At 68.7% G+C, this 55,422-nt stretch carries 61 protein-coding genes (3 of these 61 running past the window's edge); 35 read left to right on the top strand and 26 right to left on the bottom strand.

The window, feature by feature from the left end:
* On the bottom strand, positions 1–3 hold the 5' end (the start) of the coding sequence (locus tag ACWESM_RS26300; RefSeq protein ID WP_364424449.1) for a hexose kinase. Its footprint begins 960 nt before the window's first position; the window shows 3 of its 963 coding nt (coding positions 1–3); its start codon is at positions 1–3; its stop codon lies off the left edge, out of view.
* On the bottom strand, positions 1–1,148 hold the 5' portion of the coding sequence (locus tag ACWESM_RS26295; RefSeq protein WP_397279595.1) for an N-acetylglucosamine-6-phosphate deacetylase. 10 nt of this gene lie to the left of the window's left edge; only the first 1,148 of its 1,158 coding nucleotides appear in the window; it begins with the start codon at positions 1,146–1,148; its stop codon lies off the left edge, out of view. Before ACWESM_RS26295 ends, ACWESM_RS26300 begins: the two co-directional genes overlap by 13 nt.
* Before the next feature lie 385 nt (positions 1,149–1,533).
* Positions 1,534–2,604 carry an ROK family protein gene (locus tag ACWESM_RS26290; protein WP_452494012.1) on the bottom strand — a complete coding sequence of 357 codons (1,071 nt, stop codon included), beginning with the start codon at positions 2,602–2,604 and terminating at the stop codon, positions 1,534–1,536.
* 160 nt (positions 2,605–2,764) lie between these two features.
* Entirely contained in the window at positions 2,765–3,676 is a 912-nt protein-coding gene (locus ACWESM_RS26285) for an SIS domain-containing protein (RefSeq protein WP_364424443.1), read from the bottom strand.
* 160 nt (positions 3,677–3,836) lie between these two features.
* Here ACWESM_RS26285 and ACWESM_RS26280 point away from each other — a divergent pair, with 160 nt between their 5' ends.
* The 5 genes from ACWESM_RS26280 (at position 3,837) to ACWESM_RS26260 (ending at position 8,590) form a co-directional block, all read left to right on the top strand.
* Positions 3,837–5,087, top strand: coding sequence for an extracellular solute-binding protein (locus ACWESM_RS26280; protein ID WP_397279599.1), 1,251 nt, complete (start codon positions 3,837–3,839; stop codon positions 5,085–5,087).
* 1 nt (position 5,088) lies between these two features.
* On the top strand, positions 5,089–5,970 hold the full coding sequence (locus tag ACWESM_RS26275; protein ID WP_452494010.1) for a carbohydrate ABC transporter permease: 882 nt from the start codon (positions 5,089–5,091) through the stop codon (positions 5,968–5,970).
* Positions 5,967–6,860, top strand: a complete 894-nt coding sequence (locus ACWESM_RS26270) for a carbohydrate ABC transporter permease (protein WP_397279603.1) — start codon at positions 5,967–5,969, stop codon at positions 6,858–6,860. The genes ACWESM_RS26275 and ACWESM_RS26270 overlap by 4 nt, the downstream gene beginning before the upstream one ends.
* Positions 6,861–6,952: 92 nt before the next feature.
* The gene (locus tag ACWESM_RS26265; protein ID WP_364424434.1) at positions 6,953–7,687 is read left to right on the top strand and encodes a TetR/AcrR family transcriptional regulator; all 735 of its coding nucleotides are present in this window, start codon (positions 6,953–6,955) and stop codon (positions 7,685–7,687) included.
* Between the two features lie 111 nt (positions 7,688–7,798).
* Positions 7,799–8,590, top strand: coding sequence for a DeoR/GlpR family DNA-binding transcription regulator (locus ACWESM_RS26260; RefSeq protein ID WP_355071795.1), 792 nt, complete (start codon positions 7,799–7,801; stop codon positions 8,588–8,590).
* Between the two features lie 4 nt (positions 8,591–8,594).
* Here the strand turns inward: ACWESM_RS26260 and ACWESM_RS26255 are convergent, their stop codons facing one another.
* The 3 genes from ACWESM_RS26255 to pnuC all read right to left on the bottom strand — a co-directional run bounded on the left by ACWESM_RS26255 (position 8,595) and on the right by pnuC (position 10,839).
* Positions 8,595–9,413 (bottom strand): hypothetical protein, encoded by an 819-nt coding sequence (locus tag ACWESM_RS26255; RefSeq protein ID WP_397279606.1) that lies wholly within the window; start codon positions 9,411–9,413, stop codon positions 8,595–8,597.
* Complete coding sequence (locus ACWESM_RS26250; RefSeq protein ID WP_452494008.1) at positions 9,410–9,886, bottom strand: hypothetical protein; 477 nt, start codon at positions 9,884–9,886, stop codon at positions 9,410–9,412. Before ACWESM_RS26250 ends, ACWESM_RS26255 begins: the two co-directional genes overlap by 4 nt.
* A gap of 257 nt (positions 9,887–10,143) precedes the next feature.
* Positions 10,144–10,839: a nicotinamide riboside transporter PnuC gene (pnuC, locus tag ACWESM_RS26245; protein WP_364424428.1), complete on the bottom strand. Its 696-nt coding sequence runs from the start codon at positions 10,837–10,839 to the stop codon at positions 10,144–10,146.
* A gap of 143 nt (positions 10,840–10,982) precedes the next feature.
* Here pnuC and ACWESM_RS26240 point away from each other — a divergent pair, with 143 nt between their 5' ends.
* The 5 genes from ACWESM_RS26240 to ACWESM_RS26220 all read left to right on the top strand — a co-directional run bounded on the left by ACWESM_RS26240 (position 10,983) and on the right by ACWESM_RS26220 (position 14,650).
* On the top strand, positions 10,983–11,786 hold the full coding sequence (locus ACWESM_RS26240; RefSeq protein ID WP_355071802.1) for an ABC transporter ATP-binding protein: 804 nt from the start codon (positions 10,983–10,985) through the stop codon (positions 11,784–11,786).
* On the top strand, positions 11,783–11,905 hold the full coding sequence (locus ACWESM_RS26235; RefSeq protein WP_452494007.1) for a hypothetical protein: 123 nt from the start codon (positions 11,783–11,785) through the stop codon (positions 11,903–11,905). The genes ACWESM_RS26240 and ACWESM_RS26235 overlap by 4 nt, the downstream gene beginning before the upstream one ends.
* Positions 11,902–12,648 (top strand): ABC transporter permease, encoded by a 747-nt coding sequence (locus ACWESM_RS26230; protein ID WP_355071804.1) that lies wholly within the window; start codon positions 11,902–11,904, stop codon positions 12,646–12,648. Before ACWESM_RS26235 ends, ACWESM_RS26230 begins: the two co-directional genes overlap by 4 nt.
* 46 nt (positions 12,649–12,694) lie before the next feature.
* Positions 12,695–13,492: an ABC transporter permease gene (locus tag ACWESM_RS26225; RefSeq protein WP_355071806.1), complete on the top strand. Its 798-nt coding sequence runs from the start codon at positions 12,695–12,697 to the stop codon at positions 13,490–13,492.
* A gap of 69 nt (positions 13,493–13,561) precedes the next feature.
* The gene (locus tag ACWESM_RS26220; RefSeq protein ID WP_364424425.1) at positions 13,562–14,650 is read left to right on the top strand and encodes an ABC transporter substrate-binding protein; all 1,089 of its coding nucleotides are present in this window, start codon (positions 13,562–13,564) and stop codon (positions 14,648–14,650) included.
* Here the strand turns inward: ACWESM_RS26220 and ACWESM_RS26215 are convergent, their stop codons facing one another.
* Positions 14,651–15,682, bottom strand: coding sequence for an XdhC family protein (locus ACWESM_RS26215; protein WP_364424423.1), 1,032 nt, complete (start codon positions 15,680–15,682; stop codon positions 14,651–14,653).
* Between the two features lie 13 nt (positions 15,683–15,695).
* Positions 15,696–16,292: a nucleotidyltransferase family protein gene (locus ACWESM_RS26210; protein WP_355071810.1), complete on the bottom strand. Its 597-nt coding sequence runs from the start codon at positions 16,290–16,292 to the stop codon at positions 15,696–15,698.
* Positions 16,293–16,428: 136 nt separating this feature from the next.
* Here ACWESM_RS26210 and uraD point away from each other — a divergent pair, with 136 nt between their 5' ends.
* From uraD to ACWESM_RS26160, 10 genes are all read left to right on the top strand, one after another.
* Positions 16,429–16,932 (top strand): 2-oxo-4-hydroxy-4-carboxy-5-ureidoimidazoline decarboxylase, encoded by a 504-nt coding sequence (uraD, locus tag ACWESM_RS26205; protein ID WP_364424421.1) that lies wholly within the window; start codon positions 16,429–16,431, stop codon positions 16,930–16,932.
* On the top strand, positions 16,929–17,246 hold the full coding sequence (gene uraH, locus ACWESM_RS26200; RefSeq protein WP_355071813.1) for a hydroxyisourate hydrolase: 318 nt from the start codon (positions 16,929–16,931) through the stop codon (positions 17,244–17,246). Before uraD ends, uraH begins: the two co-directional genes overlap by 4 nt.
* Before the next feature lie 2 nt (positions 17,247–17,248).
* On the top strand, positions 17,249–18,154 hold the full coding sequence (pucL, locus tag ACWESM_RS26195; RefSeq protein ID WP_397279613.1) for a factor-independent urate hydroxylase: 906 nt from the start codon (positions 17,249–17,251) through the stop codon (positions 18,152–18,154).
* A complete protein-coding gene (locus ACWESM_RS26190; protein ID WP_452494003.1) occupies positions 18,142–19,503 on the top strand; it encodes an 8-oxoguanine deaminase in 1,362 nt (453 codons plus the stop codon). Before pucL ends, ACWESM_RS26190 begins: the two co-directional genes overlap by 13 nt.
* A gap of 565 nt (positions 19,504–20,068) precedes the next feature.
* On the top strand, positions 20,069–20,911 hold the full coding sequence (locus ACWESM_RS26185; protein ID WP_356962653.1) for an FAD binding domain-containing protein: 843 nt from the start codon (positions 20,069–20,071) through the stop codon (positions 20,909–20,911).
* Positions 20,911–23,673, top strand: a complete 2,763-nt coding sequence (locus tag ACWESM_RS26180; RefSeq protein WP_452494001.1) for a molybdopterin-dependent oxidoreductase — start codon at positions 20,911–20,913, stop codon at positions 23,671–23,673. Before ACWESM_RS26185 ends, ACWESM_RS26180 begins: the two co-directional genes overlap by 1 nt.
* Complete coding sequence (locus ACWESM_RS26175; RefSeq protein ID WP_355071819.1) at positions 23,670–24,884, top strand: DUF6986 family protein; 1,215 nt, start codon at positions 23,670–23,672, stop codon at positions 24,882–24,884. The genes ACWESM_RS26180 and ACWESM_RS26175 overlap by 4 nt, the downstream gene beginning before the upstream one ends.
* A gap of 44 nt (positions 24,885–24,928) precedes the next feature.
* Entirely contained in the window at positions 24,929–25,906 is a 978-nt protein-coding gene (gene alc, locus ACWESM_RS26170; RefSeq protein WP_355071820.1) for an allantoicase, read from the top strand.
* 157 nt (positions 25,907–26,063) lie between these two features.
* Positions 26,064–26,966: an allantoinase PuuE gene (puuE, locus tag ACWESM_RS26165; protein WP_364424408.1), complete on the top strand. Its 903-nt coding sequence runs from the start codon at positions 26,064–26,066 to the stop codon at positions 26,964–26,966.
* Between the two features lie 207 nt (positions 26,967–27,173).
* The gene (locus ACWESM_RS26160; protein WP_355071823.1) at positions 27,174–27,365 is read left to right on the top strand and encodes a hypothetical protein; all 192 of its coding nucleotides are present in this window, start codon (positions 27,174–27,176) and stop codon (positions 27,363–27,365) included.
* An 85-nt stretch (positions 27,366–27,450) separates the two neighbouring features.
* On the opposite strand, the gene ACWESM_RS26155 is transcribed toward ACWESM_RS26160, so the two are convergent.
* On the bottom strand, positions 27,451–27,891 hold the full coding sequence (locus ACWESM_RS26155) for a MarR family winged helix-turn-helix transcriptional regulator (protein WP_364424404.1): 441 nt from the start codon (positions 27,889–27,891) through the stop codon (positions 27,451–27,453).
* 72 nt (positions 27,892–27,963) lie between these two features.
* Here ACWESM_RS26155 and ACWESM_RS26150 point away from each other — a divergent pair, with 72 nt between their 5' ends.
* Positions 27,964–28,812, top strand: a complete 849-nt coding sequence (locus ACWESM_RS26150; protein WP_452493998.1) for an alpha/beta fold hydrolase — start codon at positions 27,964–27,966, stop codon at positions 28,810–28,812.
* An 84-nt stretch (positions 28,813–28,896) separates the two neighbouring features.
* Here the strand turns inward: ACWESM_RS26150 and ACWESM_RS26145 are convergent, their stop codons facing one another.
* From ACWESM_RS26145 to ACWESM_RS26135, 3 genes are all read right to left on the bottom strand, one after another.
* The gene (locus ACWESM_RS26145) at positions 28,897–29,316 is read right to left on the bottom strand and encodes a hypothetical protein (protein ID WP_364424400.1); all 420 of its coding nucleotides are present in this window, start codon (positions 29,314–29,316) and stop codon (positions 28,897–28,899) included.
* 202 nt (positions 29,317–29,518) lie between these two features.
* A complete protein-coding gene (locus ACWESM_RS26140) occupies positions 29,519–29,728 on the bottom strand; it encodes a DUF397 domain-containing protein (protein ID WP_452493997.1) in 210 nt (69 codons plus the stop codon).
* The gene (locus ACWESM_RS26135; RefSeq protein ID WP_452493995.1) at positions 29,725–30,618 is read right to left on the bottom strand and encodes a helix-turn-helix domain-containing protein; all 894 of its coding nucleotides are present in this window, start codon (positions 30,616–30,618) and stop codon (positions 29,725–29,727) included. Before ACWESM_RS26135 ends, ACWESM_RS26140 begins: the two co-directional genes overlap by 4 nt.
* Positions 30,619–30,979: 361 nt before the next feature.
* On the opposite strand from ACWESM_RS26135, the gene ACWESM_RS26130 reads away from it, so the two are divergent.
* The 7 genes from ACWESM_RS26130 (at position 30,980) to ACWESM_RS26100 (ending at position 38,540) form a co-directional block, all read left to right on the top strand.
* A complete protein-coding gene (locus ACWESM_RS26130) occupies positions 30,980–31,243 on the top strand; it encodes a hypothetical protein (protein ID WP_452493993.1) in 264 nt (87 codons plus the stop codon).
* 11 nt (positions 31,244–31,254) lie between these two features.
* Positions 31,255–31,614, top strand: coding sequence for a hypothetical protein (locus ACWESM_RS26125; RefSeq protein WP_452493991.1), 360 nt, complete (start codon positions 31,255–31,257; stop codon positions 31,612–31,614).
* A gap of 853 nt (positions 31,615–32,467) precedes the next feature.
* Positions 32,468–33,757 carry an isocitrate lyase gene (aceA, locus tag ACWESM_RS26120; RefSeq protein WP_355071838.1) on the top strand — a complete coding sequence of 430 codons (1,290 nt, stop codon included), beginning with the start codon at positions 32,468–32,470 and terminating at the stop codon, positions 33,755–33,757.
* Positions 33,758–33,979: 222 nt separating this feature from the next.
* Positions 33,980–34,852: a 3-hydroxybutyryl-CoA dehydrogenase gene (locus ACWESM_RS26115; protein ID WP_355071840.1), complete on the top strand. Its 873-nt coding sequence runs from the start codon at positions 33,980–33,982 to the stop codon at positions 34,850–34,852.
* A 286-nt stretch (positions 34,853–35,138) separates the two neighbouring features.
* Entirely contained in the window at positions 35,139–37,445 is a 2,307-nt protein-coding gene (gene metE / locus ACWESM_RS26110; protein WP_355071842.1) for a 5-methyltetrahydropteroyltriglutamate--homocysteine S-methyltransferase, read from the top strand.
* Positions 37,446–37,551: 106 nt separating this feature from the next.
* Positions 37,552–37,974: a VOC family protein gene (locus ACWESM_RS26105; protein ID WP_364424389.1), complete on the top strand. Its 423-nt coding sequence runs from the start codon at positions 37,552–37,554 to the stop codon at positions 37,972–37,974.
* The gene (locus tag ACWESM_RS26100; RefSeq protein ID WP_355071845.1) at positions 37,974–38,540 is read left to right on the top strand and encodes a TetR/AcrR family transcriptional regulator; all 567 of its coding nucleotides are present in this window, start codon (positions 37,974–37,976) and stop codon (positions 38,538–38,540) included. Before ACWESM_RS26105 ends, ACWESM_RS26100 begins: the two co-directional genes overlap by 1 nt.
* Here ACWESM_RS26100 and ACWESM_RS26095 read toward each other — a convergent pair.
* Together ACWESM_RS26095 and ACWESM_RS26090 are read right to left on the bottom strand one after the other, a co-directional pair.
* Positions 38,530–39,855, bottom strand: a complete 1,326-nt coding sequence (locus ACWESM_RS26095; protein ID WP_364424386.1) for a tetratricopeptide repeat protein — start codon at positions 39,853–39,855, stop codon at positions 38,530–38,532. The two genes, ACWESM_RS26100 and ACWESM_RS26095, sit on opposite strands and share 11 nt — an antisense overlap.
* A gap of 112 nt (positions 39,856–39,967) precedes the next feature.
* The gene (locus tag ACWESM_RS26090; RefSeq protein ID WP_364424384.1) at positions 39,968–40,534 is read right to left on the bottom strand and encodes a TetR/AcrR family transcriptional regulator; all 567 of its coding nucleotides are present in this window, start codon (positions 40,532–40,534) and stop codon (positions 39,968–39,970) included.
* A gap of 117 nt (positions 40,535–40,651) precedes the next feature.
* On the opposite strand from ACWESM_RS26090, the gene ACWESM_RS26085 reads away from it, so the two are divergent.
* Entirely contained in the window at positions 40,652–41,947 is a 1,296-nt protein-coding gene (locus ACWESM_RS26085) for a phthiocerol/phthiodiolone dimycocerosyl transferase family protein (RefSeq protein WP_452493988.1), read from the top strand.
* A 121-nt stretch (positions 41,948–42,068) separates the two neighbouring features.
* On the opposite strand, the gene ACWESM_RS26080 is transcribed toward ACWESM_RS26085, so the two are convergent.
* Both ACWESM_RS26080 and ACWESM_RS26075 read right to left on the bottom strand, forming a co-directional pair.
* Positions 42,069–43,265, bottom strand: a complete 1,197-nt coding sequence (locus ACWESM_RS26080) for an AI-2E family transporter (RefSeq protein WP_364424380.1) — start codon at positions 43,263–43,265, stop codon at positions 42,069–42,071.
* Between the two features lie 72 nt (positions 43,266–43,337).
* On the bottom strand, positions 43,338–44,390 hold the full coding sequence (locus ACWESM_RS26075; protein WP_364424378.1) for an NAD(P)-dependent alcohol dehydrogenase: 1,053 nt from the start codon (positions 44,388–44,390) through the stop codon (positions 43,338–43,340).
* Positions 44,391–44,548: 158 nt separating this feature from the next.
* On the opposite strand from ACWESM_RS26075, the gene ACWESM_RS26070 reads away from it, so the two are divergent.
* The gene (locus ACWESM_RS26070) at positions 44,549–45,673 is read left to right on the top strand and encodes a S1C family serine protease (protein WP_364424376.1); all 1,125 of its coding nucleotides are present in this window, start codon (positions 44,549–44,551) and stop codon (positions 45,671–45,673) included.
* A 6-nt stretch (positions 45,674–45,679) separates the two neighbouring features.
* Here ACWESM_RS26070 and ACWESM_RS26065 read toward each other — a convergent pair whose 3' ends face one another.
* Positions 45,680–46,246, bottom strand: a complete 567-nt coding sequence (locus tag ACWESM_RS26065) for a vitamin K epoxide reductase family protein (RefSeq protein ID WP_355071856.1) — start codon at positions 46,244–46,246, stop codon at positions 45,680–45,682.
* Positions 46,243–47,022, bottom strand: coding sequence for a DsbA family protein (locus ACWESM_RS26060; RefSeq protein WP_356962631.1), 780 nt, complete (start codon positions 47,020–47,022; stop codon positions 46,243–46,245). Before ACWESM_RS26060 ends, ACWESM_RS26065 begins: the two co-directional genes overlap by 4 nt.
* Before the next feature lie 193 nt (positions 47,023–47,215).
* On the opposite strand from ACWESM_RS26060, the gene ACWESM_RS26055 reads away from it, so the two are divergent.
* The gene (locus ACWESM_RS26055; protein WP_452493986.1) at positions 47,216–48,079 is read left to right on the top strand and encodes an LLM class flavin-dependent oxidoreductase; all 864 of its coding nucleotides are present in this window, start codon (positions 47,216–47,218) and stop codon (positions 48,077–48,079) included.
* 2 nt (positions 48,080–48,081) lie between these two features.
* On the opposite strand, the gene ACWESM_RS26050 is transcribed toward ACWESM_RS26055, so the two are convergent.
* From ACWESM_RS26050 to ACWESM_RS26035, 4 genes are read right to left on the bottom strand one after another with little or no spacing between them, the layout of a single operon-like run.
* Positions 48,082–48,930 carry a polyphosphate kinase 2 family protein gene (locus ACWESM_RS26050; protein WP_355071859.1) on the bottom strand — a complete coding sequence of 283 codons (849 nt, stop codon included), beginning with the start codon at positions 48,928–48,930 and terminating at the stop codon, positions 48,082–48,084.
* 34 nt (positions 48,931–48,964) lie between these two features.
* Positions 48,965–49,690 (bottom strand): ESX secretion-associated protein EspG, encoded by a 726-nt coding sequence (locus tag ACWESM_RS26045; protein WP_452493983.1) that lies wholly within the window; start codon positions 49,688–49,690, stop codon positions 48,965–48,967.
* Complete coding sequence (locus ACWESM_RS26040; RefSeq protein ID WP_355071862.1) at positions 49,687–50,349, bottom strand: hypothetical protein; 663 nt, start codon at positions 50,347–50,349, stop codon at positions 49,687–49,689. The genes ACWESM_RS26045 and ACWESM_RS26040 overlap by 4 nt, the downstream gene beginning before the upstream one ends.
* A 41-nt stretch (positions 50,350–50,390) precedes the next feature.
* Complete coding sequence (locus ACWESM_RS26035; RefSeq protein ID WP_355071864.1) at positions 50,391–50,783, bottom strand: hypothetical protein; 393 nt, start codon at positions 50,781–50,783, stop codon at positions 50,391–50,393.
* Between the two features lie 177 nt (positions 50,784–50,960).
* Between ACWESM_RS26035 and ACWESM_RS26030 the strand changes: the two genes are divergently transcribed.
* Both ACWESM_RS26030 and ACWESM_RS26025 read left to right on the top strand, forming a co-directional pair.
* The gene (locus tag ACWESM_RS26030; RefSeq protein WP_452493981.1) at positions 50,961–51,707 is read left to right on the top strand and encodes a GntR family transcriptional regulator; all 747 of its coding nucleotides are present in this window, start codon (positions 50,961–50,963) and stop codon (positions 51,705–51,707) included.
* 61 nt (positions 51,708–51,768) lie between these two features.
* On the top strand, positions 51,769–51,960 hold the full coding sequence (locus ACWESM_RS26025) for a hypothetical protein (RefSeq protein ID WP_356962625.1): 192 nt from the start codon (positions 51,769–51,771) through the stop codon (positions 51,958–51,960).
* A 141-nt stretch (positions 51,961–52,101) separates the two neighbouring features.
* Here the strand turns inward: ACWESM_RS26025 and ACWESM_RS26020 are convergent, their stop codons facing one another.
* Complete coding sequence (locus tag ACWESM_RS26020; protein ID WP_452493979.1) at positions 52,102–52,992, bottom strand: SDR family oxidoreductase; 891 nt, start codon at positions 52,990–52,992, stop codon at positions 52,102–52,104.
* 318 nt (positions 52,993–53,310) lie between these two features.
* On the opposite strand from ACWESM_RS26020, the gene ACWESM_RS26015 reads away from it, so the two are divergent.
* Together ACWESM_RS26015 and ACWESM_RS26010 are read left to right on the top strand one after the other, a co-directional pair.
* Positions 53,311–54,081 carry a hypothetical protein gene (locus ACWESM_RS26015; RefSeq protein ID WP_452493978.1) on the top strand — a complete coding sequence of 257 codons (771 nt, stop codon included), beginning with the start codon at positions 53,311–53,313 and terminating at the stop codon, positions 54,079–54,081.
* A 124-nt stretch (positions 54,082–54,205) separates the two neighbouring features.
* A complete protein-coding gene (locus ACWESM_RS26010; protein WP_397279689.1) occupies positions 54,206–54,754 on the top strand; it encodes a TetR/AcrR family transcriptional regulator in 549 nt (182 codons plus the stop codon).
* Here ACWESM_RS26010 and ACWESM_RS26005 read toward each other — a convergent pair.
* Positions 54,751–55,386, bottom strand: a complete 636-nt coding sequence (locus tag ACWESM_RS26005) for a class I SAM-dependent methyltransferase (RefSeq protein ID WP_364424360.1) — start codon at positions 55,384–55,386, stop codon at positions 54,751–54,753. The two genes, ACWESM_RS26010 and ACWESM_RS26005, sit on opposite strands and share 4 nt — an antisense overlap.
* A gap of 13 nt (positions 55,387–55,399) precedes the next feature.
* Positions 55,400–55,422: the final stretch of a saccharopine dehydrogenase family protein gene (locus ACWESM_RS26000; RefSeq protein ID WP_397279658.1), read on the bottom strand. It continues 1,228 nt past the right edge of the window; only the last 23 of its 1,251 coding nucleotides appear in the window; the start codon falls outside the window, past its right edge — the gene reads right to left on this strand; the stop codon is at positions 55,400–55,402.

Here is a 55,422-nt window from a genome sequence, read left to right as displayed (position 1 = left end):
CACTGTCCACGTCTGAGCACCCCACGCAAGTGGAGATTGTCACGGACTGTCAATATGTCGGCGAAATAGCCGGGCCGCAGGTCACCGACGTCGGCGAGCCCGAGCGCGGCGGCCGGAACCGAGGTGGCCGCCAGGACCGCCGCGCGCAGCGGGACGCCGGCGTCGCGCACGGCCCGCGCGACGCATTCCAGCAGGGTGCTGACGCCGCCCGCGATCGACCCGTCGGCGATGCGCGCCACGCCGGCACGGACGGTCACCGGCTGCGGACCGAGCTGGTACTCGCCGTCGCCGAGCCCCGCGGCCTGCATGGCATCGGTGACCAGCGCGACTCGCCCCGGCGCGGTCGCGAACACCAGCGCGGCGAAGCCCGGATCCACGTGCACGCCGTCGCCGATCAGCTCCACCGTCACGTCACCGCCCGCGGCGGCCGCCAGCGCCGCGGCGACCGGGCCCGGGTTCCGGTGATGCAGCGGTGGCATGCCGTTCGCCAAGTGCGTCACGAGGCTTCCTGATCCTTTGGGAGCCAGCGCGTTCCGGAACGACGCGTAGTCGGTGTCGCTGTGGCCGAGCGCGACCACCACGCCGTTGTCGGTCAGCCGCCGCGCGACGGCCGCGTAGCCGGGACGTTCCGGCGCGAGCGTCATCGCGCGCAGGTGCGCGCCACCCGCGTCCAGCAGCCGGTCGGTCAGCCCGAGATCGGGGTCGCACAGATATCGCGGGTCCTGCGCCCCGCAGCGCGCCGCGGACAGGAAGGGCCCCTCGACGTGGATACCGCCGAGCGCGCCTTCCTCGGCGAGTTCGCGCAAGGTGGCGGTCTGCGCCACCATTTCCGCGGCGGGGCCGGTGACCACGCTCGCCACCACGGTGGTCGAGCCGCGCGCATGGTGCGATTGCGCCGCCGCGCGGGCCTGCTCACCGCGCACGGTATCGAACCGGTACCCGAACCCGCCGTGATTGTGAATGTCCACAAGCCCCGGCAGCACGGTTCCCGAAAATGGCGGCTCAGGTAAATCGCGATGCGTCGCGCGCCACTGCGCGAACGACCGCACCGCGTCGATCCGATCCCCGGACACCATCACTACGCCGTCGTCCACCGTGACGCTCGCCGAGACGATGCGCCCCCGGATGAGCTGTGTGTGTGCTGTCATTCGAGTGCCCCTCGGCTCGCGCGGACCGGCTGCTGGATAGGGATGTCCACTGTGCTGGCTGAAGTTTGCCGTGCGCGACTGTCGACGAACGGCCGGGCGGCCGGGATGATCCGGAAGCGGTACGTCGTCGGGCGCGGGACCGCGCCGCACGGGTTCGAGGCGCGCAGGTGGTCACCGTGCCCGGCGGCAACCGTCTCGACGGGATCGGGCCCCGGGTCATGGGCGCTACTCGCGGTGCCGACCATGTGGTCGGGCTGTGCTGCCATCGAGCCGCCGCGCGGTCGCTCGTACGACGATCCGGCCCTGAAGACCCGCGCGGGGCCCTTGTCGAGAGGCACGCTCGGCGAGACGTGGGGTCCTCGGTTCGCCGGCCGCGCGGGTGACGTCATGTCAACGCTCCGCTGCGGGCGAAGAGGGCGGCGCCTGCCAAGCCCGCGCGTGCGCCGAACCGGCCGAGGACGACTCGGGGAGCGGGGACCAGGCGGAGCCGGTCGGACAGGGCGCGGTGCAGTGGGTCGGTGAGCGCCGCGCCCGCTCCGGCGAGCCCGCCGCCGAGGACGACGAGTTCGGGGCAGGCCGCGTGGACGATGCCGACCAGACCGTCGGCGAGCGCGTCGACCGCGTCCGCCACGACGGCGGCGGCGTCGGGGTCGGTGGACATGAGTGCGAAAACTTCCGCCGCGCCGCCGGTCTCGCGTCCGGTGCGCCGGGTGTAGGCCCGCGCGATGGCCGCGCCCGAGGCGACCGTCTCGACGCATCCGGTATTGCCGCAGGGGCAGGGCAATCCGCCCGCACGCCGCACCGGCACGTGCCCGTACTCGCCGACCTGGCCGTAGCTGCTGCGCACCAGCCTCCCGCCGACCGACAGCGTGCCCGAGATACCGGTGCCGAGAATGACGACGCACACATTCTCGTGGCCCTGCCCTGCGCCGTACCGCCATTCCGCCCAACCGGCCACGGCGACATCGTGTTCGATCAGCGTCGGTACACCCCAGCGCTCGGGGAAGCGGTCGCCCACGTGCACGTCCCGCCAGCCGACGTTGCTGCTGAACACGGCGACCGACCGGGCGGTGTCGACGATGCCGGGCAGCACGACGGCGGCGCGACGTACCCGGCGGCGGTCGGATTCCGGGAGTCCCCCGAGTAACCGATCGCCCAGCTCGCCCATGGCATCGAACGCGGCCGGACCATGCGGTGTAGCCACGGTGCCCACGGCCAGCGCAGCGCCCCCCGCGTCGGTGATCTCGCCTTTGATGGTGGTGCCGCCGACATCCATGCCGAGCACGAGCGCGTCGTCCGGCAGCGCCCGCGCCGCTGCGCCGAGTATGTCCGTGGGCTGCCCGGCCGAACCTCGCCGCGCGGTCGTCCGGTCGCCGGGGCAGGCGCGGTCCGTCTCCGCGCCGCGCGACCCGGACACGGACGCACCCGACGGCGCACGCGGCTGCTCGGTTCCCATCCTCGGCACAGTAGTTCGTGGTGGCTCCCGCGACGGTGCGCATGCGGCCTGTGGTGATGTCACGAGTTCGAGTCGACTCGAGGCCGACGGTGTGGCTGCGGGCGCGACGATGCCGTCCGCACCCGGCGCGGTACGGCGAATGCTCACCGCAGGCCCTCGGTCACGACTTCAAAACCACCGAGCGATTCAGGCCGCGCGGGTGGTCGGGGTCCAATCCCAGGTCGGCGGAACGCAGGAGGCAGAGCCGATGCACTCGGACCAGGTCCGCCATCGGGTCGATGTCGCGATGCTCCAGGTGGGCGCCGGTGGCGGCGACGTCGTCGGCGAAGCCCGGCTCGAGTGGGCCGAACGCCCAGACCGCCCGGCCGGGTGCCGAGATGGCGATCGGGCCGTGGCGGTACTCCGTCGCCGGATACGCCTCCGTCCAGGACTGACAGGATTCGCGCAGCTTGAGCGCCGCCTCCTCGGCGATGGCCGCCGCGAATCCCATACCGACGAAGCTGATCTGCTCGGCGTGGCGGACCGCGGCCAGCGACTCGGCGGGATCCTCGGTGAGCACCGCGCGCGCTCGGGCGATCACCGAGGTGAGGTCTTCGCCGAGGTGGTTGCGCAGGATGGCGAGGGTGGTCGTCGCGAAGCGGGTCTGCACCACCGACCGCTCGTCGACCTGGTCGATGAGGATCGGGTCGCCCAGTTCGAGGACGGGCGTGCCGGGACTGGAGCAGATCACCGTCCGAGGGACGTGCGCCGGGATGTCCCGCATCGCGCGCACCACTTCGGTGGTGGTGCCGGAGCGGCAGATCACCAGGTAGCGGTCGTACTCGCGAGCGCGGACCGCGCTGGCGGGCCAGGCGTCGGTGAGGCCATGACCCGCGCCCTCGCGCAGTGCCGCGATGGCGCGCGCCATGAAATACGACGTGCCGCAACCGATCACCGCGACCCGCTCGCCCGGTTTCGGCAGTACGGCGCGATGTTCCGCCGCGACGGCGGCGGCGTGCGTCCAATCGTCCGGCTGGGTGGCCACTTCGGTGACCAGATGCGGCTGCGGCGTGTGGTCGGCAGGCGTAGGCACGCAACCAGCTTCACTCTGAATGATCGTTTATGTCAAATTTCAGACGAAAACGGTCACATATGATCACAATTCGGGTTAGATTGAGGTGCACCGACGGTGTGTCCTCCCATCATCGGCGGCTCCGCTGGCGCCGGGTGGGTAAATCTGAAAGGTTCTGCTCGTGAAAAGACCATTCCACCGCGTGCTTGCCGGAGTCGCGATGGTCACCGGCGTCGCGCTGGCCCTGTCGTCCTGTGGGTTCGGTTCGAAAAGTGGTGCGGACTCGGCTACCACGATCAATTTCCTCGCTCCCGCCTACAGCGACGGCGCCACGGGCACCAAGGCGCTGTGGGACGGCATCATCGCCGAATTCCAGAAGCAGAACCCGGGCATCACCGTCGATCTGCAGATGGAGTCGTGGAACTCGATCAACGACGTGGTGCGCACCAAGCTCCAGTCGCAGTCGACCACCCCGGACATCCTCAACATCGACGCCTACGCCAGCTTCGCGGGCGACGGCCTGCTCTACCCGGCGACCGACATCGTCTCCGCGCCGGTGCTGGCCGACATCCAGCCCGCTTTCGCGCAGAACGCGGCGCTGAACGGCACGCAATACGCGCTGCCGCTGTTCGCCTCCACCCGAACCCTGTTCTACAACACCGAACTGTTCGAGAAAGCGGGCATCGTCCGGCCGCCGAAGAACTGGGCCGAGCTGACCGACGCGGCGAAGAAGATTCAGGCGCTGGGCGGCGGCGTCTCCGGGTACGGGCTCCCGCTGGGCAGCGAGGAGGCGCAAGGCGAAACCTCCATCTGGACCTTCGGCGCGGGTGGCTCGTGGGCCGACGGCGACCGGGTCACCGTGGACACCCCGGAGAACCTGGAAGGGGTGCGGGCCATGCGTGAGCTGATCGACGCCGGTGCGACGCAGCCGAATCCGGGCGCGACCGACCGCAAGGACGTGATCAACGCCTTCATCCAGGGCAAGATCGGCATGATCGAAGCCCTGCCGCCCACCATCGGTCAGATCACCGCGAAGAATCCGGGTCTGCGGTACGCGACCGCGCCTTCGCCGACCAAGACCGGGAACCCGGTCACGCTCGGGGTGGCCGATCATCTGATGGCGTTCAAGAAGGACGGCGCCAAGGCCGAGTCGATCAAGAAGTTCCTCGACTACTTCTATTCGGCGGCGGTATACGCGGACTTCGTCAAGCACGAGGGCTTCATCCCGATCACCCACAGTGCCGCCACCGCCCTCGCCGAGGACCCGGTGACGAAGGCGTTCGCCGCCACGCTTCCGGTCGCGAGGTTCTATCCGAGCAACAACCCGAAATGGGCCGTGGCGCAAGGGGTGATCCGCCAGCAGATGGGCACCATCGCACAGGGCGCCGACCCCGCTCAGGTGTTGCGACGGATCCAGGAAGCAACGAAATAGCGTGCGGCGCAGAGGAGTACTGGCGGCACTGCCGTGGATCGGGCCGTCACTGGTCCTGATCGCGGCCGTTGTCGCCTTCCCGGCCTGCTACATGCTGTGGACCAGCACCAGGGACCTCAGCGCCTACGGCCAGGACCGCGGCGCCGCCGGACTGGCCAATTACCGGGCGCTGTTCGACATCTCGGAACTCGGCTCGGTGCTGGTCCACACGGTGGTCTGGGTGGTCGGCGTCGTGCTGGTCACGCTGGCGTTGTCCGTGGCGCTGGCCCAATTCCTGAACAAGGAGTTCCCCGGCCGCGCCGTGGTACGGATGGCGATCCTGGTGCCGTGGGCGGCGTCGGTCGTGATGACGACCACGATCTTCTACTACATGCTCGATCCGGACGTGGGCATCGCCAATCGGTTCCTGGTGGACATCGGCCTGCTCGACCGCGGATACGGGTTCACCAAGCAGCCGACGCAGGCGTTCCTCGTGGCGATGGGCGTCGCGGTGTTCGTCTCGGTGCCGTTCACCACCTACACGATTCTGGCCGGACTGCAAGCCATTCCGGCGGAGATCGAGGAGGCGGGGCGGGTCGACGGCGCGAGCGCCTGGCAGCGCTACCGCCATCTCACATTGCCGCAGCTGCGTCCGGCGATCGCGGTGGCGACCATCATCAACATCATCAACGTGTTCAACTCGCTGCCGATCCTGCAAGTGATCACCGGAAGCATCGCAGGCTTCTCGGCGGACACCACGACGACGCTGACCTTCAAGCTGATCCGGCAGAACCAGCAGGTCGACACCGCCGCGGCGATGAGCGTGCTGAACTTCGCGCTGATCGTCGTCGTCATCGCGATCTACGTGAAGCTGGTCCGTCCGACCGCGGAGATCGACCGATGACGACGCGGGTGGAGGTACGCGAGCAGGCCACGGCGACGCCGCACGCCCCGGCGGCGCCCGCGCGCCGCGCACGACGCCGCTGGGAGCTCACCGCCGTCGGCGTGGTGCTCGCCGCGGTGTTCCTGCTGCCGTTCGTCGTGATGGTGCTCGGTTCGCTGAAGAGCAGAGCCGAGATCCTGCGCATCCCGCCGACGTATCTGCCGCAGTCCTGGCATCCGGACAACTACGCGACGATGTGGGACACCCCCGAGACGCCGCTTCCGTTCAACCTGGCCAGCACGATCATCATCGCGGTCTGCGCCACCGCTTTGGTGCTGGCCGTGGCGATTCCGGCCGGGTATTACACGGCGCGGCACCGTTTTCCGGGGCGCCTGGTGTTTCTCGGCGTGGTGCTGGTGACCCAGATGTTGCAGCCGACGGTGCTGGTCACCGGGTTGATCCGGGAGTTCTTCGCGCTCGGCATCAACGACACCTGGCTGGCGATGATCTTGGTGAACGCCGCGTTCAACCTGTCGTTCGCGGTGTGGATCCTGCACAGTTTCTTCGCCGCGATCCCGGTGGAGATCGAGGAAGCCGCGATGCTCGACGGGCTCGGGCGCGGGCAGATCCTGGTCCGGGTGAGCCTGCCGCTGGTGTGGCCCGGCATCGTGACGGCGACGATCTTCGTCGTGGTGGCGTGCTGGAACGAATTCGCCGCCAGCCTGGTCGTGCTCACCACGCCGGAGAACCAACCGCTGTCGGTGGCGCTGACCAAGTTCGTCGGCCAGTACGACACCGCGTGGCAATACGTGTTCGCGATCTCCACCGTCGGCATCGTCCCGGTGGTGCTGCTGTTCGCTCTCATCGAGAAGCGTCTGGTGGCGGGGTTGACCGCGGGAAGCGTGAAATAGCCTGCGAGAACTGGCGCACCGGGATGACGGAATCGCCGCGCCGCCACCGTTCGGCGCGCTGATGGAAGGTAGCCGCGCGGTAGCATCGAGAGGTGACACGGCGGGATCACGGACCCAAGGACGGTCGCAGCTACGGCGGGCTGTCCAAGGAACAGCGGGTTGCCCAGCGGCAGACCCGCCTGATCGATGCCGCTCTCGAACTATTCGGCACCCAGGGATACGCGGCCACCTCGATCGAGCGCCTCTGCGCCGTGGCGAACGTCTCCACGCGCAGCTTCTACGAGGACATGGGCAGCCGCGAAGCGCTGCTCATCGCCCTGGCGAATCGCATCACCTCCCGTGCGCTGGAACGCGCGCTGACCGCACTGGCGGCCACCGAGAACGAGCCCTTGCCCACCCGCGTGGTAGCGAGTTTCCGCGCTTATCTGAGCGTCACGTGCGCCGACGCCCGGTCCGCGCGGGTCTGTTATGTCGAGGTGGTCGGCGTGAGCACGGCGGTGGAGCAGTGGCGCAGGCAGCAGCGTGGTCTGCTGTCGGCGCTGCTGATCAGCGAGGCCGAACGCGCTGTCGGCCGTGGCGAGACCGGTCCGCGGCGTTTCGATCTCTTCGCGCTGGCCGTGATCGGCGCGGTCACCTCACTCGCCCAGGAATTGGTGCAGGGTACGTCGCCGGGTTCGGCGGTGAGTCTGGACGAGATCTGCGAAGAGATCGCCTACTTCGTGAATTCCGGTCTTTCCCAGGCGCGCGATCCGGGTGCGGAAGACGGGCGTCTTCCCGCTACCGCGGCGCTTCCGGCCCGGCCCACCGTCGAGGCCGATGTGTTCTGAGCGGGGCCGGTGTCGGCCGTGCGGATTTCCGCGGTCGGTGGGTGCGTGTGTTCATATTGTTCGCGTGTTCGCCGAAACAGCAGGTTGCCCGCGCGAGCGGGGCGGTGTGAGATGACCGGGCCGTCGGATCGTCCGCAACGGTGGAACCGGTTGCTGGAATTGCTCGCCGAATCCGGGCGGCTTTCGGTGGAGGAGGCCGCCGAGCGGCTCGGTGTGTCCGCCGCTACGGTGCGTCGCGATTTCACCGCGCTCGCCGAACAGCAGCTGGCCACCAGGACGCACGGCGGTGTGGTGGCGACCTCGGTGGCCTACGATCTGCCCGCGCGTTACCGGCAGAGTGCGGGCGAGGCCAAGCAGCGCATCGCCGAACACGCCGCGTCGCTGGTCGATCCGTGCGCGGTGGTCGGGATGAACGGCGGCACCACCACCACGGCGGTGGCCAGGGCGCTGGCCGTGCGCACGGATCTCGGATCGGCCGGTGACGAACAGCTCACTCTGGTCACCAACGCGCTGAACATCGCGGGGGAGATGGTGCTGCGGCCACACGTGCGCACGATCGTTCTCGGCGGTGTGGCCCGGCGCGAGTCCTACGAGCTGCACGGGCCGCTGGCCGAACGGGCGCTGGCCGAACTGCGGCTCGACGATCTCGTGCTCGGCGTGAACGCGATCTCCGTCGAGGGCGGCGCCCAGTGCAGGCACATCGACGAGGCCGGGGTGACCACCGAGATGGTGCGGCGTTCCGGCCGGGTGCTGGTGGTGGCCACCGCGGACAAGCTCGAGCGCACCGCACTGGCCCGCATCTGCGGCATCGAGCAGGTGCAGGTGCTGGTCACCGATACCGGCGCGGATCCGGGGGCGGTGCAGGCGATCCGGGCGGCGGGCGTGCGGGTCGACGTGGTGTAGGCGCTCACGCCGTCTGCGCGATCCAAGTGTCCCAATAATCTTCGTACCACTGACGGAAGTTCTGGCCGTACGACATATTGCTGTGGCTTCCTCTCTCGAAGCGATAGTGATCAGCTATTCGTTGTACCGCCTCGTCGTGGGAGAACTCTCCACCGCGATATCTCTCATAAATCCTGCGGTATTTCCCCGAGACGCTGTGATTGATGTCCGGCCCGCCATTTTCGAGTATCTGGCGGCGTATGGCGAGCTGTGACATGACGGCATGGCCCTCGTTCCGCAGCGACCGGTCCACATGATCGACCACCCATTGCTCCCGCGTTCGGCCCATCGGCGGCGAGGGGGCGTCGTTATGCGGATTACCGGGGTGGGCATGGTCGATCTCATGTGCGAGCGCATCGGCGGAGGCTCTGGCGTTGCCTTCCATATTGCGATCGAGAACAACAGCCTTCTCGTCGTAGTCGGCATAGGTTCCGTCCCCTCTCTTTCCGTAGCGAATGGTCCATCCGAACTGCTGTACGTCCTGGATCTGACGAATGAGGTCCTCGGACAACCCGGCGATTTCGTCGACTTCTCCGCCCAGCCCGGTCTCTACGGACGTCGGGTAGCCGAGCCGCTGTAGGCGTTTCTGGTATTCCGGGATTTCCCGGGTTTCCCTTCGGATGGCATCCCGACCGGCGAGATCGGCGTCAATTGTCTTGGCGACGGTCAGGTTGACTTCTCCGCTGAGATTATGGACATTGTGCGATGCGGCATTCGCGTATCTCGATAGATCGCGGCGTAGGCCGGTCGTCAGGTTCAGGAACAGTTCGCGGAGACGTCTCATTCCGGGCTACCGCTGCCGAGGCTCCGAGCTCGTCCACGGTTCTCGTGTACGGATATGTCTCTGAGGAGTTGCGAGCGGGCATGGAATCTGATGCGCAGCTTTCTCGCCCCATGCTCAGAGGTGAACGAAACCGCTCCTTCGGGCGGAATCCTCGGGTCGACCCGTGTGTTTTCCATCGGGAGTTCGAAGATCCCGGCCATATCCGCGCGGGTGATGCGGACGTCCATCGCGACGTGCATGATCACCAGGGCATGTGAACCGACTGCCCCCGTGCGCGGGCCGCGGAACACGATTGACGAGAACGGCCCGCCGTCCGGGTATGCCACGAATTCGCTTGTATGCGGATTCGCGCAGGGTACTGCACTGAACTCCATCGCGCACGCCGAGGAGACATAGTGTGGTGTGAAGCATTCTGGGACCGCCAGTACATGATTGGCAATCAGTCGGATATCGCGGATGTATGGCGATGTCATGCTGGCTGTTCCTCCGCGGGCCGAAGTGCTCAGGCCCGCGGATCATGACGCTCACATGCCGGAAATCGTTCCTACCAGCGGTGGTGCGGCGCGGTCATCGGGATGTCGAGCAACTCGGGCTCTGTGCGGTTTTGGGCTTCTTCGCAAGTGTGGCAAACATGTGGCACCGCATATATTCCCAGTATTGGGAATGGCGTGAAGGCCGGATCAGGCTGGTAGCGAACGAATTACTGATTGATGGACCGGGTGTCCGCCGGTCACCGATCGGCGGTGCTGAACCGATTCAGCGGCGTATCGGCGCCGGTGGGTCGGCGCATGGCTCGCGCCCAAACGAGGAATCCCCAGGCTACGAAACCCGCGTAGACCAGATACAGCGTCGCCGACGGGTAGTAGCCCGCACGCACCAGCAGTGGAATGCCGACCAGGTCGACCGCGACCCAGATCAACCAGAACTCGGCCAGCCCCCTGGCCATGCCGTAGGTGGCCAGCACCGAGCCGGTGAAGATCCATGCCTCGGCCCACGGGCCGTAGGAACCGAGCCATTCGAAGAGCTGGGCGAAAACGGCCGTGCCCGCGAGCATCGCCACCACCAGGACGACGCGTTCGCGCGTGCTCGCCCAGCGCGGGTCGACGCCGCGGTGCTCGAGCGCGGTCCCGCGTGCCGCGTGCCGGTACCAGCTCCACCAGCCGTACACGCTGACCGCGATGAACATCAGCTGGCGTCCGGCCTGTCCGGCCATGTTCAGCTGCTGCGGAGTGTGGAACACCCCACCGACGAATACGGTGAACAGCAGCGCGTTCCCGGCGATGCCGACGGGCCAGGCCCAGACCCGCCGCCGCATGCCGCCGATCGCGGAAGCCAAGCCGAAGCCGTTGCCGACCACCTCGCGCCAGAGGATCTCCGAGCCCGCGATGTGCAGCTTGGCGTCGAGCAGCGTGAGGATCGGGTTCACCTGTCGTGTAACCCGCGGCGGGGCGTATCTCATCCGTTCGGATCGCCGCGATCGGAAATGCGCGGTGCGGACCGTAACGATTGCGCAATCTGGCGACGCCATTCGCAATGTCCGTGCAACGGGGTGCTCCTATGGTGGCCGTCATGAGCACGGAGAGCGATACCGCCGGGGGGACCGGAATTCATCTCAGCGGATTGACCAAGACCTTCCGGGTCGGGCGGAAAACCGTGCAGGCGCTGGCGAGCGTCGATCTGCACACCGAGCAGGGCGCGTTCCTGTCGCTGCTCGGTCCGTCCGGCTGCGGCAAGTCGACGGTGCTGCGCATTCTCGCTGGCCTGGAGACGCCGACGGCGGGCAAGGCGCTGATCGACGGCTCGACGCCCGCCGAACTGCGCGGCAAGCACGCGTTCGGCATCGCCTTCCAGGATTCGGCGCTGCTGCCGTGGCGATCGGTGGCGTCGAATATCGCGCTGCCGCTCCAGGTCGCGGGCATCACGCCGGAGCCGGGGCAGATCGATGACCTGATCCGCCTGGTCGGGCTGGACGGCTTCGAGAAGGCCAAGCCCGCGCAGCTGTCCGGCGGCATGCGCCAGCGCGTCTCGATCGCGCGCGCACTGGTGGTGAAGCCCACCGTGCTGCTGCTGGACGAACCGTTCGGAGCGCTGGACGACATGACCAGGCAGCGGCTCAATCTGGAGTTGCTGCGGATCTGGACCGAGAAGCCCGCGACGACGTTGATGGTGACCCATGGCATCGCGGAGGCGGTGTTCCTGTCCGACGTGGTGGCCGTGATGAGCCCGCGGCCGGGGCGGGTGCTGGAACTGGTCGAGATCGATCTGCCGCGTCCACGGCTGCCCGAGATGATGCGGACACCGGAATTCCACAAGCTGCACGACTATCTGTCCGAGCTGCTGTTCGGGACCGCCGGAAAAGGAGGCGTCGCATGAACGAGCACCAACCGGAACGCTGTGTGCGGCACCGTAAGCCGGGCTGGCAGCGGGCGAGCGTGCGCACTGGGCCGCTGCGGCGGCAGCTGTGCGTCCGGCGGACAGGGGATACGGCGTGAAGCGCTTCGGCGGCGTGCTCGGCGTGCTGGGGCTGGTCGCGGTGTGGTGGGCGCTCGCGGCGTTCGAGGTAGCGGGCGGCACCATACCGAGTCCCTGGCAGGTGCTGCACACCATGTACTCCGACGGATGGGGCCTGTACGGCCCCAATTTCCGGATCACCGCGCTCGGCGCGCTGCAGGGATTCGTCTGGGGCAACGGCCTGGCCATCGCCCTGGCCGTCCTGATCGTGCTGGTCCCGCCGATCGAGTCGCTGGCGACCCAGTTGGCGATCCTGAGCTATTGCACTCCGCTGCTCGCGCTGGGCCCGATCATCCTTGTGGTGTTCGGCGGACGCACCCCGACGGTCTTCCTTGCCGCGATGTACTGCTTCTTCACCACTATGGTCGGCACCGTCGCCGGGTTGCGCTCGGCCGACCGGACCAGCCTGGAGTTGGTGCGCGCCTACGGCGGCGGACGCTGGCAGCAGTTGTACCGGGTGCAGGCGATCTCGGCGCTGCCGAGCACGTTCGCGGCGTTGAAGATCGCCGCGCCGTCGGCCGTGCTCGGCGCGATCATCGGCGAGTACCTCGGTGGCGTGGACAGCGGCATCGGGGTGGCGCTGACCGCCGCCCAGACCTCCTACAACGTGCCACGCACCTGGGGCATGGCGCTGGCGGCCGCCGCGCTGGCCGGACTCGGCTACGCGCTGGTGGCGCTGGCCGCCCGCCTGGCCGCGCCCTGGACCGTCCGGGAGGCGCGATGAAGATCTCCACGCGCGTTGCGCTGCACCAGGTCACGGGGGAGGTCCGATGAATCTGCTGCGACGGATCGGGATCTTCCTTTTCCCGCTGTGCACATCGCTGGTGCTGATGCTGGTGATCTGGTACGTCTTCCTGAAAGCGTTTCCGCAGGTCGGCCCGCGGGTGGGCAAGACGCCCGGCGATATCTGGACCTATTTGGTGACGGCGCCCAACGCCGCGACCGCGCGGCAGGCGATCCTGGACGACCTGCAGATCACGCTGCGTGACGCGGCGCTCGGGTTCGGCGCGGGCATGCTCGCCGCGTTGGTGGTCGCCGCGCTGTTCGTGTCGTTCGCCGCGATCGAGCAGACCTTCCTGCCGGTGGCGATGCTGCTGCGCTCGGTTCCGCTGGTGGCGCTCACGCCGATCATCGTGCTGGTGTTCGGCCGCGGCCAGGCCGGGGTCGCGGTGCTCGCCGCGATCGTGGTGTTCTTCCCCGCGCTGGTCATGATCATGGCGGGATTGCGCAACGCGCCGCGGCAGGCGCTGGAACTGGTGGCCGCGTACGGCGGATCGCGGTGGACCGGGCTGCGCATGGTGGCCGTGCCCGCGGCGCTGCCCTCGGTGTTCGCCGCCGCGCGGATCTCGGTGCCGGGTGCGCTGATCGGCGCGTTGCTCGGTGAGTGGCTCGGCAGCGGCACCGGCCTGGGCGCCGGCTTGATCCGGGCGATCCCCACGTTCCAGTACAGCAAGTTGTGGGCATCGATCGTCATCGTCACGCTGGTCTCGGTGGCGCTCTACGCGATCGTCGGTGTCGTGGAGAACCTGGTGCTGGCCCGGTTCGGACCGGAAGCGGGACGACTCTGACCGAACCGAATTCCTCGCTCGGAACGCCAAAGTAAAGAAAATGAAACGCGCTGCGCTTAGATTCGGCCCATGACACCCGCGCACCGCTCCACGTTCGGGCACCTGAACCGACGCTCCTTCCTCCGTTACTCCGCATTCGCCGGCGCCGCGCTCGGCGGTGCGGGCGCACTGGCCGCCTGCGGAGGGAGCTCCGGTGATTCGCCGGGCGGCACCACCGCGGACGGATCGAAATACGGCGGCGTCGCGGTGCAGCTTTCCTGGCTGAAGAACATCGAATTCGCGGGCGAATACTTCGCCGACTCGAAAGGCTATTTCAAGGAGGCGGGTTTCGGCTCGGTCGACTTGATCGCGGGCGGCGCGGCCAGCACGTCGGTAGAGGCCGGATTGGATACCGGGAAGGTGTGGCTGGGCCTGTCCGCGCCGCAGACCACCGCACCCGCGATCCTGGAGGGCCTGCCCGCCAAGATCGTCGCCACCACGTATCAGAAGAACCCGTTCGCGATCGTGTCCTCCGCGGCGAAACCGATCAAGTCGCCCGAGGACATGAAGGGCCGCAAGATCGGTGTGCAGGACACCAACCAGTTGATCTTCAACGCGCTGCTCACCGCCAACGGGTTGAAGCCGGGCGATGTCACCGTCGTGCCCGCCCAATTCGACCCGACCCCGCTGGCCAACGGGGAGGTCGACGGATGGGTCAGCTACGTGACGAACGAACCGATCACGCTGGCGGCCAAGGGCTTCCAGAACACACACTTCTTGTTCGCCGACTTCAATCTGCCGCTGGTCGCCGAGACGCTCACGGTCGCGCAGTCCACCATCGACAAAGAGCGCGACAAGTTGAAGGCGTTTCTGGCCGCCGAGATCAAGGGCTGGAAGGACGCGGTGGCCGATCCGGCCGAAGCGGCCCGGCTCGCGGTCGAGGTGTACGGCAAGGATCAGAAGCTCGATCTCGCCGAGCAGACGAAAGAGGCTGTCGCGCAGAACGATCTAGTGGTTTCGGCGGATACCGCCACGGGCGGACTGCTCTCGATGACCGACGCCCTGATCGAACAGAACATCGCCGCGCTGCGTGCCGCGAAAATAGACATCAAGGCCGCGCAACTGTTCGACCTGTCCGTATTGCGCGAGGTGTATGCCGAGCACCCCGGCCTGAAATGATCAGAGACCCACAGCGGTTTTCGGCGTGATCGGGATTTCGCCGCTGTACGGATCGACCGCTCGCACCGGCTGCGCGGCGCGGGCGGCCAGCAGTTCGGCCGCGATCGCGACGGCCATCTCGGGCGCGGTGCGTGCGCCGATGTCGAATCCCGCGGGCGAGTGCAGCCGCGACAGCGTCTCCTCGCCGAAACCACCTGCGCGCAGGTCCTCCATGCGCCGGATGTGCACCTGGCGTGACCCCATGGCGCCGAGATAGCCGACCTCGGGTAGTCGCAGCGCCACGGTGAGTAGTGGAATTTCGAATGTGGGATCGTGCGACAGCACGACTATGGCTGTGCTGCTGTCGATTTCACCTGCCGAGGAGAGGATGTTGAGGTAGCGGTGCGGCCAGTCGACCACCACCTCGGCGCCGGGAAACGATTCCGGCGTAGCGAAATTGGGGCGAGAGTCGCAGATGGTCACTCGGTAACCGAGCAACCTGGCCTGCACGGTGAGTGCGGCGGCGAAGGAATTGGCGCCGAAGATGATCAGGCGCGGCGGCGGAGCGAACGAGGCGACGAAGACATCGGAATCGGGTAGCGCGACCAATTCGGTGGCGTGCCGCTTGTCGGTGATCAGGTGCTGGCCGATCAGGTCGGCATCGGAGTTCCACACCACCGTGAAGACGGTGACCCTGCGGTGGGCCGCGATCTCGGCGGCGACCTCCGGGAACTCCGGGAAGTGTCTTCGAGAGAACGGTTCGGTGAAGACGTCCATCATTCCCTCGCCGTGCGCGCCCCCGTCCACGCCGCCGGCCACGCCGAAACGGTGCATCGCGCGGCGGCCGGTCCGCGCGGCCTGGAGCACGGACTCGTAGGCGATGTCCTCCAGCCCGCCCGCGGCGACCGATCCGTAGACGCCCCCGTCCGGGTCGACCAGCATCGCCGAGCCCACCGGTAAGGGCGCGGAGCCCACGGTGCGCACGATGGTGCCGAGTCCGCCGGTCCGGCCCGAGTACCACACCCGCAACAGGTCGTCGACGATGTCCCGCATCAGCTAGCTCCGATCACCGTGCGGTCGTGGCCGGGAAGTCACGATCGACGCCCGTCGCCAAATCGTCGCACGTGACGCACACCATATCGTTTCTGCCGGTCAAATAGGTGCGGGCGCCGGAATCTCCTGCCGCCGACCCACAAACCGCATTCCAGTGCTTGTGGGCTATAACAACAGGGTGTCCAGGTGTGTCGTGGAACACAGCGCGTGCCAGACCGCTGGGTGCCGCGAGCGCGGCGGCGAGCACCCGGGCGACCGCGTCGGCGCCGACATCGGGGGTGTCCACCGGCATGATCGCGGCGTAGCGCGCGGGGGTGCCGGCCGCGGCGATCAGGCCCGCCCGTAGCGATGCGCTCAGTCCGGTCGCCCAGTCCGCCGCCCAGACGTGCCGTACGCCCGGCGGCAGGTCGACGATCCCCGGCGTCGGGCCGGTCGCGCCGAGGACCACGATGACCGGGTCGCAACCTCCGCCGCGCAGCGCGGCGACCGTGGACCGCAGCCAGGCGCCGTCCTCGGCGAGCACTTTGGGTTTTCCGTAGCGGGTTCCGGCGCCCGCGGCGAGCACGACGCCCGCGCAGGGTGCGACGGCGGGGCGATCAGGGTCGGCCATGCCTCAAAGGTAATACCGGCCGGTCTGCGCCGCATGATGGGAAACCGGTGCTCAGGCGTGGTTCCGGAGCGACACGCCGAAGGCGATCCCTCCGCTTCCGGTGGCGGCTCGTCCGGTCGTATTCGATGCTGGTCCGATGACGGATCAGCGACGCGGTATCGCGGCGTTCGACGCGCTGTCCGCCGACGCGGCCTACCGGGCGGCGCTCGGCTGCTGCTCGTCGCCGGAGTTCGCGCGGTCGCTGGTCGCGGGCCGTCCGTACCGGAGTGTCGAGGCGCTGCTCGAGGCGGCGGACGGAGCGTTGGCACGGCTGCCGGAGTCCGAGCTCGACTCGGCCATGGCAGGTCACCCCAGGATCGGCGAACGACCGCATTCCGCCGCTTCGGCGCGGGAGCAGGCCGGAGTGGCGGGTGCGGCCGACGCGGTACGCGCGGCGCTCGCCGAGGGCAACCGCGCATACGAGGAACGGTTCGGGCACATCTACCTGGTGTGTGCGAGCGGAAAGTCGGGTGAGGAGCTGCTCGCGCTGCTCACTGCCCGGTTACGCAATGATCCCGAGACCGAAAGGCAGGTCGTGCGAACAGAATTGGGCAAGATCAATCGGATCCGGCTGCGGGCGCTGCTGGCGGAGCTGTCATGAGCACGCTGAGCACCCATGTGCTGGACGCGGTGCGCGGCGTGCCCGCCGCGGGTGTCACGGTGACGTTGTACCAGCAGGAGCGGCAGCTCGATTCGGGCGAAACAGGCGCGGACGGGCGAATCCGGGCATTGGGCGAAGCGCTCGAAGCCGGAACCTATCGGTTGGTGTTCGACACCGGCGCCTACTTCGCGGGTCAGGGGGTGGAGACCTTCTATCCCGAGGTGAGCATCGCGTTCGCCGTGACGGAGGAACGGCGCTATCACGTCCCATTGCTGTTGTCGCCCTTCGCCTTTTCCACCTATCGAGGGAGCTGAGCATGGAACTGACCGGGCCCATCGTGCTGACCGACCACCGATACGGCAAGGCGGAGAACCGGGTCGTCCGGATCCACCGGCAGAGCGCACGGCACGAGATTCGCGACGTGAACGTGTCCACGGTGCTGCGCGGCGATTTCGCCGACGCGTACGTCGCGGGCGACCAGGCGAAGGTCCTGCCCACCGACTCACAGAAGCAGACGGCCTATGCCTTCGCGAAGCGGCCCGGGTTGCGGGCCATCGAGGACTACGCGCTCGCGCTGGCCGATCATTTCGTCGCCGAGATCGAACCGGTGCGCAGCGCGCGTATCGAGGTCGACGAATACGCCTGGCAGCGCGTGACGGTCGACGGTGTGGAACATGATCACACCTGGGTGCGGCAGGGACCGGAAGTGCGCACCGCGGCGGTCACCGTGGCGGGGAAGGGCGCCGAGCGGCGGGCCTGGGTCGTCGGCGGGGTGAAGGACCTGATCATCCTCAAGTCGACCGGCTCGGAGTTCGCCGACTTCCTGAACGACGAGTTCACCGTGCTCGCGCCGACCCGTGATCGGATGCTGGCTACGTCACTGATCGCCGAATGGCGTTTCGCGAGCAGCGCGGGCATCGACTGGGACGAGGTCTACACCGGCGTGCGGGCGCGGCTGGTGGAGACCTTCGCGACGCTGCATTCGAAGGCGTTGCAGCAGACGCTGTTCGAGATGGGCAAGGCCGCGCTGACCGCGTATCCGGTGCTGGCCGAGATCCGGCTCGCGGCGCCGAACAAGCATCACTTCGACTACGACTTGGGCCGCTTCGGCATCGAGAACCACGGGGAGGTCTACCACGCCGACGACCGCCCCTACGGGCTGATCCACGCCACCGTTGCGCGGGCCGACGCGCCGGAAGCGGGTCCCGCGTGGAGCAGGTGACCGTCATCGCGGACTGCGCCGTCGCGACCGTCGACGCCCAGGGGACCGAGTACGCCCGCGGGTACGTCGTCGTGCGGGGCAACCGGATCGACGCGGTCGGCGCGGGGGATCCGCCGGACCTCGGCGCGGACGCGCGGCACGTCGACGGGCGCGGCTGCCTGCTGACGCCCGGGTTGGTGAACACCCACCAGCACCTCTACCAATGGATCACCCGCGGCCTGGCCACCGACCACACGCTGTTCGAATGGCTCACCACGCTCTATCCGGTCTGGGCGGGCATCGACGAGGACGGGGTGCGCGTGGCCGCCACCGGTGCGCTCGCCACTCTCGCGCGCACCGGGTGCACCACCACCACCGATCACCACTACGTGTTCCCGCGCGACGGCGGTGACCCGCTCGCCGCCGAGATCGCCGCGGCGGCGCAGGTGGGCCTGCGGTTCCATCCCTGTCGCGGCTCGATGGATCTGGGCGCGAGCGCGGGCGGCCTGCCGCCCGATCACCTGGTGGAACGCCTGGACGACATCCTCGCCGCGAGCGCGGAGGCCGTCGCGCGGTGGCACGACCCGTCGTCCGACGCCATGCTGCGGATCGCGCTCGCGCCGTGTTCGCCCTTCTCGGTCACCCCCGACCTGCTGCGCGAGTCGGCGGCGCTGGCCCGCGAGCTCGGGGTCCGGCTGCACACCCACCTCGCCGAGACCATCGACGAGCAGGACTATTGCCTGGCGACCTTCGGCTGTACGCCCGCGCGGTACCTGCAGCGGCTGGACTGGTTCGGTCCGGACGTCTGGTACGCGCACGCCGTCCACCTGGACGACGACGCGCTCGCCGCCCTCGCGGAGACCGGTACCGGCGTGGCGCATTGCCCCACGTCGAACGCGCGGCTCGGCGCGGGCATCGCCCGCGTGGCCGACCTGGTCCGCGCGGGCGTTGCGGTGGGGCTCGGCGTGGACGGCGCGGCGAGCAACGAGGCCGGTTCGATGATCGAGGAGCCGCGCCACGCCTTGCTGTGGGCGCGCAATCGGGGCGGCCCGCACGCGATGACCGTGCGCACCGCGCTGGAACTGGCCACCATGGGCGGCGCGCGGGTGCTCGGCCGCGCCGCCGACATCGGTTCGATCGAGGTCGGCAAGCTGGCGGACCTGGCGCTGTGGCGGCTGGACACCGCCGCGCACGCCGGGATCGCGGATCCGGTGACCGCACTGGTGCTCGGCTCGCCTCCACCGCTGGCGGCGCTGCTGGTGAACGGGCGCGAGGTGGTGCGCGACGGCGAGGTGCGGACGGTCGACACCGACGTGGTCGCCGCCGAGGTGGCGCGGGCGCAGGCGAAGCTGCTCGCGAAGGCGGGGTGAGCGACTCGCGCGCAGCAGCCCTCGGCGGCCCTGCCGGAGTGCGGGATCGGCCTACCGGCAGCGGGTGCTGTCGCCGTACGGCCTGTGCCGGTCGAAGCGGGGGACGTGGGCCGGGGGAGTTCGCCCACCTGCCTTACTGTGCCGCGAGCAGCATCGGGAACCGGGCGGTGCTGTCGGTGTGGCCGGGCCGGGAGTTGGTGCCGCGGCGCGCGGCACTCTCGCCCAGCCGCGTAGTTGGGCGTGGCGGGAATGCCGGGTGCGGTGGCGATATCGTCGCCCAGCCGTTCGTCGAGGAGAATCGTCACGCTGATCTGGGCGGGGTGTCGTGCCTGGTCAGGCCGGACGAGCAATACTGAAGCAGTGTCGGCTCGGACGGCCGGTAGGCGGGCGCGAGCCGTGGTGTCGCGGACGGCACGCCCGCGTAAGCGCGCGGCCGGGGCGGTTCCCGGGCGCGGGCGCCCGTCGCGCGGCGAGGTAACGGCCGCGCAATCTGACGTGCGTCGCGCGCAATACGGCGGCAACCGACTGGCTCTACGGTGACGGAGAGGCAGGAACGAGGTGAGACGTGGACCTGGACACGATTCGCGAGGTGGTGGTCGCTCGCGAGCGCGAAGACCTGGCCGTGCTCGGTGCGTCCACCGCGGTGCTCGCCGGAGGAACCTTCCTGTTCTCCGAGCCGCAGGATCAGCTGCTGCGCCTGGTCGACATCACCGGCCTGGGGTGGCCCGCGTTCGAGATCGTGGATGGCGGACTGGACATCGCCGCGACTTGCACCCTGGCCGAGTTCGCCGGAGCCGCGCCGGGCCGTGAGTTGGGGACGGGGGTGTTGCGCGACCCGTGGCCGGGCACCGCGCTGTTCGCCCGGTCCTGCCGGGCGCTGCTGGCCTCGCACAAGATCTGGCGCACCGCGACCGTCGGGGGCAACGTCTGCCTGGCGTTGCCCGCGGGTGCGGTGCTCGGCGCGCTGGTGGCGCTCGACGGAACGGCGCTGGTGTGGGCCGCGGACGGCGCCGATCGGGAGATTCCGATGCGGGAGTTCGTCCTCGGTCCGGGTCGTACGGCGCTGCGGCCCGGCGACGTGCTGCGCTCGATTCGCCTGCCGCGCTCGAGTCTGTTGGCCCGCACCAGCTTTCGAAAGATCGCGCTCGCCCCGCTCGGCCGATCCGGCGCCGTCGTGATGGGGCGGAGGGAAGGCAGTGGCCGTAGCGCGGTCACGATCACAGCCGCCACGATCAGGCCCGTCGTCCTGGACTTCGCCGCCCCGCCCTCCGAGGGCGAGATGCGCGATGCCATGCACACGATCGACTCGGCGTTGTGGTTCGACGATCCGCACGGGTCGCCGGAGTGGCGCAGGCATGTCTCGGGAGTGCTCGCCGACGAGGTCGCCGCGGAACTGCGGGGAAGCTGATGCGATTCGAAGTGGACGGCAGGACCGTCGACATCGCGGCGCGGCCGGGTCAGTGCCTGCGGACGGCGCTGCGCGACAGCGGCAACCTGGCGGTGAAGAAGGGCTGTGACACGGGCGATTGCGGGGCCTGCTCGGTGCTGGTCGACGGAATGACGGTGCACTCCTGCGTCTTTCCCGCCTTTCGCGCCGCCGGACGCGCTGTCACCACCGCCGCCGGACTCGGAACGCCCGAGCATCCGCACCCGGTGCAGCGCCGGTTCGTCGCCGACGCCGCGTTCCAATGCGGGTTCTGCACCGCGGGCATGGTGGTCACGGCCGCGGGGCTCGGGTGTGCCGCCGACGAGCAGGCCGGCGTGTCGGGCGACGAACTCGCCGAGCTGATGAAGGGCAACCTCTGCCGCTGCACGGGTTACCGCGCCATCCGCGCCGCGCTGGGCGAGCAGCTCACTCCGGACGATCCTGCCGCCGTGGCACCGGATCCGGCCGCGCCGATCGTGGGAGCGGGCGCCCCGGCCGGGCCGCGCATCGTCTCCGGACGCGAACCGTACACCTTCGACTTGCCGCGCTTGGGCGACGCCGACACCGCGCCACCGTCCGCGCCGCTGCACATCGCGGTGCTGCGAAGCCCGCACCCGCATGCGCGAATCCGCTCGATCGGCACCACCGCCGCCGAGGCACTACCCGGCGTGCACGCGGTGCTCACCCATGCCGACGCGCCGGACGTGCCGTTCTCCACCGCGCGGCACGAGCTGCGCACCGACGACCCCGACGACACCTACGTGCTCGACCGCACGGTTCGCTTCGTGGGGCAGCGGGTGGCCGCGGTGGTGGCCGACAGCGTCGCGATCGCCCGCGAGGGATGCCGTCTGCTGGAGGTCGACTACGAGGTCCTGCCCGCGGTGTTCGAACCGCAGGACGCGCTGCGCCCCGACGCGCCGAAACTGCACGGCGACAAGCCCCCCTCGGCCCGGATCGTCGATCCCGGCCGCAACCTGGTCGCCGAACTGCACGGCGAGGTGGGTGACGTCGCCGCGGGTCTGGCTGCCGCGGCGCATGTCGTACGCGGCGTCTGGGATTCGCCGCGGGGTCAGCATGTGCACTTGGAGACACACGGCGGCGTCGGCTGGCTGGACGACGCCGGACGCCTGGTCATCCGGTGCAGCACCCAGGTCCCGTTCCTGGTCCGCGACGAATTGTGCCGCCTGTTCGGCCGGTCGTCCGCGCAGGTGCGGGTATTCGCGGCCAGGGTCGGCGGCGGGTTCGGCGCGAAACAGGAGATGCTGGCCGAGGACCTGATCGCGCTGGCCGTGCTGCGCACCGGCAGACCGGTGCAATACGAGTTCACGCGCTCCGACGAATTCACCGCCGCGACCTGCCGCCATCCCATGCGGGTCGCGGTGACGGCGGGGGCCGACACGCGCGGTGTGCTGACCGCCTTGGCGGTCGACGTGCTCGCCGACACCGGCGCGTACGGCAATCACAGCGGCGGGGTGATGTATCACGGCGTCGGTGAGTCGGTGGAGCTGTACCGCTGTGCCAACAAGCGGGTCGACGCGCAGGCGGTGTACACCAACAACGTTCCCTCCGGCGCGTTCCGCGGATACGGCCTCGGGCAGGTGATCTTCGCGGTGGAGTCGGCTCTCGACGAACTCGCGCACGCGCTCGGCATGGACCCGTTCGAACTGCGCCGCACCAACGCGGTAGTGCCGGGCGACCGGTTCGTCGGCGCCGCGGTGAACGAGAGCGACCTCATGTTCGGCAGCTACGGCCTGGACCAATGCCTCGACCTCGCCGAACGAGCGCTGCTGCGCGGCAACGACGTGCACGCGCCCGGCCCGGAGTGGCGGGTGGGTACGGGCATGGCCGCCGCGATGATCGCGACCGTCCCGCCGCGCGGTCACCGGTCGACCGCGACGGCCGCGCTGCTGCCCGACGGCCGCTACGAGATCCGGGTCGGCACGGCGGAATTCGGCAACGGAACGACGACGGTGCACGCGCAGCTCGCCGCTACCGCGCTGGACACCGAGGTGGACCGCATCGTGGTCCGGCACGGCGACACCGACCTGGTGGACCACGACACCGGCGCGTTCGGCTCCACCGGCATCGTGGTCGCGGGCAAGGCCGTCTACGCGGCGGCGTGCGCGTTGCGCGGGCTTCTGCTGGCCAGGGCGGCGGAACTGACCGGCGTCGCCGAGCGGGACTGCGCGCTGAACTCCGGCGGCGTGCACTGCGGCGACCGGCTGCTCACCGCCGCCGAACTGCTGACCGGTGGCGACCTCACCGCGCGCGCCGAGCACGACGGCAGTCCCAGGTCGGTGAGCTTCAACGTGCACGCTTTCCGCGTCGCCGTGCACCCGGACACCGGGGCAGTGCGCATCCTCCAATCGATCCAGGCCGCCGACGCGGGGACGGTGCTCAACCCGGTGCAGTGCCGCGGGCAGATCGAGGGCGGCGCGGCTCAGGCCATCGGCACGGCGCTGTACGAGGACATGCGCAGCGCGCACGGTGTGGTGGGTGCGCAGACCCTGCGGCACTACCACATACCGCAATTCGCCGACGTACCGCGCACAGAGGTCTACTTCGCCGAGACGTCCGACTCGCTCGGTCCGTTGGGGGCCAAGTCGATGAGCGAATCGCCGTACAACCCGGTCGCGCCCGCGCTGGCCAACGCGATCCGCGACGCGGTCGGCGTGCGGCTGTACGGGCTGCCGATGACCGCGGACCGGGTCTGGGCCGCCCTGCGGGAGAAGGGATCACGATGACGAAGGTGCCGGAGAACGTCCGCGCCCGGATCGAGGCGATGCTCGACGCGGTCGACACCGAGCTGCGCCGCCGATACCCCGGCTCGAACGGTCGCTCGCAACCGATCCACACCGTGTACGTCCCGGCCGACCGGGTCACCGAGGAGACTCCCGGGGAATGGGGCGCGACCGCGGTCGAACTACTCGACCGCCACCACGATCTGCTGACCACTCTCGACGGCACCGATTCGCTTCCCGACGTGCGCAAACGGCTGGAAGCCGACCCGGTCCAGGATCTGCGCATCGACTTCGAGGACGGCTACGGCCTGCGCGCCGACGCCGAGGAGGACCGCGCGGCCACGGCGGCGGGCGCGGTGCTGGCTGCCTGGGCACGGCGCCCCGGAGGCCCGGCGAGCAGCGGCATCCGGATGAAGGGTTTGGGCGGCGGCGAGCGTCGCCGCGCGCTGCGCACGCTCGGCCTCGTGTTGGAGGGCGCGGGCGGCGTGCCCGAGGGGTTCGTCTTCACGGTGCCGAAGATCCGTGCGGCGCAGCAGGTTCCCGCCCTGGTGCAGCTGTGCGTAGGGCTGGAACGCGGGTACGGCATCGCCGAGGGCAGCCTGTGCTTCGAACTACAGATCGAGAGCCCGCAGGCGATCCTGGCCGCGGATGGCACCGCGCCGGTGGCCGCCATGCTCACCCTCTCCGAAGGACGATGCAGCGCGTTGCATTTCGGTACGTACGACTACACCGCCGCTTGTGGGGTCGCCGCACCGGATCAGGCGCTCGACCACCCGGCCGCCGATTACGCCAAGGCGGTCATGCAAGTCGCGGCCGCGCAGACCGGGGTGTGGGTATGCGATGGTTCCACCCAGATCGTGCCCGACGCCGACCCGGAGGCCGCGCTGCGCAACCACCACCGATTGGTTGCCCGGGCGTTGCGGCGCGGGTACTACCAGGGCTGGGACATGCATCCGGGTCACTTGGTCACCCGCTGGCTGGCCACCTACGACTTCTTCCGCCGGGCGATCGACGTCGCGGTGCCGCGCCTGCGGGACTACCTCGCTCGACGCGGCGGCGACATCGTCGACGAGCCCGCCACCGCGGAAGCGCTGGCCGCCACGGTGCTCCGTGGCATCGATTGCGGTGCCCGCCCGGACGCGGGGACTCCGGAACTCACCGAGACGGTTCTGCGAGCCCTGGCGGCACGCGCGCCGATACCGGAGGCGCCGTGATCGGCCATCCGAACGGGACGATCCCGCACGACACAGGAGACGCGATGCGTGACCGGGGCGACGACGACGAATTCACGCTGCTGCCGGACCTGGCGGTCCGGCCGCTGGGCGGTTCGGTGATCTGGGCGAACGACGAATTCTTCGCGGAGAAAGAGAATCTGATCAACCCGGGGCCCGCCCAGTACCGGCCGTCCGACTTCGGGCACAAAGGACAGATCTACGACGGCTGGGAGACCCGCCGACACCGCGGGCAACCCGGCGACGACGCCGCGATCGTGCGGCTCGGCGTGCCCGGCGTGATCCGCGGGATCGTGGTGGACACGGCGTGGTTCAAGGGCAATTACCCGCCCGCCGTCTCGGTGTCCGCGTTGGAGGTCGAGGACTATCCGCCCGCGGAAACCATCGCCGCACGCGACGATTGGGTGATGCTGGTCGATCGCTCGCCGATTGCGGGCGACCACCGCAATCCTTTCGCCGTCGAGAACGAGAAGCGCTGGACGCATGTGAAACTCACCATGCACCCCGACGGCGGCGTGGCCAGGCTGCGGGTGCACGGCGAAGGACGGCCCGACCCGCGCCTGCTCGGCCTCGGTCCGCTGGACCTGGCCGCGCTGGAGAACGGCGCGCTGGTGCTGGACTGCTCCAATCGCTTCTACAGCTCGCCGAACCAGTTGCTGTATCCCGGCTGGGCCCGGTCCATGGGTGAGGGCTGGGAGACCGCCCGCCGCAGGGACGACGGCAACGACTGGGTGCGCATCCGCCTGGCCGGGCCGGGACTGATCCGGCTCGCCGAGCTGGACACGTCCTACTTCCTGGGCAACAGTCCGGGCGCCGCCCGGCTGACCGGTCGCACCAACGACGGCACCGAGCTGGAGTTGTTGCCGCGCACCCCGCTCCAACCCGACACCAGGCACCGGTTCCCGATCGCGCCGATGGCGGCGTCGGTGGAGGAGGTGCGGCTGGACATCTACCCGGACGGCGGGCTGGCGCGGCTGCGCCTGTACGGAGAGCTCGGCGCATGAGCGGGCGAATGTCGGCAGTGTGTCGGGCCGCGCCTGCTCGGCGTATGTACGCGTGGGCGTCCACACGGTGTGGAGCTGCGCCTGCGGGGCGAGCTCGGCACATGAACACGCGGGCATCGGCAGCGCGTACCGAGCAGTGTTTTCGTGAGGCGCGCTGATGAGGGACTTCGTCGGCTACGGCCCGCGTCCGCCGGACCCGCAGTGGCCGGGAGAGGCGCGGATCGCGGTCCAGTTCGTGCTCAACTACGAGGAGGGCGGCGAGAACAACGTCCTCGACGGTGACGAGTTCTCTGAGACGTTCCTGTCGGAAATGACTCCCGCCGAAGCCTTTCCGAACCGCCACATGAGCATGGAGTCGCTCTACGAGTACGGCTCACGCGCCGGGTTGTGGCGAGTGCTGCGCGTCTTCGAACGGCGCGGGTTGCCGCTGACGATCTTCGCGGTCGCCCGAGCTCTGCAACGCAACCCGGAGGCGGTGGCCGCCTTCGGCGAATTGGGCCATGAGATCGCCTGCCACGGTCTGCGCTGGAAGTCCTACCAGCTCACCGACCGCGACACCGAGCGTGCGCACATGGCCGAGGCGGTGCGCGTCCTCACCGAACTGACCGGCTCACCGCCGCTGGGCTGGTACACCGGCCGCGATTCGCCGAACACCAGAGAGCTGGTGGTCGAGCACGGCGGTTTCGCCTACGACGCCGACTCCTATGCCGACGACCTGCCCTATTGGGTGCGGGTGCTCGACCGCGACCACTTGGTGGTGCCCTACACCTTGGACACCAACGACATGCGATTCGCCTCGCCCGCCGGTTTCCCCACCGGCGAACAATTCTTCGCACACGTCCGCGACGCCTTCGACGTCCTCTACCGCGAAGGGGCGGAAGGTAATCCGAAAATGCTGTCCATCGGCCTGCACTGCCGCCTCATCGGCCGCCCCGCCCGTACCGCCGCCTTGGAACGCCTACTCGACCACATCCAGTCCTACGACCAGGTCTGGATCACCCGCCGCATCGACATAGCGCGACATTGGCGCGCGGTGCACCCACCGGTTGCATCCTTTTGAGTTCGCCCGGACCGCAACCCAGCAACGAAGTAGCCGAACCATCATATGAGCGTTGGCTTTCAGAGCCGGAAAGCGATAGGTGCGCACGCCGAGGTGAGACGCGAAAAGTGGGGGCTATCACCGGCATTCAGTCATTCATATGCTTCGTGGCGACAGTGAAGACGAGTGCCGGAACTAGTTCTCGCGTTCATGACGGCAGGAAAAAACATGACGAAGAAAATCGCGGCCACCGTGCTGGTCACCGCCGCCCTATCACTGCCGGTCATGGCCACCGCGCCCGCCGCGATAGCCGACCCGCTCAGCACTGGTTCATCCTCCGGCTCGGGCAAAACAGTGAACAATCTGATCTGCTCGATCCGTAGCTACCTCGGCATGGGCGGCTGCGTCTACCTTCCCTGACGCGTCGCGAGTGGCACATGGCTGTGGCGAAACGCGAAAAGACCTCTCGCTGATGTGCCGGTCGTCGGGCGGCTCGTGGCGGGCGTCAGAGGTCGGTGCGGGGTTCGCGTGGTCGGAGGTGGCGGGTCAGCGTCGTGAGCGCGTCGAGCACCTCGCGTAGTGCGGCCGGGTCGTTGTCGGCCAGTGCCGCTGCCACCGCGTCGTCCACGGGTGTTGCTCGTATTTCGGCGACTCGGGGTGAGGCATGGTCGGCCGCGCGGACGAGGGTGCGCCGGCGGTCGCGTGGGTCGACCGTCGAGGTGATCGCACCGGCCTCCTTGAGTCTGGCGACGGCGGTGGATACCGCGCTTTGCGGTAATCCGGTGCGGGTGGCGATCTCGCCCACGGTGCTGTCCGGGTGCTCGAGGATGTCGCTCGACACGACGAGCACGGGGCGGTGTCCGCCGCCGAGTCCCGCCGTCGGCAGCGCCTCCTCGCCGATCTTCATCAACGTCCGGCCCAGCAGGAACAGTTCGACTCCGTCCACGACGGAGAACTTTACATCAATTCAGATGCATCAGAGTTGATGTATCTGAACTGATGGATTAGCCTGGTCCGCATGAACACGATTGCCACCGGCACTCTCGAAGTCCCCGGAGCCGACCTGTACTACGAAGTTCGCGGCAGCGGCCCGATGCTCGTGATCTCGCAGAGCGGCGAGGGGGACGCGCGGCGCAGCGAAGATCTGGTCCGTCATCTGGAGCGGCGCTTCACCGTCGTCACTTACGACCGGCGCGGACTGTCCCGCAGCGTCCTTCGCGATCCGGGCGCTCCCGCCTCGGTCGCGACGCACGCCGACGATGTCTATCGCCTGCTGTCCACGTTGACCGACGAGCCCGTGGCAATGCTCGGGTGCAGCATGGGCGCGGCCATCGGATTGCATCTGGCGGTCGAGCACCCGGACCGGCTGCACACTCTCGTCGCGCACGAGCCCGTCACGCCGTGGCTGCTCGCCGCCGCCGACCGCGCCGCCCAAATGGGCGAACTCGAACACTGCGAGCAGGTGTTCGCCGAGCTCGGCTGGCAGGCGGCGCTCGCTCCGATGGTGCGGACGCTGGGGATCGATCCGGAGAGCCAGGATCGCGAACCCGACGTGACCGCACCGCCGCTCGGCCCCGAGCGCGCCGCGAATTTCGAATATTTCCTCGGGCACGACTTCGCCGCGATCCGCGCCGACCACCTCGACGTCGCGGCCTTGCGCCACTCGCCAGTGCGCGTCGTCCCGGCCTGCGGGCACACCACCCCACAGCACGTCTTCGACTACAAGGCCGCCCACGAGTTGGCGGCACTGCGCGGCGTGCCGGTGGTGGAATTTCCCGGCGGGCACAACGGGAATCTGACGCATCCGGCCGGATGGGCCGCGCGGGTCGGCGAAATCTTGTCGAACCACACGTTATTGGCGGGATAGAGCCTAGTCCGGCTCGCTACATCATTGCCGCAGACGGACTGATCCTGCGCCCAGGTCGGGGACAATGCCCATGCGCATGCCCGCTCAGCGGCCCAGCCTGCCGTACGGCACGAGATACCCGGGATCCGTTCGGCTTCGCCAACCGCGCTCGGTCGGTTCCAGCGCCCGGCCGCTGGCAGTGGGGTCCTTCGGCCACGGCTCGCTTATGTGAATCTGAATGTCGTCCTGAAGGATTCGCACCAACTCCATCGCGAAGCCCTCTGCCGTGCCGCTGCCCGACTTGGTGGGGTCGAGCGCCGCGGAGGTGCCTGCATCCGGCACTCCAATGCTCACCCAAGCTTTCGGCACCGGGCGATCGGACTGCTCGCCGAATCTCCGCCAGTCCTCGGTGTACTCGGTGCTGATCTGTGCCGATAACCCCAAGGATTCTTCGATATCAGCGGCCAGCAACCGTGCGCCTCGCACTGCTTCGTCTATACCATGCCCATCCTGCCATTCGCCCATAGGGCCGAACACTCCTCGAGAGAACACGCCCCCTTCGGATCGGCCATCTTCCGCCACGAGTGGCACAAGGCTGCGGCAAAACGCGAGAGGGGCTCTCGCTCATGTGCCACTCGTGAGCCGGAATAGTCGGGCGGGCCGAGCGGCCCGTACCTGAGAATGCATGCCAGAGTTCGGGCCGCGTGTCGGCGAGCAGGAAGCGTGCTCACTTAGAGAAAATGAATCCACCATCGGTGATAGTTGCCGTGAAGGCATCCCAATCGGAGGGTGGGAAGATCAACGCTGGCCCAGTGGAGTTCTTGGAGTCACGGACACCGACATGGGTGTTGCCCAGCCAGGCGACCTCGACACATTGGCCCCCGCTCTCACTGTGGCTGCTTTTGAACCACTTCGCCCCGGATAGGTCGGTCTTCACGCCTCGTAGCTCCTTGCTACCCGCCTCAGCAGGTCTCGCGATCTGGTTTCATCCAGCGACGACGTCCGGATGGCCGCAGCGAGTTCATAGTACTTCCGCACTTCATCCGCCTTTTCGAGGTAAACGTCCGCACTCGGGCCGCCTTCAAGGAAGACGATCGGCGGCTCCGCAGGCCTACCCTTGTGATCGACGCCGAAGTCGAGGACAACGAACTGACCGTGCAGAATGCCCCACACCATGCCAGCGGCATATGGGTGCACCCGCACGGTGACATTCGGCAGCTTGCTCATCTCGGCCAGATGCCGCAGCTGAGCCGCCATGACTCGCGGACAACCGATGACCCGGTGCAGCGCCGACTCGTGCAGCAAAACCTCCAGCTCGAGCGGGCGGGACTTGCGAGTGACGATCGCCTGCCTCTTCATCCGAAGTTCTACGCGCCGGTCGATATGTTCTGGTGCGTCATCCGCGTAGAACGCGCTGATCACCGCTCGCGCATAGGAGGCCGTTTGCAGTAGCCCTGGAATCTGCTCGTGGTAAATAACCAGTCGACGTGCAGACGCCTCGAGTCCTGCGTACATGTTGAAGGTGTCGGTGAACAGACCACCGAAAGCTGTGTACCAGCCTTTGACTTGCGCTTGTTCGGCGAGTTCCACCGCGCGGCGAGTGGCCGGGGGATCCACACCGTAGATCTCGCAGAGGGCTTTGACCTCGCGGATCTTCACTTTTGCTACCTGTGCCGTTTCGATGCGGTGCAGTCCACTCTTGCTCAGTTCGGCCAGCTGCGCGGCTTGGTCGATTGTGAGCCCCTGTCCCTCGCGCGTTTCCCGGAGAAACCGCCCGAGCTGTCGCCTGGGCAGGGTTGAGGCCTCGTCTTCACCGGTCGAACTCATTGCACCCCCTGCGGATTCGGGATTGATGGAAGGCGGAGTTGGAACGCTCCGCAGCTGCGATCTGGGACCGATCCTGCGACTTGGGACGAGTTCGCTTGGGAATCCCAGATCGGCTCGATTCATTGTATCGGGCGATGGTGTGCTGAATCACAGCGTTCGGGTGGCAACCATGCCGAAACATTTTGGAACTACTGGTCATCCGGACGCCCCGAAGTCAACACATCGACGAGGTTCTGGGGGCACCATGACACATGCGCGTAGCGTCGTTTCATCACGGAACGAGGTAAGTGGAAAGCCGAAGGCCATCGGGCTCGTTCGCAACGACGTGTCCGGCTCGGACGCACTACGGCATGCCGATGCAGTGCGGCGGCATGCTCTCGCGCTCGGCTACCGATACGTCTATACGGTTCGTCCACCGGTCGATGTCGATGATCCGATCGGGTACGTGCTCGCGATCGCGGGCGGGCTAGAGATCGAGGTGATCGTTGTTTTCGATCTCGAGCATGTGGACAACCGGCCCGCGTTGGTCTGTGACGCGGGGTTCGATCTGGAAACTGTTTGCCCGCAGTGCACTTGGGCGCGGTCGGCGCAGGCTGGGCCGAGGGTCGGAGCAGGGGCGGCGTGATGAATCGACACGTGATCGTCGTTCCGCCGCGCGCCTGCGCATCCGCTGATCTCGAGGTGGCGCACCAGCAGATGCAGCGTCATCGTGCCTGCCGGATCGAGCAGTGCGCCTGGAAGTGGGTCGCCTACTGCACGTTGGTGCAGAGCGGCCGGATGGTGCCGCAGCAGTTCAGCCCGCGAGAGCGGGCTCATCGTCGCGGTATCGTCTTCCCCATCGACCACAGCGAGCGTGGACCGGCGCTCGAGGGGACGCCGGACGTGGTGACCTTTCAACAGGTGCTCGACGGGCTCGCGCGGCCGGCGCTGTCTACACCGGACGCAGACAACAGCTGCGCCGTGGAAGGCGAGCGGCCGTGGGCGTGTGGCACATAGTGCAGAGCGTTCTCGCCGTGGTCGGGGGTGGCGCGTTCGCCGCGGTCGGGATCGCGTGTGTCTGGCCGATCGCCCGGCCACGCCGTCCCGGCCCCGCGCGCGGGGCCACCCGAGCCCGTTGTTCGTTGCGGTCGGTGACCTGGCCCGAGGCGTGGACGTGTAACCGGCCGGGGCGAACATTCACGCTCGCGGACGCTCATCGCGCGATGCAGTTGCATCGTGAACACGACTGTCCCCGCAAGCGCGCCGCCTTCGCGGCATTGGTCGCGGCCGGGCGGATGACGCCGGACTCCGCGCGACGACACCGGCTATGGGGATGGTCCGAGGAATCCGACTGACGGCTTTTGGGGGCGCATGGTGGGGTGCCGAAGCGGGCATGGTCGGGTGCCGAAGCGCGCATGGCGGGCAGCTGTGGAGCGCGCATGGCGGGCGGAGAGACACGCTCCGGGTTCGGAACCGAGGAAGCCGGGCGATCGGAGCCGGTGATCGACGCGTGGCGTGGGCCACAGTGGTCCTGTGAAGGTCCTCACAGTTGGGAATGGCGGAGCCGGGATAAGGGGGCCGCTCGCCGATCGCTAACAGTACGAGCGTTACGCTAAAATCCCACGTCAGAGCTACCGGCCGGTAGATTGCACTACTGCAATTCGAGGGCAAATTTTGCAGACTTAGCAAAGAGGGCGGAAAACCTAGCTCAGATTCACACTAACAACAGGTAGACGCCTATTTCTTCATGTGCCATCGTGTGGAAGTACACCCCAAGGGCCTAGCAAGCCTGCAAATCGCCGCTCCAGCAGTACGAGCTGTTTCGTAGCTCGACCGGGCGGCAGCACCGAACGAGGAAGTGGAGTCACAGATGTCGACCACCGGCACCCCGAGGACCACCGCGGAAATCCAGAAGGATTGGGACACCAACCCGCGCTGGAAGGGCGTCACCCGTAACTACACCGCGGAGCAGGTGTCGAAGCTCCAGGGCACGGTCGTCGAGGAGGCCACCCTCGCCCGCCGCGGCTCGGAGATCCTGTGGGATCTCGTCAACAACGAGGACTACATCAACTCCCTCGGCGCTCTCACCGGCAACCAGGCGGTCCAGCAGGTCCGCGCCGGCCTGAAGGCCATCTACCTGTCGGGTTGGCAGGTCGCCGGTGACGCGAACCTGTCCGGCCACACCTACCCCGACCAGTCGCTGTACCCGGCCAACTCGGTTCCGTCCGTGGTCCGCCGCATCAACAACGCGCTGCTGCGCGCCGACGAGATCGCCAAGGTCGAGGGCGACACCTCGGTTCAGAACTGGCTGGCCCCGATCGTCGCCGACGCCGAGGCCGGCTTCGGTGGCGCGCTGAACGCCTACGAGCTGCAGAAGGCCATGATCGCCGCCGGCGCCGCCGGTGTGCACTGGGAGGACCAGCTGGCCTCCGAGAAGAAGTGCGGCCACCTGGGCGGCAAGGTGCTGATCCCCACCCAGCAGCACATCCGCACCCTGACCTCCGCGCGTCTGGCCGCCGACGTCGCCGACGTGCCGTCGGTGATCATCGCCCGCACCGACGCCGAGGCCGCCACCCTGATCACCTCGGACGTGGACGAGCGCGACCGTGAGTTCCTGGACGGCACCCGCACCCCCGAGGGCTTCTTCGGTGTGAAGAACGGCATCGAGCCCTGCATCGCGCGTGCCAAGGCCTACGCCCCCTACGCCGACCTCATCTGGATGGAGACCGGCGTGCCGGACCTCGAGGTCGCGCGCAAGTTCGCCGAGGCCGTCCGTGGCGAGTTCCCGGACCAGCTGCTGGCCTACAACTGCTCGCCGTCCTTCAACTGGAAGGCGCACCTGGACGACGCGACCATCGCGAAGTTCCAGCGTGAGCTCGGCGCGATGGGCTTCAAGTTCCAGTTCATCACCCTGGCCGGCTTCCACTCGCTCAACTACGGCATGTTCGACCTGGCCTACGGCTACGCCCGCGAGGGCATGACCGCCTTCGTCGACCTGCAGGAGCGCGAGTTCAAGGCCGCCGCCGAGCGTGGCTTCACGGCCATCAAGCACCAGCGTGAGGTCGGCGCGGGTTACTTCGACACCATCGCCACCACCGTGGACCCGAACACCTCCACCGCGGCGCTCAAGGGCTCCACCGAAGAGGGCCAGTTCCACTGAGCCGTTCGAAAAACACAACTGGTGCTCGCCAAGGGAAGTGAGGTTCCCGACGTGAAAACCGACAATCCTCTACTCCGGTAGGGGTGTACTGCCCTCCCCGCTGAACAGCCCCGGCGGGGAGGGCATCCCTATACCTTGGACCATCGAAGGGCGCGCTCACACCGGAGCGACACCTTCGCAGACCAGCCACCCCAGAGCCAGACAACCCAGCAGGAGCGGGACGTGAGCAGCGAAAAGATCCAACGCGTCGGTGTCATCGGCGCCGGCCAGATGGGCGCCGGAATCGCGGAGGTGTGTGCCAGGGCGCACGTCGACGTACTGGTGTACGAGCAGACCCGGGAACTGGCCGCGGCGGGCCGCGCGCGCATCCTGCGGTCCCTCGATCGCGGCGTGAGCAGCGGCAAGATCACCGAGCGCGAACGCGAGCAGGCCGCCTGGCGGCTGCGGTTCACCTCCGACCTCGGCGACTTCGCCGACCGTCAGCTGGCGGTCGAGGCGGTGCTCGAGGACGAGAAGGTGAAGACGAGCATCTTCGCCGAGCTCGACAAGGTCGTCACCGACCCTTCGGCCGTGCTGGCCTCCAACACTTCCTCCATCCCGATCATGAAGATCGCGGTCGCCACGGCGAACCCCGAGCGCGTGGTCGGCATGCACTTCTTCAACCCCGTCCCGGTGCTGCCGCTGGTCGAGCTGGTCACCACGCTCAAAACCAGTGAGTCGGTCTCCGCGCGGGCCGAGGCGTTCGCGGGCGACGTGCTCGGCAAGCAGGTCGTGCGCTCGGCCGACCGCTCCGGTTTCGTGGTCAACGCGCTGCTGGTGCCGTACCTGCTGTCGGCGATCCGGATGGTCGAGTCCGGCTTCGCCACCAAGGAGGACGTCGACAAGGCGATGGTGCTCGGCTGCGCCCACCCGATGGGCCCGCTGGCGCTGACCGACCTGGTCGGCCTGGACACCGTGAAGTCCATCGCCGACTCGATGTACGGCGAGTTCAAGGAGCCGCTGTACTCGGCACCGCCGCTGCTGATGCGCATGGTCGAGGCGGGACTGCTCGGCAAGAAGACCGGCGCGGGTTTCTACCAATACAACAATCGCTAGATCTCTGAAGTCTCGCGTCCGAGCGTCCGTTGCCCGCGCCCGTGGCGAAGGCGCAACGGACACTCGGACGTGAGACGGGCCGCGACCGGTAGGAAACGGCGCCGGCGAACCTCGACGCGGAGTCGACCAGAAATCGGTGTCGCCGGGCCGTTGACGGCAATCGGCATAAGCTGCACAACAGCCGGGCCATGGTGACGGCTCGGCTGGGTATCCGGAGCGCAGCGCCGGGTCGATCCGTCGATCCCGGCAAGGGCCGCGCAGGTGATCGAAAGAAGGTATCCCGCTCATGGTGAACGTGACCGACGGCTACGGGTCGAGCATCCTCGGCTATCCCAGGATCGGGCCGCACCGCGAACTCAAGCGGGCCCTGGAGGCCTACTGGCACGGTTCGCTCGACCGAGAGAAGTTGCTCGCGGTCGGCCGTGAGATCCAGGAGACCCAGTTCAACGAGCTGGCCGCTACCGGACTGACCCAGGTGCCGGGCAATACCTTCTCGTTCTACGATCACGTGCTCGACAACGCGCTGTTGTTCGGTGCGGTGCCCAAGCGGTTCGAGCCGTATCGCGAGGGCCTGCATCCGCTGGACTTCTACTTTCTGATGGCGCGCGGCCGTCCGGACCTGCCGCCGCTCGAGCTGGTCCGGTTCCTGGGTACGAACTACCACTACCGCCAGCCGGAAATGGACGCCGACACCGAGTTCTCGCTGCACCCCGAGGCGCTGCTCGACGAATTCGACCGCGCGAAGGCGGTCGACATCGAACTGCGGCCGGTGGTCCTCGGACCGGTGTCGCTGCTGCTGCTGTCCAAGGCCGGGCACATCCCCGGCGAGTCGGGCGGATTCGACACGCTGAGCCTGCTGGACAAGCTGCTGCCGGTCTACGAGGAACTGTTCGAGATCCTCGCCAAGCGCGGCGCCACCTGTGTGCAGCTGGACGAGCCCGCGTTCACCAGCGAGCGCACGCCCGCGGAACTGGCCGCGTTCGAATCGGCCTATCACCGGTTGGGCAGGGCCCCGCTGCGTCCGCGCATCCTGGTCACCGGACAGTACGGCGATTTCGGTGAGGCGCTGGCCATTCTCGCGAGCACGAACATCGAGGCGATCGGCCTCGACCTCGCCAGTCACCGGATGCGCCCGGAGGATCTGGCCGAGGTGCCCGGCATCCGCCGCAAGCGCTTGTACGCGGGCGTGATCAGCGGCCGCAACGTGTGGCGCGCCGACCGCTACGTCACGCTGGAATACCTGAACGAACTGGCGCAGGTGTGCCCGGACCTGGTCGTCTCGACCGGGACCACGCTGCTGCACGTGCCCTACGACCTGCTGGTCGAATACGACATCGAGGGGCATGTCGCCGATCGGCTCGCGTTCGCGAAACAGAAGGTGGGCGAGGTGGTCTCGCTCGCCAAGGCGCTCACCGAAGGCCCGTCGGACAAGTGGCGCAAGCGGCCGACCGAGGTGCACTTCAAGCAGAAGCACGCGGTGCGGCAACGGGTCTACGCGATCACCTCGGACATGCGCTCGCGGGAGCCCTACGAGGTGCGCCGGGAAGCCCAGCAGCGCAAGCTGAACCTGCCTCCGGTGCCTGCGACCACGCTCGGCTCCTTTCCGCAGACCGCCCGGATTCGCCAGGCGCGCTACGAGCTCGGCGAGGGCAGGTTGTCCTACGAGGAGTACCGCAAGCGGATCGAAGCCGAGATCGAGGCGACGATCCGGTTGCAGGAGGACATCGGCCTGGACGTGCTGGTGCACGGCGAGCACGAGCGCAACGACATGATCCAGTATTTCGCCGAGCTGCTCGACGGTTTCGCGACCACCCGCTTCGGCTGGGTGCAGGTGTACGGATCGCGCTGTGTGCGGCCGCCGATCATCTACGGCGACGTGTCGCGCCCGGCGCCGATGTCGGTGGAGTGGATCACCTACGCGCAGTCGCTCACCGACCGGCCGGTCAAGGGCATGGTGACCGGGCCGGTCACCATGATCGCCCGCTCGTTCGTCCGGCAGGACCAGCCGCTGCACGAGACTGCCGACCAGGTGGCGCTGGCCATCCGCGACGAAGTGGTGGACCTGGAGAAGGCGGGCATCGCGATCATCCAGGTCGACGAGCCCGCGATCCGGGAGATGCTGCCGCTGCGCCCGGAGGGGCGCGCCGAGTACCTGCGCTGGGCGATCGGCGCGTTTCGTCTGGCCACCTCGGGGGTGCAGGCGGAAACGCAGATCCACACGCACATCGGGTATTCCGGCCGCGCCGAGGTGGTCGAGGCGATCGAAGAACTCGACGCCGACGTCACCGCCATCGTCGCGACGCGCTCGATCGAATGGGTGCTGCGTGCGTTGAAGGAGGACTGCGGCTCGGGGCATGGGCTCAGCCACGGCGTCGGCCCCGGCGTGTACGAGAGCCGGTCCGCGCGTATCCCGGACATCGACGAGCTGGACGAATTGCTCACGGCGGCAGCCGAAGCGGTGACGCCGCAGCGGTTGTGGGCGAATCCGGACGGCGGCCTGAAGACCAGGCACTACTGGCAGCTCGAGCCGTCGCTGCGCAACTTGGTCGCGGCGGCGCGCCGCATCCGCAGACGGGTGGAGTCCGCCGAGTGAGCTGAGGCGGAACGCGCCGAGGGCCGTCTTCGTTCGATCGAACGGGGGCGGCCCTCGGTGTTTTCCGAGACATATTTCAGTACAGTTCGTACTGTATCGTTGAACTATGGACACCGACAACGGCTGGCCGGAGTCACTGCGCGTCGCGCAGGTCAGGATCGCCCGCCCGACCGACCGGCTCGAGGAAGTGGTGCGGTTCTACGTCGACGGGCTCGGCCTGCGCGAGCTCTACCGATTCCGCGACCACGCGGGCTACGACGGCGTGATGCTCGGATTGCCCGGGGCCGGATACCACCTGGAATTCACCACGCATGTGGACGGCAGCCCCGGCGATGCGCCGAGCCGGGAGAACCTGTTGGTGCTCTACTTCACAAGCGAGTCGCACATGTACGACGTGGCGCAGCGGCTCGGTGAGTTCGGCGTCGAGCCGGTGCCCGCCGAGAATCCGTTCTGGGCGGCCAACGGCGGCTTGACCTTTCCCGATCCGGACGGTTGGCGCGTCGTGCTGATGCCGCGACCGGTCTTCTGATGGCGGGACGAACCCGCGACGACCGCATCGACGCCGCGGTGCTCGCCGCCGCGCGGGAACTGCTCGACGAGGTGGGATACGCGGACCTGTCCATCGGGCAGGTCGCGGCCCGTGCGGGTCTGCACCGTCCCGCGATCTACCGCAGATGGCCGTCGAAGCGGCACCTGGTGGTCGACGTCGTCGCCGAAATGCTCGGCTTGCGACCGACCCCGGACACCGGCGACCTGCGCGCCGACCTGAACCGCGCCATGCGGGATCTGGTCGCGGCACTGCGTGATACGTCGCTGCACCGGGTGTTGCCCGCGCTGGTCGCGGACCTGGCGGGTGACGAGCGGTTGCGCGCCCACTTCCTGGCCACGGTCTTCGAACCGCGGCGGCGGACCACGGCGACGGCGTTGCGCTCGGCCATCGCGCGCGGCGAAGTGGACCCGGGCATCGATCCGGATTTCGTGCTGGACGCGGTCGCCGCGCCGATCTATTACCGGGCGTTGTTCGGACACTTACCGCTGACCGATGAACTCGCCGAACAGTCGGTCACGGCAGTGCTGCGCGCGATCACTCGTTGACGGCAGGCAGCGCGCTGAGCGTCGCGAGCACCTCGGTCGCGGCATTGGCCACCGCTTCGACCTCGGCCATCGCCAGCGCGGCAGCAGTGGCGGCCCGCACGCGCGGCAGCAGTGCCAAGCAGGCCGCTGCGGCGGTACGGTCGGCCGGGGCGAGCTCGGCGTCGTCCTCGGCGGCGGATTGCCATGCCGCGGTGGCGATCACCTCGTGCAACCAGTTGAGCAGCTCCAAGCGCAGCGGTTGCGGATCGCGCAGCCAGGCGCGGACATAGGTCACGTCGGTGCGCTCGTGCAGCAGGGCGCCGAGCACGACTTCGGCGGCGGGCGCGGTGACCGAGTAGATCGAACCCTGGTGCAGCACCGCGGAGTACAGGAAGACGATGCCGCGCGCCTGGTCCTCGACAGCCGCGCTGATCAGGTCGGCGAGCATGGCGGGGGCATCGCTCGCGGATCCGTGGGCGTGCGCCAGCCCGGCCCAGTCCGTCTCGCGCAGCACGGTCGCCGCGCGTTCGTGGTAGATCGGCGCGAGCGCGGCCGCCGCCCGGACGCGAGCTTCCGCGTCCGTCGAATCGAGTGCGCGCTGGAAGGCCGCCAGCGCCACGTCCGGCTCGCCGAGTTGTTCGCTGAACACCCCGATATCGAAACTGGCCCGCGCGGCCACCGCGGGATCGTCCGAACCGGCCAGGGACCGGCTCACCTCCCTGGCCCCCGGCAGATCGCCCGCCTCGCTCAGATGCTGGACGAGATCGCCCGCGACGATGAGCGACTGATCCTCCGGCCAGCCGTCGATGACGGCGCGGTAGGCGGCCTTCACGCCGTCCAGATCGTCCTCGGAGCGCAGAAGGTAGGCCAGGTTGGACAAGGCGAGCCGGGCGATGTCGCCGGGGCCCGCGTCGATCGCGTGCTGGTAGGCCGTGCGCGCCGAATCCGAGTCCCCGCGCTTGGCGCGCGAGTAGCCGAGATTGATCCACGCCCGCGGCGCCGCGTCGGGATGGCCGGATTCGGCGGCGCGCTCGTACATCGCCTCGGCTGCCGCCGTGTCGCCGCGCTCGGCCAGCAGCAGGCCCAGGTTGTAGGCCGCGCGCGGCCCGGCGTCCTCATGGCCGGAATCGACCGCGACGTGGTAGGCGCCTTCCGCGGCCGGTTTGTCACCCGCCGCGCTCAGCAGTCCGCCCAGCTCCGCGGCGGCCAGCGGCGCCCAGTTCGGATGGCCGGAGGCGATCGCGATCTGGAACGCCTCGCGCGCGGCCGCCACGTCGTTGCGCCTGCGGTGCATCTTGCCGAGGTCGAAGGCCAGGTCCGGCGGCCGCTTCAGCATTGTTCCCATTCCAGCCTCGGCACCGAGTGGTGCGGATCCTTTTCCGAGAGTTCTACATCGGCGCGCGATTCATGGCTACCCGTGGCGTGGGATAGGCCCGGTGCGAGACGGTTCAGTCGGGGCCGATCTCGGTGGCCAACGTGCGCAATCCGGCGATCAGCTCGTCGGGCGACGGCGCGTGGTCGGGATCGACCAGCCACTGGGCCATGAGACCGCCGATCAACGCGTGCAGCACCGCGCCCACGGCGCGGTCGGCCTCCGCGCCGCGGCTCGGGCCGAACAACTGCCAGAGCTGCTGGCGCGCGTGTTCCTCCGCGGTCGCCAGCTCCGCGCGTACCTCGGGGGAGTGCAGCGCCTGCGCGAGGCCTTCGATATTCGCCGACCAGAGCGGCCGGTCCTCGGTGAACGACGCGATGAGCTTGCGCCAGAAGACTTCCAGGCGCGCCGCGGGCGTAACGAGGTCGTCCTGCGGCAATGCCTCGGCGATTCGCTGCACCGCCTCCGCGCTCGATTCGATCATCGCCTGGTTGAGCAGCTTGTCCCGGGTGCCGAAGTGATAGTTGATCGCGGCCAGGTTGCTGCCGGAGGCGGCGACTATCTCGCGCACGGTCGTGCGTGCGTAGCCGCGCTCGGCCAAGCATTGCTTGGCCGCGGCGAGCAGGTCTTCGCGGGTTCCCACTCCAGCACCTTAGCAAGGGGCCATACGTGCGTTTATAACGTACGTTTCAAACAGAAGTATGTGACAAGCGTTTGAAACGTACGTATGGTGGGGTGCGTCCGCACGAGAAGGAACGAGATGATGACCGATCACCGCCCCCTGTCCCCCTTCGAAAGCAGCTACTTCGGCTCCGACACCAGAATCGGCAGCATCCCGGTGGGTGGCATGCCGCTGTTCATCGGTTCGACCGTGCAAGGCGTCCTCGACGTGTCCGCGCTGCGCCGCGTCCTCGCCGAACTGGCGGCCGCGCACCCACTACTGCGCAGCCAGGTGATCGACGCCGAAGGCGCGAAATGCTTCCGGCGCGACGAGTCCTATCGGCCGCGCTTGACGATCACCGAGGGCGGCGAGCCGGAGTACCTGGAATTGGTGAACACCCCCCAGGACTGGACCGGCGGGTTGTTCCACGCGCATCTCCTGCGCGACGGCGACCACGATCGGATCGTGCTGGTCATCCACCACGGAATCGCCGACGGCAGATCCGCTTTCGCGCTGCTCGCCGAGCTGTGGGAGCGCTACACCGCGCAGGTGACGGGCGCGCCTGCGCCACAGGCGAATCCGGATCAACGCTTGCCCGAGGCAATGGACACCGGCCTGGCGCGGATCGTCTCCGACGAGGAGGTCGCGGGCCTGCTCGACCTGATGAGCGCGGGCGTGGCCATGATGAGCCCGGATCTCGCGCCACGGCACCTGCCCGAGCTCGGCGACGGCGCGCACCGGCCGAACCGGTTGACCCTGGACCGGATCGAACTGGACGAGAGCGAGACCGCCGCGGTGATCGCCGCCGCCCGCCTCCACGGTGTCTCGGTGAACAGCTTGGTCACCGGAGCGGCGCTCGCCGCCTTCCGCGCGGAGCTGGAGCCGTCGGCGGGAGCGCTGCCGATGATCTGCGGTCACGCGGTCGACGTGCGCGCGGAACTCGTGCCGCGGCTGCCCGCGAGCACCGTGCTGAACTGCGTGTCGGGAGTGGGCACCTACGCGCTCGTAGAACCGGAAGCCGATCCGATCGCGCTGGCGCATACGGTGGCGTCGGGCATGCGCGCCTCGGTCGAGCGCAGAGAAGCACTGCTGGTGATGCTCGCCGCCCAGCGGGTCACCGACCCGGTGACCGCCGCGCTGTTCTCCTCGCCGAACACCTTCGCCATCTCCAATATCGGTCGCCTGCCCGCGTTCTCGACCCCACCGGGACTGCGTATCGTCCGCAACGACGTCTTCGCCATGACGGTGGGCATGCCGCCGAAGCTGACGGTGTTCACGGTCGGCGACCGGATGACCATCCAGGTGGAGTACGACACCGCACGGCACAGCCGGTCGCAGCTGGGCGCGGTGAGCCAGGCGCTGACCCGGACGTTGGCCGCCGTTCGCGCCGCCTAGCCACGCGCCGTCGCCGGTTCCCTCCGATGGCCTGCCAGTGCAGATGCCACGACGCAAGCGGGATGGGGCGGGTACGAACTCGACAGGCCGGCGACGCCCGCGATCGGCTCCGGTCGCGGTCTCACTCCGCGGGCGGCTCGTGACGGTCGGCCAGGCGAATGGTCAACTTCCTGGCGAACTTCCGGCGGCGCTTGGGTGAGCCGGTCCGGCGATCGATGTCGGCCTCTACGTCGGCCGGGACGTCATAGCGGCGGATGTAGGCGCCGGAGAACGCCTGCACCGTCGCGGTGACCGGAATGGCGAGCAACGCGCCCGTGGCGCCGAGCAGCGCCGCGCCCGCCAGCACCGCGCCGAAGGCCACGGCGGGGTGCATGTCCAGGGTGGTCGCGGTGATGCGCGGTTGCAGCACGTAGTTCTCGAACTGCTGGTAGAGCACGATGAAGCCGAGGATCCACAGCGCCGTGCTCGGCCCGTGCACCAGACCGACGATCACCGGAAGCGCACCGGCGAGATACGTGCCGACCGTGGGGATGAACTGCGAGACCACACCGACCCACAGCGCGAGGGCGAACGCCGACGGCACGTCCAGCAGCCGCAGCATGACGTAGTGCGCGAGTGTCGAAGCGAGCGCGAGCAGTGCGCGCGAGTAGATGTAGCCGCCGGTCTTGTCCACCGCGATGTCCCAGGCGCGCAACACATGCCGCTGGCGGCGCGGCGGCAGGAGCGAGCAGACGGCGGTGCGGATCCGGGGGCCGTCGGCGGCGAAGTAGTACGTGAACAGCAGGATGCCGAGGATCTGGAAGAGCGCGCCGATCGCGGCCGTGCCGATGCCCCAGACGTTGCCCGCCAATCCGGTGAGGTAGCCCTCCAGGGTCGAGCTCCAGTCGGTGGCGTACTTCTGGATGTCCGTACTGGACAGGTCCTTGTGGAAGGTGTGATTGATCCAGTCCACGCCGCGGTCGGCGTATTCGGGGGCGTGCTGCACCAACGTGGTGACCTGCTCGACCAGCAGCGCTCCGAGCGTCCAGAAGAAGCCGACGACGAGTGCGGTCAGGACGAGGAACACCAATCCGGTCGCCGGACCACGCCGCATGCCGCGCCGCGCCAGCCAGTTCACCGCCGGTTCGATCGCGAAGGCGAGAAACAGCGAGACGAGCAGAATCGTCAGCAGACTCCGCAGTCGCTCGAGCACCCAGAAGGCCGCCAGCAACCCGGTGACCGTCGCCGCGGCGAGCAGGAACGCGCGCGGCAGCCACGGCGGCATGCCGCTTGCGGCGATGGCCGGTTGTGGCGTCTCGTCTTCGTCCTCCGCAGGCACAAGGCCAAGGTACCCACGCGACGACCGGTTCGCGCACGACACCGCGCGGCCGCACCGGTGGAGCGAGCGGGCTCACATGGTGGAGACGTCGATGACGAACCGGTAGCGCACGTCGCTGGCCACCACCCGGTCGTAGGCGCCGTCGATCTCGTCGGCGGCGATCAGCTCGATCTCGGCGCCGATGCCGTGCTCGGCGCAGAAGTTCAGCATCTCCTGGGTCTGCGCGATGCCGCCGATCATCGAACCCGCCAGGGAGCGGCGGTACCCGGCGAGGTTGAGCGCCTTGACGCTCAGGGGCTTCTCGGGCAGGCCGAGGACCACCAGGGTGCCGTCCAGGTTCAACAGGCGCAGATAGTCGTCCATGGGCAGGTTCGCCGACACCGTGTTGAGGATCAGGTCGAACCGGCCGCGCAACTCGCGGAAGGTCTGTTTGTCGCTGGTCGCGTAGTAGTTGGTGGCCCCGAAGAGCTTGCCGTCGTCCTGTTTGCTCAGCGAGTGGCTCAGCACCGTGACCTCGGCGCCCATCGCGGCCGCGAGTTTGACCCCGACGTGGCCGAGTCCGCCCATGCCGATGATCGCGACCTTCTTGGCCGGCCCAGCGCCCCAGTGCCGCAGCGGCGAGTACAGCGTGACGCCCGCGCACAGCAGTGGCGCCGCGACGTCCAGGCCGATCCCTTCGGGGATGGCGACCACGAAGTTCTCGGTCACCACGATCTGCGTGGCGTACCCGCCGAGGGTGTGGCCGCCGGGCTCCACCGCCGGATCGACCGGGGTGTTGTAGGTCATGGTCGCGCCCGCGGTGCAGTACTGCTCCTCGTCGGCGAGACAGGGCGCGCAGACCCCACAGGAATCGACCATGCAGCCGACGCCGACGCGGTCGCCGACCCGGTGCTTGGTGACCGCGGATCCGACCGCGGCGACCACGCCCGCGATCTCGTGGCCCGGCACGCAGGGGTAGCGGGTTCTGCCCCACTCGTTGCGGGCGGTGTGGATGTCGGAGTGGCAGATGCCCGCGAACTTGATGTCGATCAGCACGTCGCGTGGACCCAGGTCCCTGCGGTGGATCGTGACCTTCTCGAACGAGCCATCGGCGGTGGACAGGGCATAGGCGGCGGCAGTACTCATGAGGACATGCCTACCGTCGCATGGGTGCGGTTGCCAACTGTGACACGGAAAAGGCACGCTCACGAGCTATTTTTCCGGCGGGCTGCACGGTTCGATGATCTTCGGCGGCGCGCACCGGCGACAATGGATTCGGGAGGTTCGGCCGAGGCGGGAGAGCCATGGACGAAAAACGGCAGCAGTGGATCGGGGCGCGTCGCGCGCCCGGTGGTGGCCGGGTGTTCGTGCTGGTCGTCACCCTCATGCTCGTGGTCGCCGCGTTCCTCGGGTATCGCGGCGATCTCCCGGACCGCGACCGGCCCGGCCCCGCCGGGACGGCGGCCTCGGTCGCGTTCGTCCCGCCCGAGCCGCTCGACGCGGGACTCGTCACCGCGGTGGTGCGCCCGGCGCTGGTCAACATCAACGCCTCTGCCGAGCGATCCGGGCCAGGTGCCGCGGGCTCCGGCATCGTCCTCACCGCCGACGGCGAGGTGCTCACCAGCCACCACGTGGTCAAGGGCGCGGACACCGTGACCGTCACCGACGTGGGCAACGGCAAGGTCTACGACGCGGCGGTGCTCGGCTACGACGCCGACGCCGACATCGCCCTGCTGGACTTGGCCGCGGCCAACGCGCTGCCGACCGCGACCATCGGCAGTTCGGCCGGATTGCGGCTGCGTGAGGAGCTCTTGGCGATCGGCAACGCGGGCGGGACCGGCGGCACGCCCACCGCGGTGCACGGCCCGCTCACCGACCTGGACAGCGCGATCGTGGCGATCAACGCCGCCGATCTGTCGCGCAAGGCGCTCAACGGGATGCTCGAGGTCGCGGCGGCGGTCACGCCGGGACAGTCCGGCGGAGCCCTGGTCGATCACAAGGCGTCCGTCGTCGGCGTCATCGCGGCGGCGTCGGGCGACGGGGCGCGCACGGCCGACCACCCGGCCAACGGCTACGCGGTGCCGATCGATGCCGCGATGCGAGTGGTCCAGCAGATTCGCTCCGGTACCCCGACCGACACCGTGCACATCGGCCCAACGGCCACGCTCGGCGTGCTCGTCTCCAACGCGCTTCCGGCCGGTACCGGAGCGCGTGTGGACATGGCGATCTACGGCATGCCCGCCTATACCGCCGGTCTGGCCGCCGGGGACGTGATCACCTCGCTCGACGACCACACCGTCAGCAACGCGCAGTCGCTGCGCATCGCGCTGAACAGGCGCAAGCCCAACGAGACCGTCCGATTGGGCGTCACCGGCGCGGGCGGCGCGCGCACGGTGCCGGTGGCGCTGGTCGCGGGGCCGCCGAACTGATCCGGATCAGACCAGCGACAGCCAGTAGTCCTGGAAGCGCAGGAACACCAGCAGCAGCACGACCGCGTAGAACAGCGCGACGATCGTCCAGCGCCACTCGGCGAGCACCCCCAGCGGACCGCGCGAGCGCCCCCACAGCTGATCGGTGCACACCGCGAGCAGCGGCGTGATGATCGCCCACACCACCATGCAGTACGGGCACAGCGCGTTGATCCGGTACAGGCTCTGGAAGATCAGCCAGCAGATGAAGCCGACCCCGAGCAGGGTGCCCAGCCACAGCCCGCCCCAGACCCAGCGCGGGAAGCCGACCCCGGCTACCGACAGCACGCCGAGCGTGACGACGACCGTGAACCCGACGATGCCGATCAGCGGGTTCGGGAACCCGAAAACCGCGGCCTGATCGGTCACCATCACCGACCCGCAGGACAGGATCGGGTTGATGCTGCACGACGGCGTGTAGCCGGGATCGGTGAACAGCTTGAACCGTTCCACGGTCAGCGCCACGGCGGCCAGCCAGCCGGCCAGCCCACCGATCAACAGGACCCACGCGGCCCGGGGCCCCGCGGTGATCACTGGCCCGCGGCGGCGCTGATCACGGGTGCGAGACCGCCTGCGCCGAAGACCTGCTGGCTGGACTCGACCTTCTTGCCGTTGACGAACACCGACGGGGTCGACTGGATACCGCTGTCCAGCACTTCCTTGGTGCGGGCCTGGACGTACTTGTCGTACTTGTGGTCGGTGATGCACTGGGCGATCGCGTCGTCGGTGTAACCGGCGCTCTTGGCGATCTGGACCAGCTGATCGTCGGTCAGGCCCGCGCCGCCCTCCGGGGGCTGCTGGGCGAACATCGTCTTCAGCCAGGCCTGGTACTTCGACGGGTCGGCCTCCGCGACGCAGTAGGCGGCGTTGGCCGCGCGCGAGGAGTAGCGCGTGGTGGACGCCTTGTCCAGGAAGGCGATGATGTTGTACTCGACCACCGCGGTGCCGTTGGCCACCGCTTCCTCGAGCACCTGTCCATTGGCCGCCTCGAAGGCCTTGCACGCGGGGCACTGGAGGTCGGCGACGACCCGCACGGTGACCTTCGCGTCCGGCTTGCCGACGCGGACGGCGCCGTTATCGGTGATCGAGGCGGGTACGGGGCCCGCATTCGCGGTGCCGGTGGCGGCGATGGACGGAGCGGGGCCGGGATCGTCCTTGTGCGCCTTCTTCACCGCGATGCCGATGCCGATCGCCGCGATCAGCGCGACGAGCACGGCGGCGACGCCCACCTGGATCAAGATCTTGCGGTTGCGGTCGGCGCGTTCCGCCGCCAGCAGCGGGTTCGACTTCCCACCCTGGTTCTTGCTCACCGTGCGCTCACCACGCCTTTCGCTCGCCGGACGGTTTCTGCCGCCACGATCGTAGATCCGCCGACCATCTCCCCGCGTGATCGGCCCACAGCCGCCATCATCGTCGGCCTACCTGAGAGATTCCGTAAAACAGGGCGTAGCGGCGCTTCGGAAGGCGCCGATACGGCCGGGGGCAGGCGGTATGAATGGTGGGATGACTGTTCTCGGTGTTGTGTTCCGCCCGCAAAATCCCCCCGAACTGCTCCGCGAGGCGACCCGCGTGGCCGAGACGACGGGGCTGGAGGAATTGTGGCTGTGGGAGGACTGCTTTCTGGAAAGCGGGATCGCCACCGCCGCAGCCGCGCTGGCCTGGACCGAACGGCTGCGCGTCGGCATCGGGCTGTTGCCCGTACCGTTGCGCAACGTCGCGCTCACCGCCATGGAAGCGGCGACGCTGCATCGGCTGTTCCCCGACAGGCTGATCCTCGGTGTCGGGCACGGCGTCCAGAGCTGGATGGGGCAAGTCGGCGCACGCGTGGAGTCGCCGGTGACCCTGCTCGGCGAGCACCTGTCCGCGCTGCGCGCGCTACTGGCCGGTGAGCGGGTCACCACCTCGGGGCGCTACGTGCACCTCGACGCCGTCGCGCTGGACTGGCCGCCCGCTCGAGCGCCGAAGATCTACGCGGGCGCGCGCGGCCCACGGTCGATCCGGCTGTCCGGCGAGCACGCCGACGGCACCCTGCTCGATTCCGTCACCGACGCCGACGGCGTACGCGCCGCCCGCACGCTGATCGATGCGGGTCGCGCCGCCGCGGGCCGCACCGACCGGCACGAGGTGATCGCGAATCTACTCGCGGTGACCGGTCCGGACGCCGAGGCTCGCCTGGCCGCCGAACGGACGCCGGAGCACGCGCCCGGCGCGGGCGTCGCCGGTGACGCGCACGCGGTCGCCGGAGCCGTCACGCGGCTGGCCGAGGCGGGCGCCGACACGGTCGTCCTGCAGACCACCGCCGACGACACCGACCCGGCCGCGTTCATCCGCTTCGTGGCGGAGGAGGTCAGGCCGCTGGTCCGCTGACGTTATGCCCGCGCCAGCCGCCGCTTCTGCTGTTCGACGTCGAAGGTCGCCGGGGGCCAGTCGAGGTCGAGCCGCTCGAGGGCCGCGATCAGCAACTCGGTGACGGCGAGGCGGGAGAACCACTTGCGGTCGGCGGGCACGACATGCCAGGGCGCGTACTCGGTGGACGTGCGGTCCAGCACCGCCTGGTACGCGTCCTGGTAAGCGGGCCAGAACGCGCGCTCGTCGATGTCGGACGGGTTGAACTTCCAGAATTTGTCCGTGCGTTCCAGCCGCTCGGCCAGACGCCGCTTCTGTTCGTCGAGCGAGACGAACATGGCCACCTTCACCAGCGAGGTGCCCTCGTCCACCAATTCCTGCTCGAACGCGTTGATCTCGTCGTAGCGCGGCTCCCACACCGTCGGCGGCACCAGATTGTGTACCCGCACCACGAGCACGTCCTCGTAATGCGAGCGATCGAACACACCGAGCTGACCCGCGCGCGGCAGTGCCTTCCGGATGCGCCACAGATAGTGATGGCGGCTCTCCTCCGGCGTCGGCACCCCGAACGCGGCGTGGTCCACGCCCTGCGGATCGACCGATCCGATGACGTGCCGGACGATGCCGCCCTTGCCCGCTGTGTCCATGCCTTGCAGGATCAGCAGCACGTTGCGCCGGTCGCCGCCGGCCCGGCCGTTGGCGTACAGCTTCTCCTGCAGATCCGACAGCACCTGGGCGCGTTCGGCGAGCAAGGGCACGCCCGCCTTCTTGCCGCCGGTGAACCCCGGCGTCCCGGAGGTGTCCAGCTCGGCTACGCGCAAGCCATCGGCTCGCATGGCCTCGGTGGGCGGCACCGTCCACAATTTCGGCATGGCTCCAACCTAACCGCGTGGCGGTTCGGCCACGTCACACTTGCGCGAGCCGCAGTAACTGGGTGGCGAATTCCTCGTCCGCCACCGGGGTGAGGATGAGATCGTGCGCGGTGGTGAGCAAGTAGCGACCGTCGCCGGTGAAGTCCAGCCAGGTGCGATGGCGGGTGGGCGGGGACATCGGGTTCTCCGGCTCCACCGTGACGGTGATGAAGCCACGCCCGTCCACCGGCTTACGCAGGGTTTGGCGGAACTTCGCCGCGCCGCGATGACCGTTGGTGACGAACGGCTCGGTGCGATCCGGATTCAGCACCGCGTCCTGCGGCTCCCGCATCGGGGCGAGCTTGCCCGGTCGCGCCGAGCCGATGATCTGCACCAAGCGTTCGCCCACGGCACGGGCGTGGCACATCTGTACGGTCACCCGGTCCGGTGTGGCGACCAGGATGCCCGCGTGGTTGTGCACCACCGCGGCGAACGCGAGGATCCGTTCGGTCTCGGACCCGCTGCCGTTGCGCGAGAGCGCCGAACGCTCGCCCGAGACGGTGATGGTGGTCGCGTCGTTGCGCGCGCAGAGCACCAGCGCGGCGGCGAGATCAGGATCGGCTTGGCGGGCGAAGCGCTGCGGCAGATGGAGGGCGTGGTACTCCGACTCGGTCCGCGCGGTGGCCGAAGGGACTATGTTGACCGGGTAGGGCCTACGGTCCAGGCTCGTTTCGTTCGTCCAGACATGCGTGAACTCGTCCGGGGTGAGCACCCATTTCACCGTGCGCCGCCTCCGCGCGCGGAATCCGGATCGCCGGGTGCGTTGTCGGCCGCCGAACCTTCCTGCGGCCGGGGGAATCGGGGAACGCGGTCGCCGGTGGCGGGCATCGTCGGGGTGTAGACGTAAGTCATCGTGTCCCGGACATCCGCTTCGATGTCTGCCGCCGCACTATCGTGTTCCATCCTACGTTTTCCACCGTAAACCGCTTCTGCGGCCGGGTCCGCCAGCGGCCGATACCGCTGCGGCGGCGCGATCGCGCCCCGGACCGTCTGCGCGGCATCGCTATTCAACTCCATCAGCCGAGCGACCGCCCGGCACACGTCGTGCGTATCCCCGCCCGCGCGGACGAACTGCCTGGTCGCGCTCACCGCGGCGTCGGCTGCCCGGCCCGACCAGCGCGCGAATTCCCGGTTGGTGGCATCGGAGAAGGCTTGGAACGCTTCGGCCACCGCGGTCGCGTTGGCCTGCCATGCCGCGGCGATCCGGCCCAATGCCGCCGGATCGAGCGCTTCGTGCACCAGCTCCCAGATCTGCTGGTGGGTGTAGGCGCCGAACAGTTCCCGATCCGGCGCGTAGGCGGGATCGGTTGCGTCGTCGGTGAATCCGGCCAGTTCCTGCCGGATGCCGTCGGCGGCGGCGCGTGCCGTGGAGTCTGCCATCCGTCGTCCCCCTCAGTCGGTCCCGGCGCGCGGGTGCGCGCTCAACGGGGCTCCAGATAGTCGGCGACCAGCCGCAGTGCGGCCTGATTCGCCGCCTCGGCGTCGGCCAGCCGATTGGCCGCGGCGAGATACGCGGCCTTGAACAGCAGCGCCGTTTCCTGGAACGCGGCCAGGGTGTCCAGGTATTGCCTTCCCTTGGCGGAGAACCCGCGGGTGAGGCCGTGCCCGGTCGGCAGATCGGGGAAGCCGGTCACCTCGGTGACGAGGTGTTCGCCCGCCATCGCGCGGCCCAGATCGTCGACCAGTTGGTCGCACGCGGCGGCGAGATTCTCCGCGACCGCCGTGTCCAGCTCGAACCTTTCGCTCCCGCCCGCGCCGATGGCCGCCGCGTACAGCTCGCGCGCCGTCCCCTGTCCGGTATCGGGTACCGCCACGTGGAAGCCCCCTTCCGCTCGGTCCTGTTCGTACCGCGCTGTACTGGATTCGCACTTTACCGGGCGGTTCAGCGCGGCGGACCGCCTCGGTACGGGCTTGTGTGAAGGCCTCTGCGCCCGTCTCCGCCGTTGTTACACTGACCAGCGGTCCGAGGGGCGGTGTGGGGAAGGCGACCGGTGGCCGGAATCGATGGCGTAGTCCCGAAGTATCTGCAGATCTCGGGGCATCTGCGGGATCTGATCGAGCGTGGGGAGTTGGCTCCCGGCGCCGAGGTGCCGTCCGAGCGCGAACTCGCCGTCCGCTGGAAGGTCGCCCGGCCCACCGCCGCCAAGGCGCTGAACACGCTGCGGCAGCAGGGAATCGTCACGTCACGTCGTGGGTCGGGCACCTACGTGGCCGAACGCTCGGCGCTGATGCGCGAGAGCGCGCCCCGATACGGATCGTCCGCGTCCCAGCCCGATTCGGTGACCGTGCTGGGAGCTGAAATGGTGGAAGGACCGCAGGAGGTCACCGAATCGCTCGGTCTCCCAACGGCGAGTCCGGTGATCAGTGTGAAGCTGTTGTACGAGAACGGCTCCGGGGCGGTTCGGCTGGTCGCATGCTGGTATCCCGGTGAATTCGCCGCGGCCGCCACGCTGGCGCACGGGACGGTGCCCGTGCCGGGCGGAGTCGTGCGGTATCTGGAGGCCGTGATCGGCCGCGCCGCCGCAGTCGTGCGCGAGAGCGTCGGCGCCCGGCTGGCCACGGATGACGAACGCCGCCGTCTCGCGCTCCCGCATCCGGCGGCGGTGCTGGTCGTGCACCGCATCGGTCTGGACGTCCGAGGCGTCGCGCTGGAGTACCGCCAGAGCGTCCACCCGCCCGGCCGCCTGATCATGGAGCACGAGTATCCGGCCAGGTCAGCGACCGATTTCCGCCGTTGACACCCCTGTGCCGCAACTGGCATAGTCCACTTGTCGGAAGTATCGAAGGGTGGGAGGGGCGATGTCCGATCAGTTGACCGTCGGCGGCTGGGTGGTCGTGGGGGAGCAGTGCTCGGTCCGCTTGGCCCCGGTACCGCGCGACGACTTCCTGGCCTTCGTGTTCGAAAGCAGCGGAACCGAATTCGAATTGGCCTTGGCGCCCGCGATCCTGCACCGCATGGTCGATCTCGGGACCGCCCCGTCCGCGCCGTGACATCGGCGAGCCACCACCGCGGCGGATCGCCTTACGCGCACCGTGGGTCGCGGCGGTTCCTGCCGACGCCTGCGGAACAAGCTGATCTCGAGGCCGAAAAGTCAGTGCGGTGCGTGCTTCGGCTATCTCCGCGGTTGTGTTCTACGCGTCGATGAAAAGGTCGTTGGCGAGCGCGCCGGAGCCCGGTACGACTCGGTAGTGGTCCAGGTCGGTGCGGCCATGGGAAGCGAGGACATCCTCGTCGAGGAGGAGCCGGCCGGTGTAGGTCGCGACGGGGCTGGTCACGATCAGCAAAGCGGCGTCCGCGCAGATGAACGGGTTGCGGGACGCGGCGACGGCTTCCGCGCCGCCGAGCAGATTGCGGACCGCGGCGGTGTCGATCTTCGTGCGCGGCCACAGGGAGTTCACGGCGATGCCGTAGGGCCGGAACTCGTGTGCCAGACCGACGGTGGCGATGCTGACACCGTATTTGGAGACGGTGTAGGCCACGCCGTTGCCCACGTGCTCGGGGTTCATGTTGAGCGGCGGGGAGAGGGCGAGGATATGTGGATTCCGCCCGGCCGTCGCCGCGGCGCGCAGATGCGGCAGCGCCAGCTTGGACAGCAGGAACGGCGCGCGGAGATTGACGGCTTGCATGTGGTCGTAGCGCTGCATGCCGATCTGCTCGGCGCCGGTGAGATCGACCGAACCCGCGTTGTTGACCAGGATGTCGATGCCGCCGAAGCGCTCGGCGATCCGATCGACCGCCTCCGCCATCGCCTTGTCGTCGCGGACATCCGCCACCAGCGGCAGTACCGCGCCACCCGCGGCCTCCGCTTCCGCGGCGGCCGTGTGGATGGTGCCGGGCAGCTTGGGGTGCGGCTCCTGGGTGCGGGCGATCATCGCGACGTTCGCCCCCTCCGACGCGAACCTGATCGCGATCGCCAGGCCGATGCCACGGCTCGCCCCGGTGACAACGGCGGTCCTTCCCGCGAGCAGATCCCCGGTGGCCTCTCCTCGGGCGGACGCGGGCGTGGGTAGGGGACTGTTCATGGCGGGGTCCTCTGGCTGGAATACGCGATCTTGTGGAGTGAGGCTAGCTGGCATTCGCCGGGAGCGTGACAGATCCGTTGTCCCCGAGCTATTTACAGCGGCTTGCGGGCGGTTGCTCGCCGTGCCCGATGGGACGATCGAAGCCGGTGCGTCCATACGCGGCAGTGGTTGAAAAAGCAATTGGATTTTCTCGGCGATCCGGGGAACCGAGAGCAGTCGGGATGCGTCCAATAACAGTGACGACCTTTTGAACGATGCACAGGCGGGCCTGGGGGTGAGGGGATCGGTGCGATGTCGGACGCGAACAACGGAGGTGCGATGGCGATCCGGACGGTGCCGCAGCCTCCGTTCCCGCCGGGGTTGCTGGCCGATCTGCATGCCGGCAATGTGACGGCCGCGCAGCGCGAGCAGTTGTGGCCGATCGTCTCGCGTGATCCGCAGGCGGTGCGGTATCTGCGCGGGCTGGATGAGATCAGCGCGGAATTGGGTGCACTGAGCCGGGAGGAACGCGTCATCCACTCCATGCCCGAGGACGTCACCGCCCGGCTGACCGAATTCATCGAAGCGCTCCGATCACCCCAGGACACCACGGTCCACGCGATCGCGCGCGGGCGGGCGGGCGAGGCCCGGCTCGATATCGGATATTCCCAACGCGGCACGGCTCCCTCGGTCGCTGTCGACGAGCATCGCCGCGCCAGGGCGCGCTGGTTCGCCGCGGCAGCCGCGGCGATCGTCGCCCTTGCCGCAGCCGGCTCGGCCGTCTCGACGATGGACGGCCGTGACCGCCCAGCCCCCACCGCGCGACCCGCCATCGGAAATGACGAAGTCACCGCCACCATGGCCCTCGGCGCGCTGGGCCGCCACGCCGTCAGCGGCTCCCTCTCCGACCCCGAAGCGCTGCAACGCTGTGTCCACGCGAACGGGCTCGACCGCACCGTCCTCGGCTCGGCCGACATCGCGTTCCAGGGCGGCGACGCGGTGCTCATCCTGCTCAACGGCCCGCACCCGCCCGCCGTCACCGCGTTGGTCGTCGGAACCGGCTGCGATACCGGTGACCCGCAGCGCCGGGTATTGCAGGACATCGGCTGACCGCGCGTGGCGGGTCACGCTCCACCGCGCACGGCCGCGCGCACGCCTGCGCGCGATAGGCTATGACAGTCGTCATGAACATGGGAGGAGAAAGGTGGCCGAAACGCCGCAGGCGCGGGATCGAATGGTGGCAGGCGCGGCCGACATGATCCGCCGCCGCGGTCTGAACGCGACCAGCGTGCGGGAACTGGCCAAGCACGCCCAGGCTCCGCTGGGATCCACCTACCACTACTTCCCCGGCGGCAAAGCGCAGCTGGCGGCCGAAGCCGTGCGCTTCGCCGATGCGCTGGCCGCCCGCAAACTCGCGCAAGGGCTGCCCGCCGGGCCGGTCGCGGGATTGCGGTCGTTCGTCGACATGTGGCGAAAGATTCTGGCGGACAATGATTTCCAAGCCGGCTGCCCGGTGCTCGCGGTCGCGATCGAGGGCCCGGGGGACGACGACGAGCCGCAGCGGGCCGCCGCGGCCGCGTTCGAGAACTGGACCGGTCTGCTGACGCGGTCGTTGCGCGACCACGGCGCGAGCGAGGCCGACGCCGAGCGGACCGCCACCCTGATCGTCGCCGCGGTCGAGGGCACGGTGGCGATGTGCCGGGTGGAGCGCAGCACCCTTCCGCTCGATCGGACCGTGGACAAGCTCGAGTTCCTGATCCGGGCCGTCACCGCGGAGGTCTAGTGCGCGGGCTTCGTCGCGCTGACGTACTGGAGCAGGCGATGGACCCGCTGGTCGATCTCCACCAAACCCTCCTCGGCGAACAGGGCGGGAAAGGTCCGGGCGCCGAACACCCGCAGCCCGCTCAAACCGCCGACCACGCGGCTCATCTCACCGATGGGGTTGGCCGCCCGGTGGCTGGTGGTGATGGCGATCCGGCCACCGGGAGCGAGAACGCGAATCATCTCGCGAGCGGCGACGAGTGGGTCCGGAATGAGGTAGAGCGCGCCGAAACAGCAGACCGCGTCGAAGGTTCCGTCCGCGAACGGCAGCCTGCGCGCGTCGCCGCGGAGATACCCGACGCGCGGTCCGGCGTTGTCCGCGACGGCGCGCGCCAGCATCGGCTCCGAGTAGTCCACGCCGATCGCATAGCCCTCGCCGGACAGCGCCTCACTCAGGTATCTGGTGAAATTGCCCGGTCCGCAGGCGATGTCGAGCACCTTCTGCGCGCCGCCGAGCCGCAGGGCGGTGACCGCGTCACGGCGGTCGGACGCGGTCGTCCGCCCACTGGCGAGATAGAACAGCGCCGGCCGCCATGCGCGTTCGTACACCGCGGCGAGCGCGGGGGCATTCATCGTCTTGCGTGCGAGATTCACCGGAGCGCGTCCCTCAGGCGCGGTCGACGGTGATCG

This window comes from Nocardia sp. NPDC003999, assembly GCF_053604885.1.
This window is presented reverse-complemented; position numbering and strand designations above follow the sequence as displayed.

What these genes read in the sequence shown, in the direction of transcription:
- ACWESM_RS26180 (WP_452494001.1), top strand. Translation starts at nt 20,911, where the DNA reads ATGCGATTCGAAGTGGACGGCAGGACCGTCGACATCGCGGCGCGGCCG.
- ACWESM_RS26260 (WP_355071795.1), top strand. Translation starts at nt 7,799, where the DNA reads ATGACCGGGCCGTCGGATCGTCCGCAACGGTGGAACCGGTTGCTGGAA.
- ACWESM_RS26040 (WP_355071862.1), bottom strand. Translation starts at nt 50,349, where the DNA reads ATGGCAGACTCCACGGCACGCGCCGCCGCCGACGGCATCCGGCAGGAA.
- ACWESM_RS26225 (WP_355071806.1), top strand. Translation starts at nt 12,695, where the DNA reads ATGAATCTGCTGCGACGGATCGGGATCTTCCTTTTCCCGCTGTGCACA.
- ACWESM_RS26015 (WP_452493978.1), top strand. Translation starts at nt 53,311, where the DNA reads ATGGCGATCCGGACGGTGCCGCAGCCTCCGTTCCCGCCGGGGTTGCTG.
- puuE (WP_364424408.1), top strand. Translation starts at nt 26,064, where the DNA reads ATGAGGGACTTCGTCGGCTACGGCCCGCGTCCGCCGGACCCGCAGTGG.
- ACWESM_RS26210 (WP_355071810.1), bottom strand. Translation starts at nt 16,292, where the DNA reads ATGGCCGACCCTGATCGCCCCGCCGTCGCACCCTGCGCGGGCGTCGTG.
- ACWESM_RS26250 (WP_452494008.1), bottom strand. Translation starts at nt 9,886, where the DNA reads ATGACATCGCCATACATCCGCGATATCCGACTGATTGCCAATCATGTA.
- alc (WP_355071820.1), top strand. Translation starts at nt 24,929, where the DNA reads ATGCGTGACCGGGGCGACGACGACGAATTCACGCTGCTGCCGGACCTG.
- ACWESM_RS26145 (WP_364424400.1), bottom strand. Translation starts at nt 29,316, where the DNA reads ATGGGCGAATGGCAGGATGGGCATGGTATAGACGAAGCAGTGCGAGGC.
- ACWESM_RS26255 (WP_397279606.1), bottom strand. Translation starts at nt 9,413, where the DNA reads ATGAGACGTCTCCGCGAACTGTTCCTGAACCTGACGACCGGCCTACGC.
- ACWESM_RS26220 (WP_364424425.1), top strand. Translation starts at nt 13,562, where the DNA reads ATGACACCCGCGCACCGCTCCACGTTCGGGCACCTGAACCGACGCTCC.
- ACWESM_RS26135 (WP_452493995.1), bottom strand. Translation starts at nt 30,618, where the DNA reads ATGAGTTCGACCGGTGAAGACGAGGCCTCAACCCTGCCCAGGCGACAG.
- ACWESM_RS26240 (WP_355071802.1), top strand. Translation starts at nt 10,983, where the DNA reads ATGAGCACGGAGAGCGATACCGCCGGGGGGACCGGAATTCATCTCAGC.
- ACWESM_RS26070 (WP_364424376.1), top strand. Translation starts at nt 44,549, where the DNA reads ATGGACGAAAAACGGCAGCAGTGGATCGGGGCGCGTCGCGCGCCCGGT.
- ACWESM_RS26020 (WP_452493979.1), bottom strand. Translation starts at nt 52,992, where the DNA reads ATGAACAGTCCCCTACCCACGCCCGCGTCCGCCCGAGGAGAGGCCACC.
- uraD (WP_364424421.1), top strand. Translation starts at nt 16,429, where the DNA reads ATGACGGATCAGCGACGCGGTATCGCGGCGTTCGACGCGCTGTCCGCC.
- ACWESM_RS26085 (WP_452493988.1), top strand. Translation starts at nt 40,652, where the DNA reads ATGATGACCGATCACCGCCCCCTGTCCCCCTTCGAAAGCAGCTACTTC.
- ACWESM_RS26055 (WP_452493986.1), top strand. Translation starts at nt 47,216, where the DNA reads ATGACTGTTCTCGGTGTTGTGTTCCGCCCGCAAAATCCCCCCGAACTG.
- ACWESM_RS26160 (WP_355071823.1), top strand. Translation starts at nt 27,174, where the DNA reads ATGACGAAGAAAATCGCGGCCACCGTGCTGGTCACCGCCGCCCTATCA.
- ACWESM_RS26215 (WP_364424423.1), bottom strand. Translation starts at nt 15,682, where the DNA reads ATGCGGGACATCGTCGACGACCTGTTGCGGGTGTGGTACTCGGGCCGG.
- ACWESM_RS26095 (WP_364424386.1), bottom strand. Translation starts at nt 39,855, where the DNA reads ATGCTGAAGCGGCCGCCGGACCTGGCCTTCGACCTCGGCAAGATGCAC.
- ACWESM_RS26150 (WP_452493998.1), top strand. Translation starts at nt 27,964, where the DNA reads ATGAACACGATTGCCACCGGCACTCTCGAAGTCCCCGGAGCCGACCTG.
- ACWESM_RS26270 (WP_397279603.1), top strand. Translation starts at nt 5,967, where the DNA reads ATGACGACGCGGGTGGAGGTACGCGAGCAGGCCACGGCGACGCCGCAC.
- ACWESM_RS26175 (WP_355071819.1), top strand. Translation starts at nt 23,670, where the DNA reads ATGACGAAGGTGCCGGAGAACGTCCGCGCCCGGATCGAGGCGATGCTC.
- ACWESM_RS26235 (WP_452494007.1), top strand. Translation starts at nt 11,783, where the DNA reads ATGAACGAGCACCAACCGGAACGCTGTGTGCGGCACCGTAAGCCGGGC.
- aceA (WP_355071838.1), top strand. Translation starts at nt 32,468, where the DNA reads ATGTCGACCACCGGCACCCCGAGGACCACCGCGGAAATCCAGAAGGAT.
- ACWESM_RS26100 (WP_355071845.1), top strand. Translation starts at nt 37,974, where the DNA reads ATGGCGGGACGAACCCGCGACGACCGCATCGACGCCGCGGTGCTCGCC.
- ACWESM_RS26290 (WP_452494012.1), bottom strand. Translation starts at nt 2,604, where the DNA reads ATGGGAACCGAGCAGCCGCGTGCGCCGTCGGGTGCGTCCGTGTCCGGG.
- ACWESM_RS26010 (WP_397279689.1), top strand. Translation starts at nt 54,206, where the DNA reads ATGGTGGCAGGCGCGGCCGACATGATCCGCCGCCGCGGTCTGAACGCG.
- ACWESM_RS26050 (WP_355071859.1), bottom strand. Translation starts at nt 48,930, where the DNA reads ATGCCGAAATTGTGGACGGTGCCGCCCACCGAGGCCATGCGAGCCGAT.
- ACWESM_RS26105 (WP_364424389.1), top strand. Translation starts at nt 37,552, where the DNA reads ATGGACACCGACAACGGCTGGCCGGAGTCACTGCGCGTCGCGCAGGTC.
- ACWESM_RS26025 (WP_356962625.1), top strand. Translation starts at nt 51,769, where the DNA reads ATGTCCGATCAGTTGACCGTCGGCGGCTGGGTGGTCGTGGGGGAGCAG.
- pucL (WP_397279613.1), top strand. Translation starts at nt 17,249, where the DNA reads ATGGAACTGACCGGGCCCATCGTGCTGACCGACCACCGATACGGCAAG.
- uraH (WP_355071813.1), top strand. Translation starts at nt 16,929, where the DNA reads ATGAGCACGCTGAGCACCCATGTGCTGGACGCGGTGCGCGGCGTGCCC.
- metE (WP_355071842.1), top strand. Translation starts at nt 35,139, where the DNA reads ATGGTGAACGTGACCGACGGCTACGGGTCGAGCATCCTCGGCTATCCC.
- ACWESM_RS26075 (WP_364424378.1), bottom strand. Translation starts at nt 44,390, where the DNA reads ATGAGTACTGCCGCCGCCTATGCCCTGTCCACCGCCGATGGCTCGTTC.